Below are 54196 nucleotides of genomic sequence, written 5' to 3' on the forward strand. Positions count from 1 at the left end.
GAGCGACGCCGTCCCGTACATCTCCACCGGTGTCCTGGACGTGAACCTGTTCGACGTCGACGAGCTGATCGCGGACGGGTACGGCGAGTCCTCCGACCTCCCGCTGATCGTCAAGGACACGCCCGGGCTGCGGGCCGAGCGGAACCTGACCGGTACGACGACCACCCGGCAGTTGCCGTCGATCGGCGGCCGCGCCGTCGAAGCGGCGAAGGACCAACTGCCGGCGCTGTGGAACTCGCTGAAGCCGGCCGCCGGCGTCCAGACCCTGAACAGCAGCGTCAGCAAGATCTGGCTGGACGGCAAGGTCAAGCCGGTGCTGGACAAGAGCGTCCCGCAGATCGGTGCGCCGGACGCGTGGAAGGCGGGGTACGAAGGGTCCGGCGTCGAGGTCGCCGTGCTGGACACCGGCGTCGACGCGAACCACCCGGACCTGCAGGGCAAGGTCAAGGAGAGCCAGGACTTCTCCGGCAGCCCGAGCGGTACCGAGGACCACTTCGGCCACGGCACGCACGTCGCCGCGACCATCGCCGGCACCGGTGCGGGCGCCGGCGGTACCCGGAAGGGCGTCGCACCGAAGGCCGACCTGCTGGTCGGCAAGGTGCTCGGCGACGACGGGTACGGCTACGACTCCTGGATCATCGCCGGGATGGAGTGGGCCGCCGACTCGGGTGCCAAGGTCGTGAACATGAGCCTCGGCGGTGACGCCACCGACGGCACCGACCCGCTCAGCCAGGCGGTCAACGACATCACCGCACAGACCGGCACGCTGTTCGTGGTTGCGGCCGGCAACGAGGGCCAGGACGAGACCGTCGGTACGCCGGGTGCTGCCGCCGCCGCGCTGACGGTCGGCGCCGTCGACCGGGAGGACAAGCTCGCCGACTTCTCCAGCCGCGGCCCGCGCCTCGGCGACTCGGGCCTGAAGCCCGAGATCACCGCGCCCGGCGTCGGCATCATCGCCGCCCGCGCCGCCGGCACCGCGATGGGCGACCCGGTCGACGAGCTCTACACCGCCGCCTCCGGTACGTCGATGGCGACGCCGCACGTCGCCGGCGCCGCCGCGCTGCTCGCCCAGCAGCACCCGGACTGGAAGGCCGACCAGCTGAAGAACGCGCTGGTCAGTACGGCGAAGACGCAGCCCGACCAGACCGTGTACCAGCAGGGCGCCGGCCGCGTCGACCTGACCCGCGCCGTCGCGCAGAAGGTGACCGCGAGCGGGGTCGCGGACTTCGGCCTGCAGACCACGACCGACGCGACCACCCGGACCATCACGTACCGGAACGACGCCGACAACGCGGTCACGCTGAACCTCGCCGCCCAGATCACCAACCTGGACAGCGGCAAGCCGACGACCGCCGGCTTCACGGTCCCCGGCTCGGTGACCGTGCCCGCGCACGGCACGGCCGACGTACCGCTGGTGCTGGACGCGGCGCAGCTCGGCCGCGGGCAGTACAGCGGCTGGGTCGTCGCCACCGGGCCGGACGGCGTCGTCACGCACACCGCGGTCGGCGCGCTGCGGTCCGGGCCGAAGCACAAGGTCACGCTCCGCGCCGTCGACATGGAGGGCCGGCCGACGGGTGTCCCGGTGTTCTCGCTGTACGGCGACAACTCGCGGTCCGACGTACTGGCGTGGATCCGCGACGGGCAGTCGTACACCGCCGAGGTCGAAGAGGGCACGTACCTGATGCATGCGCTGGTCGAGCACAACGACCCGCAGGACGAGCAGGCCAGCCTGGTCACCGATCCGAACGTGGTGATCGACAAGGACACCGACCTCGTCATCGACGCCCGGAAGGCGGTGCCGATCACGATCGAGACGCCGAAGCCGTCCGAGCAGCAGGCGGTGCTCAGCTACTACGTGCACCGCGTGTACGGCAACGGCCGGTCGATCTCGCACGGGGTCATGCACTTCAGCACCGTTCAGAAGGTGAACGTGACCCCGACCAAGCCGGTCAAGGACGGCACGTTCGAGTTCTCCTCCCGCTGGCAGCTGGTCGCCCCGATGGTCCAGGCGTCCGTTCCCGGCGTGCCCGGGCCGCTGGACATCAACCTGCTCGGCCAGTCCCCGGCGTACGACGGGAAGAAGCGGTTCCGGCTGGCAACGTCGCTGCAGGACGCGAAGGGCGCGCTGGTCGTGCTGCCGTCCGACAGCGAACGGACCGAGATCGACGCGGCGGCCGCGGCAGGAGCCGCCGCCGTCGTCCTGATCCGCCCGGCCGACTGGACCGCCTGGACCGTCTGGCGCCCGACCGGTGACCGGCTGCCGATCCCGGCGATGGTCACCACGACGAAGGACGGCCAGAAGCTGCTCGACCGGGTGCGACGCGGCGGCGCCTCGATCGACCTGACGCTGACCACCTCCAGCCCGTACCTGTACGACGTACAGCAGGTGTCGACCGGCGCGATCCCCGCGAAGATCGACTACAAGGTGACTGCCGCGAACAGTGCCCGGATCACTACTCGGTACGCCGACAACGGCGGGTTCAACTGGGCCAAGGAGCAGCGGTTCGGGTGGCGTCCGTGGCAGGAGTACTCGTGGAACGACGCGCAGCGATTCGTCGAGACGCCGAAGGTGCGGGAGGAGTGGGTGACCTCGGGTGACTCGCTCTGGCAGCACCGGGTGCACCACCTGTACACGTGGGACACGATGAACCCGCTCGGCGGCGGGATGACGTCCGTACCGCAGAGCTACCGGGCGGCGAAGTCGGACGAGACCTGGTTCGGACCGGTCGTCCGGCCGGCTGCCGCACCGGGGGTGCCGTCGACGCGGACCGGTGACCGGCTGTCGCTCCGAATCCCGACGTTCGTGGACGCGGCCGGGCACTACACGCGCGGCGAGACCACGTCCGCGTCGGCAACGCTGTCCCGGGACGGGAAGGTGGTCGCGGAGCTGCCGAACGCGTGGGCGGACGTGATCACTTCCAGCGCTGACGCGGCGTACAAGCTGGAGCTGTCGACCGCTCGGATCGACGAGGACGGGGAGTGGAACTGGGGGACGCGGACGCAGACCTCGTGGGAGTTCCGCTCGGCGAAGCAGCCGGACGACAAGGCTGTGCCGCTTGCGCTGCAGCAGGTGAACTACAAGGTGCCGGTCGACCTGACCGGCCGGGTGGCGACCCGTACGCACGTCGTCGGCCTGGACTCCCCAGGAGCTACTTCCTTGAAGGCCTGGGCCTCGTACGACGAGGGCTCCAGCTGGCAACGCCTCGCCGTCGCAGGTGCGCTCGGACACTACGTAGCCGTCGTCCCCAACGCCCACGACACGGTGTCGCTGAAGGTAGAAGCCACCGGCCTCAAGACGAAGATCACCCAGACAGTGATCCGCGCCTACGGCGTCCGCTGAAAGCACGCGCCGGGCGCCGCTCCGCGGCCCCCGGCGCGCTTACAGCCAGTTGCGTTTGGCTGCTTGGAAGGCCAGGCCGGTTCTTGTGTCTACGCCTGCGAGGGCCATCAGGCGGTCCAGGCGGCGTTGGACCGTTCGGCGGCTGATGCCCAGTTGGGTGGCGATCGACTTGTCGGGTACGCCGCCGACGAGGAGCGAGAGCAGCAGCCGCTCGGAGTCGTCGAGGCCCTCGGGTTCCTCGGGGCCGGGCTGCAGGCGGACCGGAGTGGCGAACTCCCAGTAGCTTTCGAAGAGGGCCAGCAGGGCGTCCAGCAGCTGGCCCTGATTGATGATGGCGGCGGACGGCTCCCCGACCGTCTCGTCGTCGCGGACGAGCGGGCAGATCGCCGTCGAGCGATCGACGATGGCGAGGCGGACGGGCAGCGTCGGTACGACTCTCGCCTCCTCGCCCCAGCTGACCCCCTCGGCGATCGAGTCCAGTTCGCCCGGGGTCTCGATCAGCGCGCGCTCGTAGATCGCCCGGTAGCGCACACCACGGGACAGCGCGCCGTACTCCTCGGTGTTCTCGGCGCCCTGCATCGCCAGCGGGTTCGCGCGGCAGAACCAGAGGATCTCCTGGCGTGCGGAGTTCTGCAGGTCGCGGAGGCGTTCGCGAAGAGTGGTCGCGCCGATGATGACCTCGACCAGGTGATGCGCGTCCCGGCGGCCGGCGCCGGCACGGAACTCCTCGCTGAGCGCGGCGACCGTCTTCCGTGCGGCCTCGAGCGACTCCTGGCGGCGGAGCAACGTCGTACCGAAGGCGACGTCCGGCGGCAGCGGCCGGAACACCGGGTCCTCGGCCGGCTGCACCGACACCAGGCCCTTCGCCTGCAACCGCTGCAGCACCTCGTCGGCCTCCTGCGGCGGCAGCTCGGCGACCTCGGCGAGCTCCGCGGCCCGCGCGGCGGACAGGCCGACCAGCAGCCGGTACGTGTGCTCCTCGTGGGCGTCGAGCAACGAACCGTCCTGCATGCACCTACCTAACAGCCTTACTGATCGGGAAGCGAGCGCTTTCCCAATGACACAAAAGAGCCATGACCCGATCGTGTCATCACGACTTCGGTGAGCACCCGTCACTTCCCGGTCAAGCGGAACTCGCCGCCGCCCAGCGAACCGCCCTGGAGAAGAGACGCATGATGAGCATGACCGACTACGCCGGCATCGCCGGCCTGATCGCCGCGGCCGCCGTCGCGATCTGGATGCTGCGCAACCACCGCACCGCAACCACCGCCCGCACCGGCAAACACCGCGGCTCCCCGACCCTGCGCCTACCCCGCCCCGCCCACCCGGAGCGCGCCGCCGCCCGTGGCAGCAGGTGAGCTCGCCGGGCGGTGAATCATCCGAAAGGACGAAATCCGGCCGGGAATGCAAGAAGTCCCGGTCGAGGTTTCGACCGGGACCTTGTCTGTGCGCGAGGGGGGAGTTGAACCCCCACGCCCTTTCGGGCACACGGACCTGAACCGTGCGCGTCTGCCTATTCCGCCACCCGCGCGCTGCCGCCTGAGATGATCTCCTGGCGACGAGAAGGAACAGTAGCACGGGTTGTGCCGGTGCTTCACATTGCGGGTTCGGTCGAACCTCCCGATACGATCGATCGTCGTACCCGGTGTGTCCGCCACGACCGGTGGACGACATATGGCGTACCGACGGTGGAGGAGGAGGCGTGCGACCGCTACAGCGCTTCGAGCGACGCCTGGAAGGCATTGTCAGCGGTGTCTTCGCGCGCGCTTTCAAGGGTGATGTGGAGCCGATCGAGCTGGCCGCGGCTCTCAAGCGTGAGATCGACAACACCGCGCGGATCCTGTCCCGGGACCGCCGGCTGGTGCCGAACCACTTCACGATCGAGCTCGGCCCGGACGACTTCGAGCGGCTGAACGCCTACGGCCGGACCCTGAACCACGAGCTCGCGAACGAGCTGCGGGACCACGCGGACATCCAGCGGTACACGTTCTCCGGACCCATCGACATCGAGCTGGTCCAGCAGGATGATCTGCCGACCGGTAAGTTCCGGGTGGTCAGCGAGACGGCCGGGACGCCCCAGCGGCGACCGGCCCAGTACCAGCAGCCCGAGCCCCAGCCCTACCAGCAGGAGCCCTACGTGCCGCCGAACCCGCCGCCGGTCGCCCCGCAGTACCAGCAGCCGCCGCCCCCGCAGCAGTCGCCGCGGCGCGGCCACCCGCAGGTGATGCTCGAGGTGAACGGCCGCCGCCGCCCGGTCAACCCGCCCGGAGTGGTGCTCGGCCGCGGCACCGACGCGGACATCCAGATCAACGACCCGGGCGTCTCCCGGCGGCACGCCGAGATCCGGCTGATGCCCGAGGGCCCCGGCGGTATCCGGGTCGTGCTGGTCGACCTCGGCTCGACCAACGGCACGCTGGTGAACGGCCGCCGGTCCACCGAGGCCGAGTTGACCGACGGCTCCACCGTCCGGATCGGCAACACGACCATGACGCTGCGTCTCGCGGACGAGCCGATGGCCCAGCCGCCGAGCAGCGGGTGGTGACTGACCTTCCATGTCGGAACTGACCCTGACCCTGATCAAACTGGGGTTCCTGGCCCTGTTGTGGATGTTCGTCCTCGCAGTGCTGTCCGTGATCAGGTCGGACCTGTTCGGTGCCAAGGTGGACAGCCGGGCGGCGGCCGCCGCCGCGCCGCAGGTCACCCGGACGCCGAAGCCCGCGAAGCCCGCCAAGAAGCGCAAGGGCCTGCCCGGGTCGCTGAGCATCGCGGACGGTCCGCAGGCCGGGGTCGGCGCGTCGCTGGTCGACGAGCCGGTGATCATCGGTCGTGGATCGGACTGCCAGATCCGGCTGGACGACGACTACTCCTCCACCCGGCACGCCCGGCTGTTCCTGTCCGAGGGCCAGTGGTGGGTCGAGGACCTCGGCTCCACCAACGGCACGTACCTGGACGGTCAGCGGGTCACCCGCCCGGTCCCGGCCGAGATCGGCGGTTCGATCCGGATCGGCCGGACCACGCTGAACATCGCGAAGTAGGCCTGCCCCGATGACCCTGTCGCTCGACTACGCAACCCTTTCCGACGTCGGACGGGTGCGCCGCAACAACGAGGACTCGGCGTACGCCGGTCCGCACCTGCTGCTGCTCGCCGACGGGATGGGCGGCGCGGCCGCCGGTGAGGTGGCCAGTGCCGCCGCGGTCCAGGTGATCCGCCGGCTGGACACCGCCGAGATCGGCGGCGAGGACATGATCGAGGCGCTGGCCGGCGCCGTGCACCGCGCGAACGAGCGGCTCTCCGAGCTGGTCGAGGAGGACCCCGAGCGCGAGGGCATGGGCTCGACGGTCACCGCGCTGATGTTCGACGGCCGGCAGCTCGGGCTGGCGCATCTCGGCGACTCCCGGGCGTACCGGATGCGCGACGGGCAGCTGTACCAGCTGAGCCACGACCACACGTTCGTCCAGTCGCTGGTCGACGAGGGCCGGATCTCCCAGGAGGAGGCCTTCACGCACCCGCACCGGAACCTGATCCTCCGGGTGCTGGACGGCCGCCCGGACTCCGATCCCGACCTGCAGATGCTCGACGTCCAGGCCGGCGACCGGCTGATGCTGTGCAGCGACGGCCTGCCCGACTACGTCAGCGACGAGGTGATCGCAGCCTCGATGTCCTCCGGTACGCCGGACTCGGTCGTGGTGGAGCTGATCACGCACGCCCTCGAAGCCGGGTCGAACGACAACGTCACCTGTGTGGTGGCGGACGTCGTGGAGACCGAGCCCGCGAGCGGGGTCCAGCCGCAGCTGGTCGGCGCGGCCGCCGAACTGGCCCAGGGCAGCACCGGTCGCGGTGAGCCGACGGTCGCGGTCGGTGTCGGCGAGGGCTCCGGGGGCGGCGGTGGCCACGGCGCCGCGGTCGACCCGGAGGAGCTGCGGTACGCGCCGCGCCCGCCGAAGCGGTTCCTCTGGCTGCGGCGGATCGCCGTACTGGCCGTCGTGCTCGCGGTGATCATCGGCGGCGCCTGGTTCGCGTACAGCTGGACCCAGAAGCAGTACTACGTCGGCTCCGACGGCGACTACGTGGCGATCTTCAAGGGCGTCGAGGCGGATCTGCCCGGGATCTCGTTGTCGAAGGTGTACGAGCGGCAGTCGTTGCAGGTCGACAAGCTGCCGACGTACAGCCGGGAGAAGGTGGAGGGCAACATCCAGGCGGACAACCTGGCCGGGGCCCGGTCGATCGTGGCCCAGCTCGAGCAGACCGCCGCCGCGTGCGCCGCGAAGGTCAAGCCGACGCCCAAGCCGACGCCGAAGCCGACCGTCAAGCCGACGCTGAAGCCGTCCACGACGGTGCCGGTCTCGAAGCCGCCGGCCACCGTGCCGACGACCGCCAGGCCCAGTACGACGCCGACCTCGACCCCGAGTACGCCGGTCGACCCCGACGACTGCGACGGCGTCCGATGAGTTACGCGTCCACGTCCGTCATCCAGATCATCCCGCGCACCCGGCGCGGGGTGGAGCTCCTGCTGCTGGTGATCGCGGTCGCGGTCTCGGTCGCGGCATACGTGAACATCGGCCTCACCGTCCAGAACTCGGTGCCGGCCAGCACCGGGTACTACGCCGCCGGCATCGGGCTGCTCGCGCTGATCGCGCACCTCGTGCTCCGCTACCGAGCGCCGTACGCCGACCCCGTGCTGCTGCCGTGCGCTGTCCTGCTGAACGGCCTCGGCGTCGCGATGATCCACCGGATCGACCTCGGGCTGACCGCCATCGGCCGGACCAAGGGCGTCCCGTTCGCGCCGCAGCAGATCACCTGGACCGCGGTCGGGGTGGTGCTGTTCGTCGCCGTGATCGTGCTGATCCGCGACCACCGCCGGCTGCAGGCGCTCACGTACACGGCCGGCCTGGCCGGTCTGGTCCTGCTGGTGCTGCCGCTGGTTCCCGGCCTGGGCGTGAACCTGAACGGAGCCCGGATCTGGGTCCGGCTGGCGGGCATGTCGTTCCAGCCCGGCGAGTTCGCGAAGGTCTGCCTGGTCGTCTTCTTCGCCGGCTACCTGGTCGTGAAGCGCGACGTGCTGACCCTCGCCGGACGCCGGTTCCTCGGCCTGGACCTGCCGCGCGCCCGTGACCTCGGGCCGATCCTGATCGCCTGGGTGGTCAGCCTGGGCGTCCTGGTGTTCGAGAGCGACCTCGGGTCCTCGCTGCTGTTCTTCGGCCTGTTCCTGTTCCTGCTGTACGTCTCCACCGAACGGGCCGGCTGGCTGATCATCGGTGGCCTGCTGTTCGCGGGCGGAGCGTATTTCGCGTACATGACGTTCGGCCACGTGCACCGCCGGATCACCGACTGGCTGAACCCGTGGGCGATCGACGGCGGCCAGATCAAGCTCGGCCTGATGGGTCAGGCCTGGGGCGGCGTCCTCGGCCGCGGCCTGGGTCAGGGCCACCCGGAGCTCACGCTGTACGCGAACAGCGACATGATCATCTCCTCGATGGCCGAGGAGCTCGGCCTGACCGGCCTGATCGCGATCATCCTGATCTACACGCTGATCGTCGAGCGCGGCCTGCGCGCGGCGCTCGGCTGCCGGGACATCTTCGGCAAGCTGGTCGCGACCGGCCTGGCGATGTCGTTCGCGCTGCAGGTGTTCGTGATCGTCGGCGGTGTCACCGGCCTGATCCCGCTGACCGGTCTGGCCACACCGTTCATGGCGCTCGGCGGTACGTCGCTGGTCGCGAACTGGGCGATCATCGCGCTGCTGCTGCGGATCAGCGACCAGGCCCGGCGGCCGCAGACACCGGCCGCTCCAGTGTCCGACGAAACGATCGCGATGGCGGTGCAGAAGCAGTGAACTCGGCGATCCGACGACTGGCCGTGGCGGCGATCATCCTGATGCTCGCGCTGATGGCGAACTCGACGTACCTGCAGGCGTTCCGGTCGAACGAGATCAACGGCCGCAACGACAACAAGCGGGTCCGGGACTCACAGTTCTCGGTGAACCGCGGACCGATCCTGATCGGCACCACGCCGATCGCCAAGAGCGACCCGTCGACCGACCAGTTCAAGTTCCAGCGCAAGTACCCCTCCGGCGTGGTGTACGCGCCGGTCACCGGCTACTACTCGTACCTCTTCGGCCGCGGCGGCATCGAGCTGACGATGAACTCCGAGCTGAACGGCTCGGACCCGTCGATGGCGTTCCGGCGGATCATCGACGTGATCAGCAACCGCCCGCAGCAGGGCGGCAGCGTCACCCTGACGCTGAACGCCGCGGCCCAGCAGGCGGCGTACGACGGCCTCGCCGGGAAGACCGGTGCGGTGGTGGCGATCGAGCCGAAGACCGGGAAGATCCTGGCGATGGCGACCCGCCCGTCGTACGACCCGAACCTGCTGGCCTCGCACGACACCACCAAGGTGTCCACGGCCTGGAAGAACCTCAACGCGGACAAGAACAAGCCGCTGTCGAACCGCGCGGTCCAGGAGCTGTACCCGCCGGGCTCGACGTTCAAGCTGGTGACCGCGGCGGCCGCGCTGTCGAGCGGCAAGTACACGCCGGACAGCAAGGTGAACTCGCCGGCCCAGCTGCCGCTCCCGCAGACCACGGTCCCGCTGGTGAACGAGGACGGCAAGAACTGCGGCGGCAGCAACAGCGCGACGCTGACGGTCGCACTGCGCTACTCCTGCAACACGGCGTTCGGCACCGTCGGCATGGCCCTCGGTGCGGACGCGCTGAACGCGCAGGCGGCCAAGTTCGGCTTCGGCGCCCGCCCGCTGACCGAGCTGCCGGGTGTCGCGACCAGCCAGTTCCCCGGCGACCCGAACGAGCCGCAGACCGCGCAGTCCGCGATCGGCCAGTTCGACGTCCGGGCCACCCCGCTGCAGATGGCGATGGTGGCCGCCGGGATCGCGAACCAGGGCAACGTGATGAAGCCCTACCTGGTCCAGAACGTGCAGACCCCGGACCTGAAGACGGTGTCGGAGACCAAGCCGGAGTCGCTGCACCAGGCGGTCACCCCGCAGGTGGCGACCCAGCTGACCGACATGATGATCGACGTGGTCAACAACGGCACCGGCAAGCCGGGGCGGATCAGCGGCGTCCAGGTGGCCGGCAAGACCGGTACGGCGCAGACGTCGAAGGACCGGCCGCCGTTCGCCTGGTTCACCGCGTTCGCGCCGGCCAAGGACCCGAAGGTCGCGGTGGCGGTACTGATCGAGGACGCGAACGTGCCGCGCACCGACGTGGCCGGCGGCACGCTGGCCGCTCCGATCGCCAAGAAGGTGATGGAGGCGGTGCTGGGCCAATGAGCACGATACGGAATGATGCGATCACAGGGCGTCTTTCCAACGAGGACCCGCAAGTAGCGATCGCTACGGTGGGCAAGTTGAGTGTGTTTTTCCGGACAGGTTGGAAGGCTGGGTCATGACATCGCAGGCACGTCTCGTCGGCGGCCGGTACGAAGAAGGCGAGCCGCTCGGCCGCGGCGGTATGGCCGAGGTCCGCAAGGGCGTGGACAACCGGCTCGGCCGGAGCGTCGCGATCAAGCGGCTGCGGGTCGACCTGGCCAGTGACGCCACGTTCCAGGCGCGGTTCCGGCGGGAGGCCCAGTCGGCCGCCTCGCTGAACCATCCGACGATCGTCTCGGTCTACGACACCGGCGAGGAGCCGGACCCGAGCGGCTCCGGCGTCACGATCCCGTACATCGTGATGGAGCTGGTCACCGGCAAGACGCTGCGGGACCTGATCCGCGAGGGCCGCAAGATCATGCCGGAGCGCGCGCTGGAGATCACCTCCGGCGTGCTCGAGGCGCTCGACTACAGCCACCGGGCCGGCATCGTGCACCGCGACATCAAGCCCGGGAACGTGATGCTGACCCCGCAGGGCCAGGTCAAGGTGATGGACTTCGGGATCGCCCGCGCCGTCGCCGACACGTCCTCCACGATGACCCAGACCGCGGCCGTGATCGGCACCGCGCAGTACCTGTCCCCGGAGCAGGCCCGCGGCGAGACCGTGGACGCCCGCTCCGATCTGTACTCGACCGGCTGCCTGCTGTACGAACTGCTCACCGGCCGGCCGCCGTTCGTCGGCGAGTCGCCGGTCTCGGTGGCGTACCAGCACGTCCGGGAACAGCCGCTGCCGCCGTCCTCGTTCGACCCGGACATCCCGCCGGAGGTCGACGCGGTCGTCCTGAAGGCGTTGGCGAAGAACCGCGAGGAGCGGTACCAGAGCGCCTCCGAGATGCGCGCCGACATCCACCGGGTGCTGGCCGGCCAGCAGGTGACCGCGCCGATGGCCGCGCTCGCGGAGACCCGGCAGATGCAGCCGACCCAGCTCGCGCCGACGGCCGCCACCCAGCAGCTCCGGCAGACCGGTGGCAACGACCTGCTGCCGCCGGGCGGCGACGACCTGGAGGACGGCGACGAGCCCCGCTCCCGGCGGAACCGCGGCCTGGCGTACTTCCTGCTCGGGCTGGCGATCGTGGCGATCGCGATCGGCGCCTACGCGCTGTACTCGAAGTACAACAACGACAACGCCGGCAGCGGCGCGACGTCGTCGAACACGCCGCCCGCGAAGGTCCAGGTGCCCGACGTCCAGAACCAGTCGGTCTCCGCGGCGACCGCGGCGCTCGCGGCCAAGGGCCTGAAGATCAGCTCGACCTCGGAGAAGAGCGACTCCGTCGGTAAGGGACTGATCATCCGCCAGACGCCGGACGCCGGCACCCAGGCGGAGCAGGGTTCGACGGTCGCCGTCGTGGTCTCCGCCGGCAAGAACGCGTACGGCGTGCCTGACGTGATCGGGATGAGCGAGTCAAAGGCACGCAAGACGATCGAGGCCGCGGCCGGGCAGTTCACGGTCAAGGACCAGGTCGTCGAGCAGGACAGCGACCAGAAGAAGGGCGTCGTGATCGCCCTGACCCCGGATCAGGGCGGCACCTACCCGCCGGGGACCGAGTTCACGCTGACGGTCTCGAGCGGCGTCGTGCAGGTCGACGTACCGAGCGTCGTCACGCAGACGCAGGACGACGCCACGAACGCGCTGAAGGCACTCGGCTTCCGCGTCGGCTACAAGTCGGCCGACGACCCGAATTCTCCGGACCAGACGGTGCTGGACCAGACCCCGAAGGGCGGTGCCAAGGCGCCGAAGGGCTCGCTGGTCGTCCTGACAGTCAACAACCACCAGGATCAGCCGACGCCGCCGCCGTCCTCGCCGACGCCGACGGGCGACCCGAGCGGCGGGCCCAGCACGCCGGTCATCACGCTCCCGGGCGGCTGATCGTTCCGAACGCACAGAACCCTCTCGAGGCGGTCGCCTCGAGAGGGTTCTTCGGTTTCAGGGGGTCAGCTGACCACCGGCGCGAGGCCGGCGGAGTTGGCGACCGCGTCCGGGTCGCCGCAGAGGGTCAGCCAGTTCGCGAGCATCCGGTGGCCGCCCTCGGTGAGCACGGACTCCGGGTGGAACTGCACGCCCTCGACCGGGAGCTCGCGGTGCCGGGCCGCCATGATCACGCCGGCCGCGGTGCGCGCGGTCACCTCGAGTACGTCGGGCACGCTGTCCTCGGCGATCGCCAGCGAGTGGTACCTGGTCGCGGTGAACGGCGACGGGAGCCCGGACAGGACGCCGGCGCCCTGGTGGAACACCTCGCTGGTCTTCCCGTGCAGCAGCTCGTCCGCACGCCCGACGACCCCGCCGTACGCGACGCCGATCGCCTGCAGGCCGAGGCAGACCCCGAAGATCGGGACCTTGCCGCCCGCCTGCCGCACGATGTCCACGCAGGCACCCGCCTCTTCCGGCGTCCCCGGGCCGGGGGACAGCAGCACCCCGTCGAACTCGGCGGCCTGCTCAGGAGTCACCTCGTCGTTGCGCCAGACCGTGGTGTCGGCCCGCAGTTGCTGCAGGTACTGCACCAGGTTGTAGACGAAGGAGTCGTAGTTGTCGACGACGAGGATCCGCGGCATGCGGTCCATTGTGACAGCTATCTACCGGTGACGGACGGGCTGGCCGAGGGGGTGTGCGGGAAGCCCGGGACGGTCGCGGTCTGCAGGTCGAGCGTGCCTTCGTACGCCGGCAGCTGCAGGGTGGACTCGTTCTTCACGTCGTACCCCAGCTGGAACTTCACCACGTAGTCCTGCAGGTTCTGGATGTACTGCGAGTCGTCGAGCGCCTTCTGCAGCTTCCGCCGGTCGCCGATCGCGGAGATCTTGTACGGCGGCAGGTACGGGACGCCGTGCAGGACGACCGAGTTCCCGACGCATTTCACGCCGGTGGTGGAGATGACCCGCTGGTTCTGGATCGTCATCGCCTCGGCGCCGCCGGCCCAGAGCGCGTTGACAACGGCCTGGATGTCCTGCTGGTGGATGACCAGCCAGTTCTCGTCGACGTCCGGGTTGTCCTTGACCACCTCGGGCGGCGCGTCCCGGAGGGTGACGGTCAGACCGGGACCGCTGACCGGGCGGGTGCCGACCTGCTCGGACAGGTCCTCGAACTGCTTGGCGAGCTTCGGGTCGATCGAGCCCTGCTGCGCCTGCAGCGCCTCGATGTCATGGGTCAGGGCCGCATGCTGCTTGACCAGGCTGGCGCTGCGCCGGCTCTGTTCCTCCACCAGGCCCGCGAGCGTAGTGTTACGGCTGGGTCGAAGGTCGGTACCGCGCGCGTTGGTGGCACTGGTCGCGAACAGCAGACCGGCGCACATCAGCGCCAGCGGCGCGCCTGCGCGCCACAGTGAAATCCGCTTGAACCTACGCACCCGTGATCTCCATATTGCCGTCTGCACTACGCTAACCCGGACCGAATCTCAGCGGTTAGCTTATGCGTCCTTACAAGGAGTTCAGTCGTGCCCGAGTCGAGCAGTCGCAACAAGAAGAAGACCGAGAAGGTCAAGGCGGAGAAGACGCCGAAGAAGCCACGTACCCAGTCACGCGTCTGGGTGGCGCCGCTGATGCTGGCGTGCTGGCTGCTCGGTCTCGCCTGGCTGGTCGTCTTCTACGTGGCCGGCCAGGACATCCCGGTGATGAAGGACCTCGGCAACTGGAACCTGCTGATCGGCATGGGCCTGATCGCGGTCGGTTTCGTCGTCTCCACCCAGTGGGTCTGATCCTCCCCACGCGCTCACCTCGGCCGGACCCCGGGCAGTCCGGCCGAGGTTCATCGTAAGCAGGAATCCGAGCACCATCCCGAGCAGTGCGGGCATGCCGTGGTTGTCGTGCAGGACCGTGTCGAGGACGGCCAACGGCGCGATCAGGACCGCGGCCCGCCGCAACTGTGCCGGTGGCTCGACGCCGCGCGTCCGCAGGATCAGGACGGCGAGCGCTCCGAGCAGCCCGGCGACGCACATCGAGTTCCCGGCCCCGACCGGGTTCAGCCACAGGTAGCTGAGGAACTGGCCGAACAGGCCGCAGCCGAAGTACAGGACGAACCACCGCCCGCGGCCGAGGGTCCACTCCGCCAACGTGCCGACCACCGCCAGCGCGGCCAGGTTGAAGAGCCCGCCGAGCAGTCCGCCGTCCTGGAAGAACATCCCGGTCAGCAACCGCCACCACTGCCCCGCGTCGATCGCGGTCGCGTCCCGCTGTACATGCCCCAGCAGCGAGGGAACCGCCAGCTGGGCGACGAGCGCGCCTGCGGTGACGACGAAGACCGCGCCGGTGAGCAGCGGTCGGCGTGGAGTACCGATCCGGGCGAAGTACGCCCCGGAAGGGCTGCCGGCCCAGCGGTCGGCGGCGGAGGTGGTCATGTCGAGAAGGCTAGAGCCGGCGTCCGGCCGGCGCCTCGGACAAATGTCATCTCGACGCTGTGCAGAACCACACAGACGGCCGAGTTATCCACACCTGTGTCCCCAGCTGTGCGCACCGATTGTGGCGAGTTATCCCCAGCCTTGGAGATACTTCTCCACCGAAAGTGTTCAAAACTGAGCCAAATCTGTGGATAACTCAGGTTTGAGTCCCGCTGTTTCCACACCGTTCACGTCGGCACTGGCCGGTTGTCCACAATCTTCTTCATCACGATCGTGGAGGTGAGGCGCAGCACGCCGGGCAGCCGGGCCAGCCGCTCGTCGCGCAACTTCTGGAACGCCTCAAGGTCCGCGGTCGCCACCCGGATGAAGTAGTCCGGCTCACCGAACAGCCGCTCCGCGTGCACCACCTCCGGGATCTCCGCGAGCCCAGCCTCGAAGTCGGCCACCGCTTCCTCCCGGTCGATGGTGACCGCGAGCAGTACCTCGAACCCGTGCCCGACGGCCGCGCCGTCGACCACGGCGCGGTACCCGCGGATCACCCCGGACCGCTCGAGCTCCCGCAGCCGCCGGTGGCACGGCGCCGCGCTCAGGCTGATCCGCTGGGCCAGTTCGGTGACGGTCAGCCGCCCCTCGGCCTGAAGCACGGCAAGGATCTGTCGATCAATGGCATCCACGGCAAGAATCCTATCGCCAATGCCTTCGACAGAGCATGAATTCGCAGTATTCGTTGGCTGATTCAGACGTAATCTTGCGCCGTGCTCGACTTCCTGCCCATCGCCGCCGCCTGCTTCGGCATCCCGCAGTACCTCCCGCAGATCCTCAAGCTGCGGCGTACCGGAGACACCGCCGGCGTGTCCTGGGCGTGGGCGACGCTGACGAGCATCAACAACGCCGCCTGGTTCGTCTACTTCATGGCCTCCGGCTACTGGACCGCCGGCCTCCCGTCGACCGCGGCCTCGACGCTGGCCTGCACCGTCTCCGTCCTCCTGGTACGCCGCGGCGCAGTGAACCGCCGCGCCATCGCCTGGATCACCGCATGGGCCGCGCTACTCGTACTCGCAACGATCATTGGCGGCCGGATCGGGCTCGGCACCGTGCTGGCCGCTGCCTCGATCGTCCAGGTCGCGCCGTCGCTGTGGACGGCGTACCGGACCGCCCGGCCGACCGGGATCTCGGTCGGCACCTGGCGACTCGTGTTCGGCGAGCTGACCTGCTGGTTCGTGTTCGGTCTGCACGAGGCCGACACCCGCCTGATCGTCCTCGGCGCCACCGGCGTACTCGCGAGCATCCTGATGCTCGTCCGCGCCCACTCCACTCCTACGTAGAGATATACGTAGACATCTGCGTAGGTCTGTGCGTATAGTTCTACGTAGGAGGAGAGAGCGATGCCCAACAAGACGATCTACGTGTCCGACGACGACCTGCCGCTGTACAAGCGTGCCCAGGAGATCGGCGGCAACCTGTCCTCGGCGATCTCGATCGCGCTGCGGAAGTACGTCGAGATGGAGGAAGGCCGGCTCGAGGGGTACGACGAGATCACCGTGCGGGTGGGCCGGGGCGCCGGCCGTAAGCAGCGGTTCTCCGGCGTACTGCTCGCCGAGGGGGGCCGTTCCAGCAGCACCGGGTACGAGGCCTTCCGGGTGTACCGCAGTCGCACCGGCAAGTTCGTCCTGCACGCGGATCGCCGCAACCAGTTCAAGCAAGGTGCCGACGACGACCGGCACCTGACCGGCTGGCGCTCCTGGGTCGGCAACTGGAGCTCCGACCAGTCCTGGAGCATGGCGCAGGGCGAGGCCACCCTGTACGTCGTCGAGACGATCGAGGAGCTCCGCGAACTGATCCCGGATGACCTCTACGCACTGGTCGAGGAAGCCGCCGAGCAGCCGGCGGTCGAGGACCTCGACATCTAACTGATCCACCACTCTGACGTCGGCGGCCGCTTGGCCGGCCGACAGGTCAAGCACGCCCAGATCCTCCGCACGCACGACCCGTCAAGCCACCCGGGTCAGGTTCCCCCTGCCCGGAAACACCTCAAGGACCTTTCATGTCACCAGCGATCGACGTCCGTGGACTGCGCAAGTCCTACGGCGACAAACTCGTGCTCGACGGCATCGACCTGAACGTTGCCGAAGGCACCATCTTTTCCCTGCTCGGGCCGAATGGCGCGGGCAAGACCACCGTGGTCCGGATCCTGTCCACGCTGGCCGCGGCCGACGCCGGCGAGATCCGGGTGGCCGGCCACGACCTGCACCAGGATCCGGAAGCGGTCCGCGCCGCGATCGGCGTCACCGGCCAGTTCTCCGCGGTCGACAGCCGGATGACCGGCCGGGAGAACCTGATCCTGATGGCCGACCTCTGCCACCTCGGCAAGCAGGAGGCGCGCCGCCGGGCGGACGAGTTGCTCGAGCAGTTCGACCTCGCCGAGGCCGGCAAGAAGCTGGCGATGACGTATTCCGGCGGCATGAAGCGCCGGCTCGACCTAGCGATGACGCTGGTCGGCCGACCGCGGATCATCTTCCTGGACGAGCCGACCACCGGTCTCGACCCGCGCAGCCGGCACGGCATGTGGACGATGATCCGCGACCTGGTCGCCGGCGGCGTCACCGTCCTGCTCACCACGCAGTACCTCGAGGAGGCCGACCAGCTGGCCGACCGGATCGCGGTCCTCGACCACGGCCGGCTCGTCGCCCAAGGGACGGCGGAAGAGCTGAAGCGGCTCGCCCCGGGCGGCCACATCCGGCTGCGGTTCACCTCGCCCGAGGCGTTCGCGCTCGCCGGCCAGGTGCTGCCGACCTCCGTACCGAACCACGAGTCGCTGGTCCTACAGGTGCCGAACGACGGCAGCGTGCACGCGCTCCGCGACCTGCTGACCCGGATCGACGACGCCTCGCTCGAGGTCGACGAACTCACTGTCCACACCCCTGACCTGGACGACGTGTTCTTCGCCGTCACGGGTCAGCCCACCGAGAAGGTCACAGCCCGATGAGCTACGCAATCCAAGACACGTCGACGATGCTCCGCCGCACCCTGCGGCACGCCCAGCGGTACCCGGGCCTGGCCCTGGGCGCCCTCGGGATGCCGGTGGTCATGATCCTGCTGTTCGGCCTGGTCTTCGGCGACACGTTCGCGCACGGCCTCGGTAGCGGCGGCGGGCGGGACGCGTACATCAACTTCCTCACGCCGGGCATCCTGCTGATGTCGATCGCGTCCGGGACGATGCCGCCCGCGGTCGCGGTCTGCATGGACATGACCGAGGGCATCGTCGCCCGGTTCCGGACGATGGCGATCTTCCGGCCCGCGGTACTCACCGGGCATGTGCTCGGGAACGTGCTGGTGACGATCGTCAGCCTGGCGCTCGTGGTCGGGTTCGCGATCCTGATCGGGTTCCGGCCGGACGCGTCCGTCGGCGACTGGCTACTGGCGGGCCTGCTGCTGATCGCGCTGACCTTCGGCCTGACCTGGTTCGCGATCGCGCTCGGGCTGACCAGCAAGACGCCCGAGGGTGCGAGCAACGTCGTCATGCCCATCAGTCTGCTACTGCCGTTCCTCAGCAACACGTTCATTCCGCTGGAAGCGATGCCGGGCGCCATCCGCTGGTTCGCCCGATACCAGCCGTTCACGCCGATCATCGACACCCTGCGGCACCTGCTGCTGGGGACGCCGATGGAGAGCGGCAACGGCTGGCTCGCCGGCGCATGGTGCGTGGCGATCGCGATCGTGGGCTACTTCTGGGCCCAGAAGAGCTACAACAAGGGGACCGTCGCCTAGCTCGGTGCGCCGAGGAGGTTCGCACGGGTGCGGACGTGAGCCGGGACCAAGAGGTCGCAGTCGGGGTTGTTCTCCGGTTCGCCGGCGACGACGTGGAGCGGAATGATGCCTGTCCAGTACGGCAGGCCGAGGTCTTCCTCGTCGTCGCCGGCGGCACCGGAACGCGTCTTCACCGAGGCCTCGGTGAGCGAGAGCGCGAGGACGGACGTCTTCGCCAGCTCCTTCCGGTTCGGCGGGCGCACCGAGAGCGAACGGCCCGGGACCAGGTGGTCCACGATCCGGTTCAGGCCGTGGAGCTTCTCGTCCGGGTCGGTGACCAGCCGCGGTACGCCGAAGATCACCGCGGACCGGTAGTTCACCGAGTGGTGGAACGCCGACCGCGCCAGCACCAGCCCATCGGCGTGCGTGACCGTGGCACAGACGGTCTGCTGCGGCGCGGCGACCATGCTGCGGGCGGCGACCGAGCCGTGCAGGTACAGCGTCCCGTCCTCGCCGCGCTCCAGGTCCACCCCGTACGCCGTCGGCAGTACGAGCGGATCGCCGTCGACCACCACGCCCAGGTGGCAGAACATCCCGTCGAGGAGGACGTCGTAGAGCGCCTGGCGATCCGTGGCAGCACGTTCCTTCGAGCGGCGGAGGGACGTCCGGGCGGTCGGCTGCAAGGTGGTCATGCCTCCAGGTTGGCGGCACAGTGGCCTGGCGGCACGGGCCATTCCGCGACGAGTCAGGTAGTCCATTCGCGCAGCGGGGCCGCTGCGGGGACGACGTGCCGACGCCGGACCGGCAGACCGAGCGTCGGGTTCACGACACCCCACGCGGCGCCCTTGCAGATCGACTCCTTGTAGACCGCGGCCACGCGTCCGGTGAGGGCGGCGTTGACCGCACGGTCGTCGCTGGTCACGTACTGGATCAGCCCGTCCTTGCGGCCCAGCGAGATGCACTGGTTGAAGTACGCCAGCGGCGCGTGCGGCAGCCGGCCGCCGGTCAGCCGGGCCGCGATCGAGTCGGCGGCCTGCCAGGCCATCGGCTGGCCCGAGGCGCACGACATCCGCAGCGGCTTGTCCTTCGATCCCATCGCGTACGCCGCGTCGCCGATCGCGTAGACGTCCGGGTGTGAGACCGACCGCATGGTGCGGTCGACCACGATCCGCCCGGTGGCCGAGACCTCCAGCGCGGTCGACTGCACGATCGGATGGACGGCGAACCCGGCCGTCCACACGGTGACCGCGGACGGGATCAGCGAGCCACCGACCGCGACGTGATCGGCAGCGACCTCGGAGACCCGGGCGTTCTCGTGCACGGTGATACCGAGCCGGTCCACGACCTTCCGCAGATGCCGCCGGCCCTTCGGCGACAGCCAGTCCCCGAGCCCGCCGCGGACGACCAGCGCGACGTCGAGATCCGGCCGCGACTCGGCCAACTCGGTCACGAACTCCACCCCGGTCAGCCCGCCACCCACAACGGTCACCGGTCGGTCGGCCGACAGTGAGGTGAGGCGCTCGCGCAGCCGGAGCGCGCCGGGGCGACTGGCGATCTCGTACGCGTGTTCGGCCGCGCCCGGCACGCCCTGAGCGTTCCACCGGCTGCCGAGCGCGTACACGAGCGTGTCGTACTCCAGGTCCTCCGACTCCAGCGCGACCGTCTTGCGTTCGACGTCCACCGCGGTGACCTTCGCGAGTTTCAGGTCCACGCCGGTGCCGGCGAACAGTTCGGCGTACGGCCGATGCTTCAGGTCGCGGCCGGTGGCGACCTCGTGCATCCGGACCCGCTCGACGAAGTCGGGTTCGGCGTTGACCAAGGTGATGCTGACCTCGTCGCGGTACAGACGTGCGGCGAGGCGGCCGGCGGCGACGGCTCCGGAGTACCCGGCGCCGAGGACGACGATGCGATGCTTCATATCCGTGCTCCTGTCTGCTGCGTTGTCGCCCCTTGAACCGGGCAGCCCGCCGATTCATGACAGGAACGTGCTGTGAAGCAGCTCACAGGATGGTCAGCAACGGCTCCCCGTGCTCGGCGGCGGCGAACAGCTCGGTCGCGCGGGCCAGCTTGTCCGGGTTCGCCTGGGTTCGGACCGCGGTGATGCCCTCGTCTGTCACCTGGACGCAGAGCACCCCGATGACCTCGCCGTTGACGAGCACCACCAGCGCGGGCTCGCCGTTGACGGGCCAGGCGTAGACGTCCGCCCGACCGCCGACGTACAGGCGCTTCGCGTCGCTGGGCCTGAAGACACCGCGCAGGAAGCGGGCCACCGCGAGCGCACCCTCGACCGCGGTCGTCCGGGCCGGAACCTTGCCGCCGCCGTCGCCGACCGAGACCGCGTCGGCGGTGAGCAGCCGGACGATCGACTCGGTCTGTCCACTGGTCGCGGCCAGGATGAACTCGTCGACGATCCGGCGTGCCGCGGCCTCGTCGACCTCGGCCCGGGCGCGACCGTCCGCGAGGTGCTGCCGCGCGCGGCGGAACAGTTGCTGGCTCGCGGACTCGGTCAGGTCGAGGATCCCCGCGATCTCCCGGTGCGGGTAGTCGAACGCCTCTCGCAGTACGTAGACCGCCCGCTCGTTCGGCGACAACCGCTCCATCAGCGTAAGCACGGCGTACGACACCGACTCGCGCTGCTCGACCGTGTCCGCGGGGCCGAGCATCGGGTCGCCGTCCAGCAGCGGCTCGGGCAGCCACTGGCCGACGTACGTCTCGCGCCGCGCGCGGGCCGAGGTCAGCTGGTTCAGGCAGAGGTTGGTCAGCACCTTCGTCAGCCACGCCTCGGGCACGTCGATCCGCTCGAGGTCCGCGGCCTGCCAGCGGAGAAACGTCTCCTGTACGGCGTCCTCGGCCTCGGACGCCGACCCGAGCAGGCGGTAGGCGATGGCCTCGAGCCGTCGCCGGGACCGCTCGAAGCGGGACACGTCCTCCGCGGTCATGGCCATGCTGGGATCCTAGTGGCGTGCAGAGTTCGCTGCCGCTGCTGATCGACCGGGCCTCCGGGGTGCCGTTGCACCTGCAGGTGGCCGAGCAGTTCCGTGCGGCCGTGATGGATGGGCGGCTGCAGGCGGGGCACCGGCTGCCGTCCACGCGGGACCTCGCGCGAGACCTGTCCGTCTCGCGGTCCGTGACGCAGGCGGCGTACGACCAGTTGCACGCCGAAGGCTGGATCGAGGGCCGCACGGGCGCGGGCACCTTCGTCACCGACGTCGTCCCCCTGCAACCCGCCGTACGCCGTCGTGCCGCGCACCGGCCGGACGCGGACGCGCAACTGCTGACGCTGCGTCCCGGCATCCCCTACATCGCGCCGACCCCCGACCCCGGGTGGCGGCGTGCCTGGCGTGAGGTCTCCACACAGTCCCCGCCCCGGGGGTACGACGACGCCCCCGGGCTACCGGCGCTCCGGGCCGCGCTCGCGGACCACGTGGCCCGGGTCCGCGGCATCGCCTGCGGTCCGGAGAACGTGCTGGTCACGAACGGGACCGTGCACGGGCTCCGCCTGCTGCTGACGGTGACGCGGGAGGCCGGCGACCGGATCGGGATCGAGGACCCCGGGTACCTGAACGCGGTCGCCGCCGCGCGTGACCACCGGCTCGAGATCGTCGACGTACCGGTCGACGAGGACGGCCTGCAGGTCGTGGAGCTGGCCGACGACGTGGACGCCGTGTACGTGACACCGTCCCACCAGTACCCGCTCGGCGGTCGGCTACCCGTTGCCCGACGCAACGAACTGGTGCGCTGGGCACGCCGGACCGGCAGCCTGCTGATCGAGGACGACTACGACAGCGAGTTCCGCTACGACGTCGCGCCGCTGCCCGCGCTGGCCCAGCTCGACCTGGAGCGGGTCGTCCATCTCGGCACGCTGTCGAAGACGCTCAGCCCGGCGCTCCGGCTCGGCTGGCTGGTCGCGTCCGAGGCGATGGTCGACCGGCTCGCCGCGTTCCGCGCGAACTCCGGCGACTGGCCCGCCTGGCCGATGCAGGCCGCCCTGCTCGCGATGCTCCGCGACGGTTACCTGGACCGTGTCGTCCGGCGCGGCCGCCGGCTGTACGCGGAACGCCGTACCCACACGTGCGAGGTGCTGGCGCCGTACGGCCAGGTGATCGGCCAGGACGCCGGTCTGCACATCACGCTGTTGCTCTCTTGCAACACCGACGACCGCCGCATCGCAGCCGCCGCACGAGAGGCCGGCGTCGTGGTCGCACCACTCTCCGAGTACCGCCGCAGCATCCCCGGACCACCAGGCCTGGTGATCGGTTATGCGACACCATCGACGTCCGACCTGCACCGCGCACTGACCGTCCTGACCGGCGTCCTCAGCGGCCGTTGAACCAGGAGTCGCCTATGGCTGCAGGGGATTCTGCGTGAGTGGCGGCTGGACCACCGGGGTGTCGCCGTCCCAGGTCAGCCGGGACAGCCACATCGTGCGGCCCTTCGTATCGGTGCCGGGCTGCTCCGGATCCCAGGCGTGGTAGACGAACCAGTCGCCGAGCACCATGTTGTGCCCGGGTCCGGCCGCGTCGGGGGAGCTGGACAGGATCGGGTCGCCGGACTTCACGCACGGCCCGATCGGCGACTCGCACAGCGCATGACCGACGGCGTACGCCGCCTTGTCGTAGGCGTTGCCGGAGTAGAACAGGTGGAACTTCCCGTCCCGCTCGACCATGTACGGCGCCTCGACCAGCGTGCCCTCCCACGGAAGGTCCTGCTTGATCATCCGGTGCACCGGACCGACCAGCGTGAGACCGTCGTCGGACAGCTCGGACACGTAGATCCAGGTGTCGACGCCGATCGCGTTGCCGTCGTTCTTCCAGTACAGCCAGCGCCGGCCGGTGGAGTCCTGGAACGGCGACGCGTCGATCGACCCGCCCTCGGCAACCTGACTGATGAGCGGACTAGTCGATTTGTCGACATATGGACCTTCGGGCGAGGTCGCCACCGCGACGCCGACCGCCTGCCGATCGGCGGCGGCGTCGCGGGACGTGTAGTACATGACGTACCGGTCCGGGGCGTGCACCGCGACCTCCGGTGCCCACACCCAGCCGGGGACTGTCCAACCCGGCACCACCGGCATCGCGTCACCCACCGGCTGCCACGACACCAGGTCGCGAGAGGTCAGTGTCTGCACGTTGCCGAGCGGTCCGTTGGTCGCGAACGCGTAGTACTCGTTGCCCACCGCAATGATCTGCGGATCGGCGAAGCCACCGTCGTACACCGGGTTGGAGAAGGCCATTATCTGCTTTCGTAGAAGTTGAGGTAGTCGAAGGTCGCCACCGGCGGCGGGTTCGCGCCGGTGAACTCACCATGGGCGTAGATGCCGATCTTCGCCGCGGACGGCAGCACCCAGGAGGCGCCCCAGGTCCAGTTCTTCCCGTCCACCGAGGTTCCCGCGCGGTACACGTGCTCGCCGGCGGCGTTCTTGTGGTAGGCGAGCCGCATCCACAGCGTCGGCGCCGAGCGACCGATCGCGGCCGCGCCGTACGACGTTGCCCCGTCGGACGGACGGGCGACGAGCTCCCGGCCGTACTCCGTCTGGCGGGTCTTCCAGATCGCGACGTTGCCGAGCCGGGCGAAGTCGTCGTCGTTGAGGTACGCGATCATCCCGGCCTGTTGGTAGTTGCGGACGTCGCCCTGCCCGGTGTCGAGGTGCAGCTTGGTCTCCGCGATCCAGCTGTCACCGGTCGGCACGGTGTGGAACAGCAGGCCGGCGTTGTTCGACGAGCCGGTCATGTCGGCGTTCTCCAGCGGCCACGACAACTTGCCGTCGGCAACGGTCGCCTTGTCGTCCTTGCGCACCCACGACCAGTCGGAGCCGAGCGCCCCGTCGAAGCTGTCACCGGTCAGCAACTTCCCGGTGCGCGGCACCGCGACCATCTTGTTGACCGGCTTGGCGACCGATCGAACCGTCAGGTTGTCCACCTCGGCCGAGCCGAGCCACCGCACCGGCGCGGACCTGAGCTCCAACCCAGGTACGGCGAGCTGCGCCTCCCCGTAAACGTCCCCTAGGCCCGCGTCATTCAGCCGTGCTGTCACGGTGGATCCGGAGACCTGTACAGACAGTTTGTTCCACTGGGTGCGGTCGAAGTCCGCCGGGAGGTTCACGGACGACGTACGCCCGCCCACCGTGATCGTCAGACGATCGTTCGCGACAGTCGTCACGACCTGATTGCCCAGGACTGTGGTGAAGGAGTTGCCCAGCTTGACGTCCGCCTCGACGCGAAGGGAGCCGTCGGGGGCCGACTGGCGGGTCTGCGCGGCGCCGTTGATGGTGGCTGTGGGGCCTCCCAACGAGTCGCCCGGTTGGCGGGTGGCGCCTCGGAGGCCGGCGGCCGGGTCGGTGGAGTCGATGCCGAGCGCGGAGCCCGTCGTCGGTGCGGCGACCGGGTTCTGCGACGGGCCGGCGCCGGCGTTCGTGCGCGGCCAGCCGTCGATCCAGTCGATGTTGTCGATCAGCATCGGCCGGCGGTTGATCCCGAACGGGTTCGTCAGCCACGGCTGGTTCCGGTCGATCGCGTGGTAGACGATGTGGTCCTGCCCGGCCGCGTCGGTGATGAACGCGTGGTGCCCGGGGCCGATCCAGCGGTTGCCGTTCTGGGTGATCACGGTGGTGCCGCCGACCCGGGAGTCGGTGAGCGCCGCGCCGTCGGCGTCGACGAACGGGCCCTTCGGCGAGCGGGAACGGCCGGCGAACACGGAGTACCCGGTGGTGGGGCCGGCGCAGCAGTTCATCGACGAGCCCATGAAGTAGTACCAGCCGTCGCGGTAGACGACGTACGAGCCCTCGTAGCGGTCGCCGATCGTGACCTGCGTCGGCGTGCCGACCGCGTGCATGCCGTCGGGGCTCAGCTCGGTGACGGAGATGCCGCCGTAGAAGCCGCCGTAGTACAGGTAGCGCTTGCCGTCGGCCGCGGTCAGCATCGCCGGGTCGATGGTGCCGAGGTAGCCGCCGTTGCCGTCCGGGCGCGGTGCGACGACCGGACCGCTGGTCGCTGTCCACGGACCGGCCGGCGTCGGCGCGGTGGCGACACCGATCGCCGGGTCGCCGCCGGGGTTGGCGTTGGTGTCGGTGACCGTGAAGTACATGACGTAGTGACCGTCGAAGTACCGGATGTCGGGTGCCCAGAAGAACGAGCCGGGCGCGGCCCAGGACGGTTTCGTCTGGTCGTTGAAGACCGTGCCGAGGTACTCCCAGGAGCTGAAGTCCTTGGTGCGGGCCATGTGCATCAGGCCGAACGGGCCGTTCGCCACCAATGGGTCGGAGGTGGCGTACGCGTACCAGTAGCCGTCCCGGCCCTGGATGATCGACGGGTCGGCGAACGTGTCGGCGAAGCTGGACGTGATCGGGTTGGTGGTGGTCACCACCGGAGCGGCGGTCGCGGCCGTCGTACCGGCGGCGATCGCGGCCACAGTCATGACTGCGGCGAGTAGTCGTCTCGGAGGCACGGGCGGGTCCTCTCTCGGATCAACTGCTGAGTCGGATCACGTGCCACGATGCGGGCGGCAACGTGGCACGGCAGACACCGTCGACAACGGCGGTGGTGTCGACGGCCCGGGGCTGGACCCGGTCCGGATCGTCCGCCGTGTTCACGGCGGTGCGGTCCTCGTCGTAGAGCGCGAGGTGCCGGACGAGTTGTCCGGACACCGGGACTTCCAGGTCGATCTTGTCGGTCTCGCTCCGGTTCACCACGAAGATCGCGGTCTCCCCGGTGGTCTCGTCGTACGTCGCGGTGCTCCAGAGCGCCGGGATCCGCCCGAACGCGGCGGTCTCGATGTCCGGGCCGCCGGCGATCGCGGTCTGCAGCACGGTCGGGCCGGCGTACTGCGCGGTCAGCGCGAACGGGTAGAAGATCGTCTGCCGCCAGGCGCGGCCGCCCGGCTCGGTGCGGATCGGGCCGATCACGTTGACCAGTTGCGCGAGGCAAGCGATCTTTACCCGGTCGGCGTGCCGGAGCAGCGTGATCAGCAGGCTGCCGACCACCACCGCGTCGTCGACCGTGTAGGTGTCCTCGATCAGCGGCCCGACCTCGCGGATGTCCAGGCCGAGCTCGCCGGGAAACTCCTGCTGCCGCCAGACGTTCCACTCGTCGAACGAGAGCGTCAGCTCCTTGTCGCTGCGCTTCAAAGCCTTGACGTGGTCGGCGGTCGCGATCACCGAGGAGATCATCCGGTCCATCTCCTCGGCGCAGCCGAGGAAGCTGGTCTGGTCGCCGTCCTTCGGCTCGTAGTACGCGTGCAGGCTGATGTGGTCGACCAGGTCGTAGCCGCGCTCCAGGACGACGCGTTCCCACTCGCCGAACGTCGGCATCCCGGCGTTGCTCGATCCGCAGGCGACCAACTCGAGCCCGGGGTCGACCCGGCGCAGCGCGTTCGCGGTCTCCTCCGCGAGCCGGGCGTACTCCTCGGCGGTCTTGTGCCCGATCTGCCACGGGCCGTCCATCTCGTTGCCCAGGCACCAGATCCGGATGTCGTGCGGCTCCGGGCTGCCGTTCGCGATCCGCCGGTCGGACAGGGCGGTGCCGGCCGGAAGGTTGCAGTACTCGAGCAGGTTGACGGCGTCCCGGATGCCGCGGGTGCCGAGGTTCACGGCCCAGATCGGCTGTACGCCGGCCTTCCGCGCCCAGGCGACGAACTCGTCGGTGCCGAACTGGTTGGACTCGATCGCCCGCCAGGCCAGGTCCAGCCGCCGCGGCCGGTGTTCCTTCGGGCCGACGCCGTCCTCCCAGCGGTAGTTCGAGACGAAGTTGCCGCCCGGGTACCGCACCGCGGTGACGCCGAGCTCGCGGACCAGCTCGAGCACGTCCTGCCGGAATCCGTCCGCGTCGGCACTCGGATGCCCGGGCTCGTAGATGCCGGTGTAGACGCAACGGCCCATGTGCTCGACGAACGAGCCGAACAACCGCCGGTCCAGCGCACCGACGACGAACGCCGGGTCCACCACAAGCCGGGTCACAGGGCCTCCCCAGGATCCTTTACAACGTTTACCGTGGATGTCTACAACGATTGACAATCGGTGTAAAGGGTTCGGCGGTGGGACACTCGGGCGACAGCTGCACGACAGGAGGTTCGGATGGCGACCAGGCTGAGTGACGTGGCCGCACGGGCCGGGGTCTCGGTGAAGACCGTCTCGAACGTGATCAACGACTACCCGCACATCACCGCGCGGACCCGGGCCAAGGTCGAGGCCGCGATCGCCGCCCTGGACTACACCCCGAACGTCAGCGCCCGCTCGCTGCGCAAGGGCCGCTCGGACTTCATCGCACTGGCCATCCCGGAGATGGGTTCGCCGTACTTCGCCGAGCTCGGCGCCGAGATCTCCCGGGCCGCGAAGCGCCGCGGGATCACCGTGCTGATCGACCAGACCGAGGGCGAGGCCGCCGCCGAGCGGTTCGTACTGGACGGGATGCGCGGGCAGCTGATCGACGGCATCATCTTCTCTCCGCTCGCTACCGCCCCGGCCAAGCTCACCTCGATCGCGATCGGGAAACCGCTGGTGCTGCTCGGCGAGCGCCCGGCCGGCGGCCAGTTCGACCGTGTCGCCCTCGACTCGGTGCGAGCGGCGTACGACGCGACCACGCACCTCGTCTCGCTCGGCCGGACCCGAATCGCGGCGATCGGCGTCGGCGGGACCAGCACGGGCGCCGTACGGCGGAAGGGGTACCGGAAGGCGCTCAAAGAAGCGGGGCTGCCGCACGACCCTGCGCTCGAGTTGGCCGGCTCCGGGTACCACCGTGCGGACGGCGCGGCCGCGATGCGCGAGCTGCTGGCGTTGCCGAAGCCGCCGGACGCGGTGTTCTGCTTCAACGACCTGATGGCTTTGGGTGCCCTGCGGACCCTGGCCGACGCCGGGCTGAGCGTGCCCGAGGACGTCGCCGTGGCCGGCTTCGACGACATCGAGGACGGCCGGTTCCACTCCCCGTCGCTGACCACCATCTCACCGGACAAGGAGTGGCTGGCCGACAACGCGGTCGCCTTGCTCCTCGACCGGATCACCGGCGACGACAACTCCGCCCACCGCGACCTGACCGTCCCGTACACCCTGCAGATCCGCGAGTCGACGGCAGGTTAGGGCATGTCTCCTGATCCCACGCCGTAGCGAGGAGGTGCTCGGTGCGGCGTGGGATCAGGAGACATGCCCTAGCGCTCCGGGAAGCCGGCGAGTTGCTTGGCCAGATCGTTCTGGGTCGAGCGGACGCGACCGGCCAGTCGGAGTACGGCGTTGCGCACCGGGCGGATCGGGCGGGGGACGTTGGCGAGGCGGGTCAGCCGGTGTGCCAGGCCGATCACGCGGACGGCCTCCGCCCTGCTGTTCGCGGCGTACGTGTCGAGGCCCGACTCGTCGCCGGCCAGCGCCTGCGAGAGTGCGTCGGCGAGGGCGACGGCGTCCCGCAGCCCGAGGTTCATGCCCTGACCGCCGGCCGGGCTGTGCGTGTGGGCAGCGTCGCCGGCCAGCAGCACGCGACCGGCGCGGTACTCGTCCGCCACCCGCTCATGGATCCGGAAGCGCGAGCCCCAGACCACCTCGGTGACCTGCGGACGCGCCTTCCGCGGACCGCGGTCGGCCAGCAACTGCTGTGCGAACGCGCGGTCGGGGTGCTCCGGCGCGTCGTGCACCTCGGCCACCAGCCGGAAGCTGCCGTCCGGCAGCGGCGCCACCACGAGCATGCCGGCGGCCGCGAAGTACAGCCCGACCTCGTCGCTCGGCAGTCCGCCGGCGACGCGGACGTCGACCAGGCTGAGCGACAGCTCCAGCGTGTTGCCGGGCATCCGCAGGCCGGCCAGCTCGCGGACCGTGCTGTGCATGCCGTCGGCGGCCACGACGTACCGCGCGTGGATCACGTCGCCGCTGTCCAGCGTCACGTCGGCGCCGTCGGCGGTCTGGCTCAGGCCGGTCGCGGCGTACGGGCGGAGGACCGAACCGCCGAGCTCCTCCAGGCGCTCGAGCAGGACCTGCTCGGTGACCGGCTGCGGGATCATCGTGACGAACGGGTACGCGGTCGGCAGGTCCGCGAAACCGACCGGGATCAGCTGCCGGTCGCCGGACCGGACCGCGAAGTCCTGCAGCTCCAGGCCGCGGTCGACGAGCCGCTTCGTGACGCCGAGCTGCTCCAGGACCTCGAGCGTCCGCGGGTGGATCACGCAGGCGCGGGAGGTGTTCGTGCCCTCGGCCTGCTGGTCGACCACCACCACGTCGTGCCCGTGCAGCCGCAGCCCGACCCCTACCGCGAGTCCGACCGGCCCGGCGCCCACCACTACGACGTCTGCGTTCTTCTGCATCGTCTTCTCCTTTGCCAACGCTTGTTGACTTTTACGCTAGGACTGCGGGGAAGAAAAGTCAACAAGTGTTGGCATATGCTGTGGGTATGGCGGAGAAGAAGTCCGACCGGACCCGGGCGGCGATCCTTGCGGCGGCCCGCGAGCGGTTCGGCGCGGACGGGTACGAGCGCGCGACGATCCGGGCGATCGCGGCCGACGCGGCGATCGACCCGTCGATGGTGATGCGGTACTACGGCAGCAAGGAGAAGCTGTTCGCGGCGGCAGCCGAGTTCGACGTACGGATGCCCGAGTTGCACGACGTGCCCAAGGAGCGGCTCGGGGAGGTGCTCGTCCGGCACCTGGTGGAGCGCTGGGAGGAGGACGACACGCTACGCGTGCTGCTACGGACGGCCGTGACGAACGAGGCGGCGGCCGAGCGGATGCGGCAGGTGTTCATCGGGCAGCTGACGCCGACGTTCCAGCGCGCCGCGATCGATCAGCCGGCCGTGCGGGCAGGGCTGATCGCGACACAGGCACTCGGATTCGCGCTGTGCCGCTACATTCTCGAACTCCGGCCGGTGGTCGACCTGACCACCGACGAGACAGTCGCCTGGCTCGGACCGACCGTGACGCGCTACTTGACCGAGCCCGCGCCCAACCAGGTGTGAACGGCGGGGAGCGTTGCTGCGAGGGACGGGAGGTGCGGGTGCCACTTCAGCTCCCACTCCAGTGAGAGCGGGTAGTCGGTGCCGTCGAGCGCGGCCAGCAGGTCCTGGATCGGGAAGTCGCCCTCGTCGATCGCGACCGGGCGGTAGTCCTGCCGCGAGTCGACCTGCTTGAACTGGACGAGCTCCAGCCACGGCCGCAGCAGCGCGTACGACTCGGCCGCGGTCTCACCGTGCGACCAGGTGTGTGAGCTGTCCCAGAGCGCCCGCACCTTGTGGCCCGGCGCGTCGGTGTCCAGCAGCGCGCAGAACGCGGCGACCTGGCGTCCGGTCGAGTGCGAGTCGTGGGTCTCGAGCAGGATCGGGACCTCACGCGGCGCGGACGTCACCCGGTCCAGCGCCCGGATCTCGCCGGCGCTCGGGCCGTCCGGCGTACCCCCGTCGGTGTCGTCGCCTGGGAAGACCCGGACGCCGAGCGCGCCGAGATCGGCCGCCAGCTCCAGATGGGCCTCGAGCGGCTGCTCCTCCACCGCACACAGCCGCACGTAGCTGCTGATCGCGAAGATCTCCAGGCCGGCGTCCTCGATCCGGCCGCGCAGCTCGCGCCGCTGGGCCGGCGACAGACCGGTGTTGGTGAACTCGTCCGGTGCGGCGCGCAGCTCCAGACCGGTGAACTTGTTGCCCTGAGCAAGTGCCAGGACGTCGTCGAGTGCTGCTCCGGGACAACCGAGGGTGGCGAAACCTAAACGCATACGCTCTATCTGATCAGACCCAGCGGCCACGGCGCGGGCGGGTCCGCGGGGCGTTCGGCTGCTCGGGGTCGGCCGGCTGCTGCTCGTACGGGTACTGCTGCTGGTAGTCCGTGTGCTCCTGGTACGGCGACTGCTGCTGCGACCCGTACGACTCGCTCGTGTAGTTCGGGCTGTAGGACTCGTAGGACTCGGTGCTCCCGTTCCCGTACGAGTAGCTGCTGTAGTCCGAGTTGTACGACGTGTAGGACGAGCCGTAGTCCGTGTGGTCGTTGCCGGCCGGGTACGTCGGCTCCGGGCCGTACGACGGCACCGGCGGGAGCGGCTTCGACGGGGTCAGGAAGTCGTCCTGTACGTCGTGGCTCGGCACCGGCGCGGGCTCGTAGTACCCGGAGGACGCCGACACGTGCGACGACGGCTGCGAGTGCTCGGACTGCCCGTAGACCGTGTGGTCCTGGTACGCCGACTGTGCGGCGCGCGCCGCGTGCGTGGTGTGGCTCCCGACGGCCGGCTGGATCGCCGACGGGCTGTCGACCGCGACCCGAGCGGCCCGGCGACCAGCGCGCGCAACGGGTGCGGGCTCGGGCTCGGGTGCGGTCTGCGCCTCCGCGGGGGAGGACGTCGAGGTGTAGTCCGAGTCGTACGAGTAGGGCTCGGAGTAGCGGGCCGCCCAGTGGTCTTCCTGCGCGGGCTGCTGCGGCTGGTACGAGTACGGGTCCGGCTGGACGACGGTCAGCGGCGGCGTCTCGTCACGCCAACTGCTGCCGGAACCGAGCGTGTCCTGGGTGATGGTGTTGCGGTATTCCTCCCAGGTCGGCTCGGCGGCGGCGTACGTCGTCTCCGCGGCCGGCTGCTCGTCCTGCCAGTCCTGGATCGGGCTGAACTGCTCGGTCGCGGGTCCGCCGTCGTTGTCCTGCCAGTTCTCCGCGGCCGGGGCGAACGGGCTCCACTTCGGCGCTTCGTCGGGCTGATAGGGCTGCTGCGGGGCACCGCCGTACGCGGCCGGGGCGGCGGCGCCGTCACCCGGGAAGCCCTGCGGCTGCTGCGGCGCGAACGGGCTCGCGACCGGCGCCTCCGGCGCGGGCGCCTGGGGAGCGAAGGGGTTGTTCGACTGCAGCTGCGGCTGGGGCGCGCCGGCCATCTGCAGCTGCGGCTCGCGGACCAGGCCGAGCGACGGCGCGATCGGCTCCGAGATCACCGGCTGCTCGTCGGTGTCGTCGTTCGCGTACGACGGGACCTGGGTCACCTCGTACGTCGGGACGGCGCTCAGCTTCGGGCCCTGGTCCCACCACGGCACCCACGCGCGGGTGGTCTGCATGTGGTTGATCTTGCGGATGATCATCGTCGCGGCGACCGCGGAGATCGCGGTCAGCACCAGCGACGCCGTACCCGCCATCGCGATCCCGCGCAGCGAGCCGACCGTCGCCTCCATCCACATCAGGAACCGGCGGACCACCACGTCGAACGCAAGCGCGCCGATCCAGGCCACCCACCAGACCGAAGTCAGCGGGGGAGTCCTGAACCGGCGCAGGTCGTCGGCGTAGACGGGGGTCTTCGGATCACTGGCGATCCAGACGTCGTCGACGATCTGTTTCGGATACCAGAGGTTCGGTCCGGGGACGAACCAGCTGGCCAGCACCCAGCCGTGGCTGCGTCGATGGTCGGCCTGCGAGAAGACCTCGGAGTTGACCCGGACCCGCCACAACCAGATGACGAACACGACCGCGGCGGCCACCGAGACGATCACGTTCGGAACCGCGGTCACCTTGGCGATCGCGTCCGCGCGGTTCAGGTCCGCGTCGTCGACGTTCGGCATCCCGCCGAGATAGCGGTGCACCACCGAGTATGTGTTCCAGTCGGACCAGGTGGACAGCAGATGCGTCACCGTGGACGCCCCCAGCAGTGCGATGGCGATCTTGCCGACCGTCCCGATCTGCTGGAACTCCTCAGCCGCGTGCGGCTGCCACTCTTCCTCGTCCTCGACAGGGGTCATCAATGCCTGCGGGTGGCTCACGTCTCGCGTCCCTCGCGTTGCTGGAACTCCGTCGTCTGTCCGGCGCCTCGGCCCGGCCTTGCCCCCGCGTGACCGAGCCACATTGATACCACGAAGTAGGTATGCCAGGGCAGTCGGCCCCAGTACCGAGGGTGTCGACTTAACGTGTTCTTTTCGTACGCCCATCACCACTGGTAACGAGGCAATGACCAGGGCGTGACGGTTTGGTTTACCGCGCAGGTGGTTGGAACCCGTTCTGAGGTGTCCCGAGCGCCCACCACGGCACCCACGGGCGCATGCTCTGGAGCTCGTCGATGCGCTGGATCAGGATCACCGCGAACACCGCCGCGCCGGTGGTGAACAGCGCCGAGACGGAGGACAGTATGACGTTCGTCCGCAGGTCTTCCAGCTGCGACGCGCCGGACAGCACACCCCTTTGCACGATGTTTCCGGTCACCAGTCCGGTCACCCAGGTCAGCCACCAGGCCCACACCAGCCGGGTGCCCGGGATGTCCTTGAGCTCTGGCGTCAGCGGATCGTTCCGCGGGTCGCTGGCCGCGACGATGTCGTCGACGATCTGCTTCGGGTACCAGAGGTTCACCACCGGGACGAGCCAGCAGCCGAGCACCCAGCCGCGGGTGTACCGGTGCCGGCCGCGGCAGAACATCTCCGCGTTCCACCGGACCCGCCAGAGCCAGACGATGAACACCACCGCGGCCGCGAACAGCGCGAGCGCCGCGACGATCCCGAGCGACCCGGAGATCAGGTTCGCCTCGGACCACCGGTCGGCGTTGTCGCCGTACGTCCGGCGGGTCCGGTACAGGTTGAGGTCGGACCACGCGGTCGACCAGCCGGTCACGGTGACCAGGCCGATCAGCACGGACGCACCGATGCCCATCGCCCGCTCGGAACTGAACCAGCGGTCCAAGGGCGGTACGTCTGCGGGCCGGCTCGGCATGGATCAGACATAGCACAACAGGGCGTGACCGGGCGAGGACATCAGGTTGCGGTCACTCCGTGGCGCTTTTCCGCCAGAAAGTGTCGGCGGGGGCGGGGAAGATGGGCGTATGCACTGGTCCGTGGTCGATTCACCGATCGGCGACCTCACGCTCGCCGTCGACGAGACCGGGCTCTGTCGGCTGCACTTCGGCGGCACCGACCGGCCGCGGTCCGCCGACCCGCTGCTGACCGAGGCGGCCGAGCAACTGAAGGCGTACTTCGCCGGCGAGCTGCAGGAGTTCACGCTGCCGCTGTCGGTCCGCGGCGGCTCCGACTTCGAGCGCGCGGTCTGGAAGCAACTCACCCGAATCCCGTACGGCGAGATGCAGACGTACGGCGACGTCGCGAAGATCGTCGGTGACGCCGGTGCCGCGCGTGCCGTCGGGACCGCCTGCAACCGGAACCCGATCGCGATCGTGGTGCCCTGCCACCGGGTGGTCGGCGCCGGCGGGAAGATGGTCGGCTTCGGCGGCGGCATCCCGACCAAGCGGCACCTGCTCGAGCTCGAGGCGCGGATCAGCCTCGAGACGATGTGGACCTGACGAAGATCTGACACTCGACGCGGCGTTATCGGGGCGCGCCGGTCCGTGATGGGCACTAACGTTTGAAGCGAGCGATTCAGGCTGCTGCCCCCACCCTGCCTTGGAAGACATATAAATGAACAAAGCCCGCACCACTGACCACCTGCACCCCGATCTCAGCGCGCTGATGGACAAGAGCGCGGAGGAATGGTCGGCCCCGGAGATCCAGGACACCGCCCGCGCGGCGCTCCAGATGCACGCCCCGGACCGGGAACCGATGACCTGGACCAGGCGGTTCAGGATCGTTCCCTGGCTGCACCGTAACGACGCGGTCTGCATGAGCTGCGGAGGCTCCTACCCGTGCATCACGCACCGGTACGCCACCCAACTGCTGTCGGCCGGCCGCTACACGATGACGAAGGCCGACGACCAGGAGCAGCAGGCCGACTGACAGCGTCGTACGCGCAAGGCGACGCCCCGGACAGACGAAGGTCCCGGACCCCACCTGGGGTTCGGGACCTTCGCCGTTGCGGTGGTGGTCAGGAGTCGCTGGGCCGGGACTCGCCCGAGCCCGTCGACTTCCTGGTCGTGGTCTTCTTCGCGGCGCCGTTGGACGCGGCCTTCACCTCGTCCTTGGCATCCTCCGGCTTGGCGTCCTCCGGCTTTGTCTCAGCCTTCGGTGCCTCCGGCTTCGGCGCCTCGGCCTTCGGCGCCTCCGGCTTGGCGTCGCTCTTGCCGTTGGCGGTCGTGGTGGTGCCGTTGGACGCGCTGGTGTCGGCCGGGCGCGACGTCGTACCGGCCGGGGCCGAGCTGTAGTCGCGGCCGCTGGTCGGAGTGGACTGCCAGGCCGGCTCCGGCGGGGTCAGCAGCTTCTTCACCGCTGCCGCTGCCAGCGCACCGAGGCCCAGGAACAGCACCACGTTGCGGAGCTTGTGGCTCTTCTTCGGCACGTCGAGCTCACCCTTGAGCGCGGCCTTGGTGGCCTTGCCCCGGCGGGTGGTCTCCTCGACGACCGGCTCGGCGGCCGCCGCCAGGGTGGCCAGTGCCGCGGTCACCTTCGGCAGTACGTCGTCGTTCAGCCGCTCGCGGGCCTTCTCGGCCGCGTGCTCGGTGGCGGGGCCGACCTTGGCGAGCGCGTCGTCGAGCGCCGGTCCGGCCTTCTCCACCGCCTGGTGGGCCAGGTGCGCGCCCCGCTCGACAGCCTTCTCGGCGTACGGCGACACCTTCTCCCGTGCGGTGCCAACGGCCGGCGCGAGGTGCTCACGGACCTGGCCGACGGCCGGTCCGAGCTTCTCGCTCGCCGACTCGGCGAGCGGCCGGACGCGGTCCTTGGCGGCCTCGACCCGGTCCTTGGACTTCCTCAAACCCACGGTTCCCTCCTCGGTGCCGCCCGCCCCAGCGGACAGCTCTCCCGCCCATCGGCGACATGGGCTTCTTTCTGATGACAACTCTGGACAAATCCGGCTGCATCTGCATCGTACGACGTCACGAGCCGATAACCCTGTGCCCCCACCGCCCAATCCGCACACATTCACCCCAACCAACCCCCGGACGGGTGTTGTTCGTCTCCGCCCGTCGATGCGGATGTTCTTGGAGCGGCATGACAGGATCGAGGGCGTAAGCAGTGGTAACCCGACTAGGAGTGACTCCCGTGGCCGAAGAGCTGTACGCAACCCTGCAGACGAACAAGGGCGACGTCGTCATCAGGTTGTTCCCCAACCACGCGCCGAAGACGGTGAGCAACTTCGTCGGTCTCGCCGAAGGCACCAAGGAGTGGACGGACCCGGAGACCGGCCAGCAGGTCACCAAGCCGTTCTACGACGGCCTGGGCTTCCACCGGGTGATCGACGGCTTCATGATCCAGGGCGGCTGCCCGCTCGGCACCGGCACCGGCACGCCGGGGTACCAGTTCGACGACGAGATCCACCCGGAGCTCCAGTTCGACCGTCCGTACCTGCTCGCGATGGCGAACGCCGGTATCCAGATGGGTCACGGCACCAACGGCTCGCAGTTCTTCGTGACCGTGGTCCCGACCCCGCACCTGAACCGCAAGCACACGATCTTCGGCGAGGTCGCCGACGACGAGTCGAAGAAGGTCGTCGACGCGATCGCGACCGCGAAGACCGCCCCCGGCGACCGCCCGATCGACCCGATCGTGATCAACAAGGTCGTCGTCGAGCGTAAGAACGCCTGACACAGCTTCATCGCGGGGCCGGGAACGACCCGGCCCCGCGTTACCGGAGAGGGACGCACCCGCCGTGACCGAGACCGTCTGCTACCGGCACCCGGATCGGCCCGCCGGGGTGCGCTGCCAGCGCTGCGACCGGCCGATCTGCCCGGCGTGCATGAACAGCGCCGCCGTCGGCTTCCAGTGCCCGAACTGTTTCAACGAGGGCGCCCGCTCGGTCCCGCGGACCCGCACGTCGCTCGGCGGCATCCAGCGCGGCGGCAGCCAGCAGGTCGTCACCTACACGATCCTGGCGCTGAACGTGCTGGTCTTCATCGTCGCCCGCTACGTCAGCCCGCAGGTCCTCAACGATTTCGTGATGGTGCCGGTGCTGGCGAGTAGCGAGCCGTGGCGGCTGCTCACGTCGGCGTTCACGCACGTACAGCTCTTCCACATCTTCTCGAACCTGTTCATGCTCTGGCAGCTCGGCCCGATGCTGGAAGGCATGCTCGGCAGGCTCCGGTTCACGATTCTGTACCTGCTGTCCGCGCTCGGCGGCAGCGTCGCGGTCTGGCTGCTCTCCGCCCCCGGCGGCGCCACCCTCGGCGCGTCCGGCGCGGTCCTCGGCCTGGTCGGCGCCCTACTGGTGATCCACCGCGCCCGCGGCTTGGACATCACCTGGATCATCATGTACGTCGCGGTGACGGCGTTCCTGTCCTTCGCCATCCCGAACGTCTCCTGGGAAGGCCACCTCGGCGGCTTCGTCGTCGGTGCCGCGACCGCCTGGGTCTTCCTCCAGCTCTCGAAGCACAAGCGCCGCAACAATCAAGCGGCATAGGCCACAACTTGCGCTCAGTTGGATCAAACCAGGTGACAACCGGGCGGAAGTGCTCGTCTAATCAGGTGACGTCCCGACGGGGGACCAGCTTGGTAAGGACATCCACATGAGCCCACGCGCAGTGGACAAACGCGCCCGCCCCGGCAACGACCATCAGGTGGTACGCCCGGCGGCACCGGAGGCCCCGAGCGCGGTCACCGCACTCCAGTCCGCGGACCGTGCGGTCAACCGCATCTCGCAGCGAAAGCAGCCGACCAAGGCCGCTTCCTGAACTCAACGCAGCAGCAGGCAACTGTCGCCGAACTCGTGCCAGAGGTAGTTGCGCTGGAGAGCCGCGTCGTAGGCGCGCTGGACCTGGTCACGGCCGGCGACGGATTCGAGCAGTAGCAGGTGGGACGCCTCGGGGGCGTGCCAGCCGGTGACGAGACCGTCGACGATCTGGGGTCGGTGGTCCGGGCCGAGGACGAGATCTGTCCAGCCTCGGGCAGCGGCGGCAGTTCCGGCGACTGCGGCCGATTCGATCGCGCGCACCGCGGTGGTACCGACCGCGATCACCCGTCCGCCGTTCGCCTTGACCCAGTTCACCAGGCGCGCCGTGTGCGTGGGTACGTCGTACCGCTCGGGCTGGGGCGGCTCGTGGCTCTCGAGTGAGGAGACGCCGCAGTGCAGCAGGATCGGCGCGATCAGTACGCCCTGCGACGCCAGGTGGCTCACCAGCTCGAAGCTGAACGGTCTGGCCGCGCTGGGCATCTCCGCACTGCCAGGCTCCCGAGCGAAGACGGTCTGGTACGACGCCGGCGGCCAGCGCTTCCCCACGTAGTTGTAGGTGATCGGCCGCCCGTGCCGCTGCAGGTACCCGAAGACGTCCGGAGTCGGCGGCCTCGCGATCCACAAGCGGCCCGGTGAGGCCTCGTACGGCGCCAGCAAGGTCAGCACGCCTTCGGGCAACTCCACCTGCAGTCCCGCCGTACCGTCGAACATCGGAGCGCCGCCGTTGCGGAGCTCGACCACCCAGGTCCCGTCGTCGAGCGGCGTGGAGAAGTGCACGGTGTACGTCGTACCGTCGACGGCCGCGGCCAGAGTGCCGGAGGTGTTCACCAGCAGCAGATCGCCGGGCCAGAGGTGGTCGCCGATCCGGTCGAAGCGTGTGTGCGTGACGGTCGACCCCTCCGCGACCAGCAGCTTCACGTGGTCCCGGGAGACACCGCGGGCCTCGGGAGGTTCGCCGGCGTTCAAGGCGTCCGGCAGCTCGAACCTGGTATGTGGGTGCACCTTCACGACGTCACCGCCGGCGCGAACTCGGCCGCGCGGTACCTGCCGCTGGCCGGGCGCTTGTCGAGCAGTTGCAGGAACGACGGTACGACGGCGGCGGGCTCCGGCCGGTCCGAGATGTCCTCACCGGGGAACGCGGCCTGGTGCATCGCCGTACGCAGGTCGCCCGGGTCGACGGCGTACACCGCGAGCGCAGGATTTTCCGCGGCCAGAACCTTCGTGGCGTGATCAAGTGCTGCCTTGGCAGAGCCGTAGCCGCCCCAGGTCTCGTAGGGTTCCACGGCAGCGTCGGAGCTGATGTTGATCAGCGCACCGGACGCTGCGGTGAGTGCCGGGAGCATGAGCTGTGTGAGGGCGAGCGGCGCGAGTACGTCGACCTCGTACACGCGTCGGAGTTCGTCGAGGTCTGCCGCGGCCAGCGCCTGCAGCGGGCTCGGGCCGAGGTAGCTGGCGTTGTTCACGAGCAGGTCCAGCCGGCCGAGCTCGGTGATCGCGTCGAGCAGGTCGGCGCGGTGTTCCGGGTCGGCGACGTCACCCGCCAGCGGTACGACGTCGGTACGGGCCGCGAGTGCGTCCGCCGCGTCTTTCAGCGCTTCCGCGCCCCGCGCGTCGATCACCAACGCCCACCCGCGCTCGGCCAGCCCGTGCGCCAACGCAAGCCCGAGCCCCGCGGAAGCACCGGTGATCAGAGCGACAGGACGTTCGGACGGTTCAGGAGTCATGCCGATACCGTCGTACCTCAACTTAACTTGAAGTCAAGGGAGCAGGATGCCGGGGTTCAGGACATGGTCCGGGTCGAGGGTTTGTTTGACAGTTTGTAAGGATTCGGTGGCGAGCGGGCCGATCTCTTGTACGTAGGCGGCTTGGTGGTCGGTGCCGACGCCGTGGTGGTGGGAGATGGTGCCGCCGGCCGCAGCGATGGCCTCGCTGGCGGCGGATTTGGCGGTTCGCCATTGGGTGATGGGGTCGGCGGTCTGGGCACAGACGACGGTGAAGTAGAGCGACGCGCCGGTTTCGTAGACGTGTGAGACGTGGCAGAGCACCAGGGGCGGGGTCGTCGGCAGAGCTCCGACGAGCGCCTCGGTCACGGCGGTCTTCAGAGCCGGGATGCGGGACCAGAACGCGGCGGTCTCCAACGTCTCGACGAGGGCCCCCTCGTCGAGGAGCGGATCACGGAGGTACGGCGCGCGGTAGCGGCCGACCCGCCACGTCTCGCCAGGTCCCTCGCCGAGGTTCGTGCCGCCTGCCGCGGTCAGGACGTCGGCCGTCGCCTGGTTGTACGGGCCGTCGAAGCCGATGATCGCGAGGACACCGCCGGCGCTGCCGCCGAGAACGTCCGGGTCGGCCAGGTTCACCGCGGTCTCGACCTCGTCCGACAGCCGCAGCACGGTCGGCAGCGGGCCGTCCTGGGCGAGCCGGCGGACCGCGGTCAGGCCGGCGTCGAAGGTCTCGAACTTCCAGCCTTCGAAGTGCCGCTCGGTCGGGCGCGGGCGGATCCGGACGACGACCGACGTGATGATGCCGAACGCACCCTCGGAGCCGAGGAACAACTGGCGGAGGTCCGGACCGGCGGCGGACATCGGTGCGCGGCCGAGCTCGATCGTGCCGCGCGGGGTGGCGACCGTGACCCCGACGACCATCTGGTCGAAGCGGCCGTACCCGGCGGACGACTGGCCGCTGGAGCGGGCCGCCGCGTACCCGCCGATCGAGGCGCCTTCGTAGGACTGCGGGAAGTGCCCGAGCGTGTAGCCGCGCCCGGCGAGCAGGGCCTCGGCGGCCGGGCCGCGGACGCCGGCTTGCAGGGTCGCCGTTCGCGAGATCTCGTCGAGCTCCAGCAGTCCGTCGAGGCGCCGGAGATCGACCGTGACGAAGCTTCTGTTCGGGGCCAGACCGCCTACTACCGAGGTGCCGCCTGAGTACGGGACGACAGCCAGGTCGTGCTCGGCAGCGCCGGCCAGAACCGCTTGTACTTCGTCGTGGGTCGCCGGGTAGACGACGGCGTCCGGTACGTCGGTGGTGTCCGCCGCGCGGAATCGCAGGAGGTCCGTTGTCGAGTACCCACGGGTATGGGACCAGCGAGCGTTCCAGTCGGTCGTCACGTGCTGAGGGCCGACAACCGAGGCGAGGAACTGCAACTGCCGGCCGGTGGCTCCGGGCCTGGCCTCCGGTTGCGCGGCCGGCGGCGGTGGGCGGTGGATGCCGAGGTGTTTGAGCGCGTCCAGTGCGGCGGCGGGAAGTTCCGCGGGGTGCGCCGGGTCGCCCCAGCGGCCAGGGGTGAGTTGCGCCACCGGGAGGTCGGATTCCGTCATCTGTGACTCCCTTTCGGCCTGGGCGCGGGGTAGCGTCCAGGGGAGGTGGAACCCCCTGGCTCCCACCTCCCCTGGACAGTTCCGGGATGCCGCTGCACAGTTCCGGGAAAACGACGGCGCTGATACACTTTGGCATGTGATGTCTCAGCGTAGCAGCGAAACAGAGCAAGAGACCAGCACCCGTCCGACGCCGGCGAACGCGATCGGCGAGGAGCGAATCCTGGACGCGGCGTACGAGTTGCTGCTCGCGATCGGGATGCGCCGGATGACGATGGCCGACATCGCCCGGCATGCGGAGGTCTCCCGCGCGACCCTGTACCGGCGCTGGCCGAACGTGCAGGCCGTGGTCGCCGCGCTGATGACCCGGGAGTGGACGATCGCGCTGGTGTCCGCGTTCCAGCCGGACGCCGTCGACGGCCGCGCCCGCTTGGTCGAGGGCGTCGTCGAGGTGGTCGCGAAGACCCGCGTGCACCCGCTGATGCGGAAGATCATCGAGCTCGACCCCGAGTTCCTCACGCCGTACCTGCTGGAGCGCCGCGGCAGCAGCACGGTCGCGCACCTCGCGCTGGTCGAGGAGGGTCTCCGCCAGGGGCAGGCCGACGGCTCGATCCGCGCGGGTGACCCGGTCTGGCTGGCCCGGCAGATCATCCTGGTCTCGCTGGCTTCGGCGGTGTCCGGCCCGGTGATGGCCGAGAAGGACGAGTACCCGAAGCTCGACGAGGAGCTGCGCGTGATGCTGACGAGGTACCTGATGCCATGAGCACCATCGGCAACGCGAGCCTGAACGCGGCACGGCGTACCCGGGAGCTCGACGAGCTGACGGCCGTCGACGTGCTCGTGATCGGCGGCGGTGTCACCGGCGCCGGCGTGGCGCTGGACGCGGCCTCCCGCGGACTGAGTGTTGCCCTGGTGGAGAAGCACGACCTGGCGTTCGGCACCAGCCGGTGGAGCTCGAAGCTCGTGCACGGCGGCCTGCGGTACCTGGCGTCCGGACACGTCGGGATCGCGTACGAGAGCGCAGTCGAGCGCGGCATCCTGATGAAGACGACCGCGCCGCACCTCGTGCACCCGATACCGCAGATCGCGCCGTGGTTGCCGGAGGCAAAGTTCGTCCAGGCCGCGCTGCTGCGGTCGGCGTTCCTCGGCGGCGACGTACTACGGACGTTCGCGCGAACCAGCGACGACTACCTCCCGCACTCCCGCCGGGTGTCCTCGGCGGAGATCCTGCGCTACGCGCCGACACTGCGTCCGGAGGGGATGCGCGGCGGCTTCCTCACCTGGGACGGCCAGCTGTACGACGACGCCCGCCTGGTGGTCGCGATCGCCCGGACCGCCGCGCAGTACGGCGCCCGCATCCTGACCCACGTCGCCGCGACCGAGGTGACCGGGCAGGGCGCGGTCCTGGTCGACCAGCTGACCGGCGACCGGCTGTCGGTGGACGCGCGGATCGTGATCAACGCGACCGGGATCTGGGCGGATCAGGTGGCCTCCGGCATCAGGCTCCGCCCGAGCCGCGGCACCCACCTGGTGCTGCCGCAGTCCGTGTTCGGCGGCCTGTCCGCGGTCCTCACGGTGCCGGTGCCGGGTGAGCTGCGCCGGGTGGTGATGGCGATCCCGGCGCCCGACGACCGCGTGTACGTCGGCCTCACGGACGTCGACGCGCCCGGCCCGGTCGACGACGTACCGCAGGCGACCGACGCGGAGATCGACTTCCTGCTGGACACGATCAACGCCGCCGTCCAGGAACCGGTGACCCGCGCGGACCTGCTCGGGACGTACGCCGGCCTGCGTCCGTTGCTCGACACCGGCCATCACAGCGGAACCGCCGACATCTCCCGGCGGCATGCGGTGATCACCAGCGACGACGGGGTGGTCACGATCGTCGGCGGCAAGCTCACGACGTACCGGCGGATGGCCGAGGACGCTCTCGACACCGCGCTCGACCAGTCGGACGTCGAGGTACGGCGGCAGTGTGAGACGCACCGGATCCCGCTCGTCGGTGCGGCCGATCGGGTGCAACTCGCCGCGGTCCGGGCGCCGGCGAGGTTCGTCCAGCGGTACGGCGTGGAGGCCCTGCGGGTGCTCGAGGGGCCGCCGGAGTTGCGGGAGCCGATCGCGCCCGGGCTGCGGACGACGTACGCCGAGCTGAGGTTCGCGATCCGGCACGAGGGGGCGCTGACCGAGGACGACGTACTCGATCGGCGGACCCGGATCGGGCTGTCGGCGGCGGACCGGGAGCTGGCGCTGCCTGCGGTGCGAGAGGCATTTGCAGCGGTCTAGGTTAACTTGGCTGCGGGGAGGTGGAAGGTGACGCAGCCTTATCCGGGGTCGTATCAGCCCGGGCCGTACCAACCGGTGCCGTATCAGCCGGTGTTGCCGCAGTTCCGGCCGTTGCGGGCGGTCGGGATCGTCAGCATGGTGCTGATGGGGCTGAGCGTCGTCGCCGCGATCATCCAGTGCGTGCTGCTCTGGCGGTCGTACGACCAGGTCAAGCGGCTCGTGTACGGGCTGCTCTCGGACGCCGAGATCGAGCGCGGCGCCCGCTCGGTCGCCGGGACCGGACCGTTGCTGGACCTGCTCGGCTACCTGTTGATCGGGACCGCGATCGCGTTCCTGCTCTGGCTGTGGCGCGCCCGCGACAACGTCGACTTCCTGCACTCACCGTTCGCACCGCAGCCGGTCGTGCCGCAGTACCTGCTGCACCGGCACGCACCGGGCTGGGTGATCGGCTCGTGGTTCTGCCCGGTCGTGCAGTTCTGGTACCCGTTCCAGATCGTCGAGGACGTCGTCCGCGCCAGCAAGCCGCCCGCGCGGCCGCACGGACGGGTCCGGGCGCTGCTGTACGGGTGGTGGGCGACCTGGACCGGTTTCTGGGTGATCATGGTCGGCGGCGGAGCGGTCGCGGTGATCGGGTTCGTCGTCTGGGTCGTGCGGCTCGTCCAGGCGACCGACAACGGCGCCGGCGAGTACGTCGACGTCTACGACCTGCAGGACTTCATGGTGCATGTGGCGTTGAGCGTCGACATCGGGTTCACGGTCGCGACCGTGCTGCTGATCGCGGCGGGTGTCGCGATGGCCCTCCTGATGCGGCAGGTCGGCGACTGGCAGGACGAGCGGATGGTGCCGCCACCACCCGTGCAGGACCACCTGCCGCCGCTGACTCCGCAGTATGCCCCGCGGAACCCCGGCCCGGGATTCCCGACCTACGGCCGCTGAAGTACGACCACGCTCGCGTCGTCGTACTGCTTCCACCGGCCGCCCGTCGTGGTGGCGTCGTACGCGCGGACCCGGTCGATCAGCTGTCGTGGACCCGCGGTCGTGAGTACGTCGACCAACTCGTCCCAGGAGTGCCCGTAGAGCTCGGTGAAGCGGGACGCGCCGTCGGAGAGGATCGCGATCACGTCGACCGCGGCCAGGTCGGTGCTCCCGGTGATCGCCTCGTACGCCGCCTTCGGCTCGGTGCTCGCCGCCCAGAACCCGCCCGGCCGGTTGCGGAACCGGCGTACCGCCTCGAGGGTCCGCTCCGGGAGCTGCTCGATCCGGTCGTCGTAGTGCACGGTGATCTGTCCTTCGGGGGACCGCATCACGACCGGCGAGTCGGCGAGGACGAGGTGCTCGACGTGGTCCGGGTGCAGCCGGACGATCGAGACCGTGGACGACGGGCTGTCCGGATTACTGACGTCGCAGGTGTCCGCGTGGGTCGCCCGGAGCGCGGCGATCGCCTCCGCGAGCAGGTCGGGCAACGGCGCGGAGGACTGCGCGAGCAGCGCCGGCGCCAGCTGGATCGCGAGCTGCTTCACCAGCCACGGGACGTCGTGGACACAGCCGGAGTCGACGCCCGTCGGCGCGGTGGCGCCGTCGAGGACAAGCGCGAAGTCGGGTCCGGTCAGGACGAGATCCTCGTTGACGGCAGGTGGTCGCCGATCCGGCGCCGCCTCACTGAGCGAGCGAATCTGCACGCGCCTAGTGTGACTGAGCCCAGCTGTCGGCGAGGGACTGCTCGAGGGCGATCTTGGGCGACCAGCCGAGCTGCTGGCCGATCAGCGTACTGTCCGCCTGCTGCCACGGCGCCCCGAGCAGGGTCTCCTGGCCGGCCTCGTCGACGATCGTCGCCGCCAGCCCGCTGAGCTCGAAGAGCTGCCCTGCCACGTCGCGCGCGAGGGTCGCCCGGCCGCTGCCGACGTTCAGCAGCGGCGGCAGCTTCCCGTCCGCGAGCGCGACCGCGAGCACGGCCTCGGCCACGTCCCGGACGTCGACGAAGTCGCGCCAGACGTCCAGCGCGCCGACCTCGATCCGCTGTCGCGTCCGCAGATCCCGGATCACCCGGCCGGTGAGCGTACTGTCGGGCGCCCCAGGCCCGATCACGTCGAAGATCCGCAGTACGACGGCGTCCGCGCCGGACCGTTGCGCCCGGAGTACGAGCTCGGAGCCGGCCAGCTTGGTGATCCCGTACGGTCCGAGCGGATGCGGAGCGCTGTCCTCGGGCATGCTCGTGCCGTGCGCGGCACCGCCGTACTCCGCCGCCGAACCGAGCTGGACGAACCGCGCGTGACCGGCATGGTCGCGGACCGACGCGAGCAGCGCCTCGACGGCAATCACGTTCGCCCGGACCAGCTCGGCCGGCGCACCGAACGTGGCGCCGACCGCGTTGATGACCACGGTCGGCTTGTACATCCCGATCTGGGTGTCCAGCGCGTACGGGTGCATCGCGGCCAGGTCACACCGCCGGTACGGCTCGCTGCGGGTCCGGCTCAGCCCGCGGTACTCGATCCCGCGGTCGTCGAGCAGCGCGCAGATCCTGGCACCGAGAAAGCCTCCCGCGCCGAACACCATCACCCGCTCAGTTCCGGTCACCCCTCCATCGTGCGTCCCGTAGTTGTCGGTCGGCCTTCCGTTCTCCTGCCTTAGCATCACAACTCTGTCCGTACGGCGTGGCAGTGTGAGGGTATGGCTGATCGTGTGGACGGGCGTCCGGCAGCACCTACCGAGTCGACGATCCGGGACTGGGACGACGCGGATCCGTCCGGGCAGACGTACCGGCGGGTGCTGTTCGTCGACTCGGATCTGACCGAGGTGGAGAACCGCGGCGCGGTGTTCGAGGAGTGCACGTTCCGCGGGGTCCGGTTCAACGCGTCGACCCACACCGACGCCGCGTTCGTGAACTGCACGTTCGTCCGCTGCTCGCTGTTCGACACCACGTTCACCCGGTGCAAGTTCGTCGGCAGCTTCTTCGACGACTGTGCACACAGCCTGATGAAGGTGTCCGGCGGCGACTGGTCGTTCACCGGGTTACCGGGCGCGGACCTGAAAGGCACCGAGTTCACCGGGGTGAAGCTGCGCGAGGCAGACCTGACCGGCGTCCGGGCGCCGAAGGCGGTGTTGCGGGACCTGGACCTGTCCGGCGCGATGCTGCAGAAGGCCGACTTCACCGGCGCCGACCTGCGCGGATCGGACCTGTCGACCCTCGACCCGCTGACCGTCACGCTCAAGGACGCCCGGATCGACGTTACCCAAGCGATGGTGATCGCAGCCGCTCTGGGACTCGACGTACGGCCATGACCTGTGGATATCCCCAGGCGGGCACACGGTCATCCACGGCCCCATCCACAGCCTGTGGATAACTATCCGGATAACTGTGTATTCGTTCTGTGATATCTCCCAACCGCGTTACGACGCCTGGAGGCCACCAGGGTCGCGCGCCGATGCCGAGCCGGCGGCCGGGACCGTACGACGAGCAATCCGGCGTGCTCGACGACGTACGGCGGTGTGACCAGCCGGCGCCCTCCGGTCGCGGTCAGCAGCCCGTGGGCGATCGTCTGCACGGCAGCCGCGAGGCCGACGCCGCAGACCGAGCCGAGCGAGTTCGTCAGCACGTCGTGCAGCTGACAGGTGCGGCCCAGCGACGGGACCAGCGACTGGATCGCCTCGATCGCCGCCGACAGCCCGATCCCGGCCGCGATCGCCTCCGCGCGGCGACCGCCGGCCAGCGTCAGCATCCCGGTGAACGGGACGAAGAGCAGGACGTTCAGCGGCGCCTGGATCGAGCTCAGCCCACCGAAGCCCTCCATCCGGGCACCGCACATCCCGACCGGGCCGTACCGGAGCGGAGTCGGGGTGAGCGTCGCCGCGACCACCAGCGCGAACGCCGCCGGCAGGCAGAACGCCGCCAGCCGGGGGACCAGGTCGCCGCGGCGGCGCAAGGCTGAGAAGGCGATCGGCAGGGTCATGCCGGTCAGCACGAGCCAGGTGTCCAACAGATGTGGGATACCGCGATAAGTCTCGAGCACGCGTCTGGTCCTCCGTGGTCGACCGGCTGACTCGAACCCTTCTCGACTTCCAGGACGACCATCTGCCGACGCCTCCCGCTGCCGGAAGTCCTGTCCGGACATCTGCACGCAGCCGTAAGCAGTCCGTGACAGTTCGTGACTATCCGTGCACAAACTGACATGGAAGGAAGGTGCTCAGGGCAACGATCATGTGCCAGCGGCGGCCCGGTGGAGGGGCGAGATCAACCGATCGGTGGAGGCCGGTGGGACTGCCCGGGCGATGTGCCGGACAGGGCCCGAACGGGACAGTCGTTCTACCGGAACAGAACCCCGAAAGGACCACCGAGATGACTACCCCCGCGAACGTCGGACACCCGCGCAGCGCCTCCGCGTTGCGGAGCGTGCAACTGCTGGTGACCGGCTACGTCGCGATCAGTGTGCTGACACTGATCGCCATCATCGCCCTCCGGCACCACAGCACGGTCGTCAACGACGCCGTCTGGGTCCGCGGCACGATCGTCGTCGCCAGTTCGCTGCTGACCTTCCTCTTCGCCCGCAGCGCGGCCAAGGGTTCCCACAAGGGATACCTGCGGCTCCGGATCGTGTCGGCCGTGATGCTGGTCGCGATCGTCGTGATCATCGCCCTGCCCGGCACGTTCCCGCTGTGGATGAAGGGTGAGCAGGCGGTCTGCGGACTGCTCCTGCTCGGCGTGACACTCGTGGTGAACAGCAAGCACCTCCGCTCGGTGTTCACTAAGTGACATGAGTGACCGCGTCTGGCCGATCCGTTTGACGGTGGCGCCGTATGTGTTCCTCGCGTGCCTCGCCGCCGTCACCATCCTGATCAAGCGCGACCGGACCGGATCACTCACCGTCGACCTGGTGCTGTGCGCGCTGATCGCGGTGTGGACGCTCGGCATGTTCACACTCCGCCCGGCGAAGCGGACCGACCACCGCTGGATCGGCGTCTTCATCGTCGGGTACGTGCTGCTGCTGGCCGTGCTGGTGGTGCGGGATCCGTGGTTCGGCTTCCTCACCCCGGCCGGGTACTTCTACACGTTCATCCTGCTGCCGTGGCCGATCGAGCTGCTCGGTGTCGGCAGCGTCGCGGTCGTCGCGGGGTACGCCCAGGCGTACGCCATTCCGAAGTCGGACGTCTTCGGACTGCTCGGGACCGCGGCCGTGATCGGGGTGAACGTGGTCGGGATGTGCCTCGCCTCCTGGCTCGGCCGTCGCGGCGAGGTGTTGAGCCGGCAGCGCAAGGACGCGGTCGACGCCCTGACCGAGACCAACCTCCGGCTCGAGACCACGCTCGCGGAGAACGCCGTACTGCACGAGCAGTTGGTGACCCAGGCCCGAGAAGCCGGGGTGGTCGACGAGCGCCAGCGGATGGCGCGCGAGATCCACGACACGCTCGCGCAGGGTCTGACCGGGATCGTCGCCCAGTTGCAGGCCGCCGAGACCGCGGACGACTGGCGACGGTACGTGTCCACCGCGATCGGGCTCGCCCGCGAGAGCCTGACCGAGGCCCGGCGTTCGGTGCACGCGCTGCGTCCGCAGCCGCTGCAGTCGGCGACACTGGCCGAGGCGATCGCGGACGTCGTACGGCGGTGGTCGGCGCTACACGGGATCGACGTACAGCTGACCACTACCGGCACGCAGCGGGTGATGACGCCCGAGGCGGAGTCGACCCTGCTCCGCGCGACTCAGGAGGCGTTGGCGAACGTGGCGAAGTATGCACAGGCGACCCGGGTGGGTGTGACGCTGTCGTACATGGAGAAGAAGGTCGCGCTGGACGTGCGGGACGACGGTGCGGGGTTCGATCCGGCGCAGCCCCGGCCGGCGTCGGAGTCCGGCGGTTTCGGCCTGGTCGCGATGCGGCAGCGGGTCGAGGCGCTGAACGGGACGCTGGAGATCGAGTCCGAACCGGGTTTCGGTACGGCGCTCTCGGCGACTGTGCCGTTGACCGGAGCGGGCGCATGATCCGGCTGCTGATCGCCGACGACCACCCGATCGTCCGGGACGGGCTGAGCGGGATGTTCGCGGCCGAGCCCGAGTTCGAGGTGGTCGGTCAGGCGGGCGACGGCGCGGAGGCGATCCGGCTCGCCGAGGCGCTGCGGCCGGACGTGATCCTGATGGACCTGCAGATGCCCGGGATGAACGGCCTGGACGCGATCAGCGCACTCGCCGAGCGCGGCGTACGGTCGCGCGTCCTGGTGCTGACGACCTACGACACCGACGGGTACGTCGTACCCGCGATCGAGGCCGGCGCCACCGGATACCTGTTGAAGGACGCGCCACGGGACGAACTGCTCCGCGCGGTCAGGTCCGCCGCCGAGGGCCGCCCGGTGCTCTCGCCGTCGGTCGCCGACACGCTGATGAACCACGTCCGCGCGCCGCGCGCTCCGGAGCTGCTGCTGAGCCCGCGGGAGCTCGAAGTACTGCAACTGGTTGCTAGCGGCAACACCAACCGTGAGGCCGCCCGGCACCTGTTCATCAGCGAGGCCACGGTGAAGACGCACCTGCTGAACGTCTACGCCAAACTCGACGTCTCCGACCGCGCGGCTGCCGTCGCCGAGGCCTACAACCGCGGCCTGCTCAAACCGAGCTGAGCCGGCCCAGCCTCTGGTCGGGACGCTGCAGTCGTCCCCGACGTCAACAAGTCAAGACACGAACGGAAGCCTAAACCTTGCCCCCAGGGTCAAGGTCACGGGCGGTGTTCGGCCACCGCTTCGGCTGTCCGGTGGTCGCCGGCGGCGTGCAGGCCGTCGATCACGCCGTCGATGTCGGCCTCCGGGCGGTTCTGGCTGAGCTTGAACTTGGCCTCGATCCGCCTGATCGCGACCTCGACGCCGACGATCGCCCGGAGCTGACCGCTGACGTACTTCGCCGGCGCGTCGTCCACCGACCACGGCTCGGGCCGACCCGCCTCGTGCAGATCCGAGAGCCGCCGTACGACGTCCTCGACCCAGGCCGGGTCGTCGTGGACCGTCATAGTGCCGTAGACGTGGGCGGTGAGGTAGTTCCAGGTCGGGACGACGCGACCGTGCTCCCGCTTGGAGGCGTACCAGGCGGGGGAGACGTACGCGTCCGGGCCGCGCATGATCACGAGCGCGTCCCCGATCACCGGATGCTGCCAGTGCTCGTTGTTCCGAGCGAGGTGCCCGAGCAGGACGTTCCGCTCGCGGTCGTACACGAACGGCAGCATCGTCGCCAGCAGTCCGTCGGCCGTCATCGTGACCAGATCCGCCGCGCCGTGCCGCGTCAGCAACTCCTGCACAGCGCCTTCGTCCGGCGCGAAGTGCGCGGGTACGTACATATCCACATCCTCAACTCGCGGGGGGTACGTTCCCAGCCTCGGACGGCCGGCCCCGCTACGGCAGATCCATTCGGCGGCTGTTTCACCAGCCCATTCAGGCCTGGTGGTAACGAGTGCGGAGGTCGGCGGCCTGGTCGTAGTCGTGCCGCCAGTCGCCGGTCGGCGGGAAGATGACGCGCTCGACGCCGGCAGCCTCGTACGCGGCCAGTTGCTCGAGCGGATCGCCGGTGAGCCGCGGGGCGACCACCGTGGCCTTCAGGTGTTTGCCGTCGGCAAGTTCGTTGATGCGGTCCAGGTTCGCGCGGACCTCGTCCGGCGGCAGCGCGATCGTCGCCCAGCCGTCGGCGTACTTCGCCGCCCGCCGCTGCGCCCGTACGCCGCTCCCGGCCACGAAGATCGGCGGCACCTTCACGCTCGGCGAGATCTCGGCACCGGCGATCAGCTCCGGCAGTACGGCGAGCGCCTCGTCCGTCAGCCGGCCGCGGTCCGCGAACTCGACACCAGCGGCCTCCCATCCGGCGGAGCCGTGCGCCGGGTTGCCCGTGCCGACGCCGAGGACCACGCGGTTGTCCGACACGTACTGCAGCGCGCTGATCTGCTTCGCCGCCCAGGCGACCGGCCGCAGCGCCAGCAGCATCACGTTGTATCCGATCGTGATCCGCTCGGTCACCGCTGCCGCCGTCGCCAGTACGACCGAACTCTCCAGCAGCGGGGCGCTGGCGATCAGGTGGTCCGTCGACCAGATCGAGTCCAGCCCGACTTCTTCGGCGTACCGCGCGCTCTCCCGGACGTCCCCCAGGATCGGCTGCTCGGGATCGGGTGTCGACGTCGGCAGGATGACTCCGAACTCAAGGCTCATACCGGCGGCAACCTCGTCTGCTGCGGGCCTATTCCGGGCGGTCGGCCTTGGTCAGCGAGAGGACCGCCGGGCGGAGGAGTTCGACGATCTCGTCCGGGTCCGCGTCGGCCAGCTCGTCGAGCTTGACCAGGTGCCGCCCGAGGACCACGCCGATCAGGATCGCGCTCACCACCGCGGCCCGGAGGTTGCCGTCCACGCCGGGGATCGCCTTGCTGACCTTGACGCGTTCGGCATGCGCGTTGCCCACCTCGGCGGCCGCGTCCGGGTGCGTGAGCATCGAGCGGAGGGCGGCCAACGACGCGATCGGCTCCTCGATCAGCGACTGGCGGAGAATCCCGAGCAGCTGCTCGGCGACCTCCTCCGGAGTCTCGCCGGTGACCAGCGGAGTCTCGGTCTTCGTCGCCTGCGCGAACAGCTGCTCCTTGCTGCCGAAGTAGTGCATCACCAGGCCGGCATCCACCTGCGCCGCGGCGGCGACCGCGCGGATCGTGGTCCGGTCGTACCCCAGCGCGGCGAACAACCGGCCCGCGGCGGACAGGATCCGCTCCTGGGTCTCGATCCGCTGCTGGGTCCGCGACGGCCGGGGCGTGGGCTCACTCATCGATTCATTCTACGTCCGTTGACCGGTCGCGAGTTTCGTTCTACGCTCGTTGAACCGTTCTACATCCGTTGAATGAAGGAGCATGATGACCCCGCTCGACGTACTGGAACTCCGCCGCCGGCACCTGATCGCCCGCGACTTCGACGCGTTCGCCGACCTGTTCGCCGAGGACGGCGTCATCGAACTCCCGTTCGCCGTCCACGGCCTCCCGACCCGCCTCGAAGGCCGCGAGGCGATCCGCGAGTTCTCCCTCCGCACCAGCGACCGCCCGATCGAGATCATCGACCTGCACACCAACCAGCTCCACCACACCGACGACCCCGAGGTGGTGATCCTCGAACTCACCACGCAAGCCCGCCACACGATCACCGGCGCCCCGTTCGAGGCCCGCTGCATCCAGGTCTTCCGCATCCAGCACGGCAAGATCAAACTCTTCCGCGACTACGTCAGCGCCCACACCATCCCCGACCTGACCAGCTGACGCACTAAAGTCCGGCGCATGACCTGGCGCACGTCGCTGGCTGACGGTGAATTAGTTGCGGGTTAAGGTCCGGGGATGAGCCAGCGGGTGGGTGCTTATGCGGTGTGCGTCGACGACGGGCGGGTGTTGCTGGCGCGGTACGTGTCGCCGTTCGGGGACGGGAGTTGGTGGACCTTGCCGGGTGGGGGTGTCGAGCAGAACGAGGATCCGTTCGACGCCGTGACACGCGAGGTCGCCGAGGAGACCGGATACGAGTCGGTGGTCGAGGAGATGCTCGGCGTCGACTCACGCGTCGTACCGGCCGCAGTACGCCGGCTGTGGGGCCGGGGCGATCACCAGAACCTCGGGATCTTCTACGCGGTACGCGTCACCGGCGGAACCACACGCCCGGAGCCGAACGGCGAGACAGCCGAGTCGGTCTGGACACCGCTCACCGACGTACCGGAACTGCGTCGCGCGGCACTCGTCGACGTAGGCATCGCACTATGGCAGTCCCGCCCACGAACAGGCCACGTGCCGGCAGTCGCAGTCGGCGGCTTGGTCGAGCACTGACGCCGATTACTTTGACACCCTGTCAGAAATCCACGCCCAGTGAAGGGCAGACTCATGCACTGCACCTTCTGCACAATCCTCGCCGGCAAACTCCCGTCGAGAATCCTCTACGAGGACGAGCACGCCGCCGCGTTCCTCGACCTCAATCCGCTCCGCCGCGGGCACACCCTCGTCGTACCGCGGCTACACATCAACGATCTGACGGACGAACAAGCACCGACGGCGATCACGGCAGTGGCCAAGGCGCTGCACGCGACCACGCGTCTGCTCATCGAGAAGCTGCCGTCGGACGGAGTCAGCCTGCTGCAGGCGAACGGGGTGGCGGCGGGGCAGGACGTGTTTCATCTGCACTTCCACCTGGTGCCGCGGCGGACGAGAGAACGACAGTTGACGGATCACACGCCGGATGAGGCGGCGCGTCAGTCGCTCGATGCGACGTACGAGGTGTTGAGGGGGACGCGTGGATACCAAGGGTGAGTTGTTGCGGGTGTTGCAGGGGGCTCGGGTGGGGTTGCTCGGGAAGTTGGAGGGGTTGGGGGAGTACGAGTTGCGGCGGCCG

At 69.6% G+C, this 54196-nt stretch carries 56 protein-coding genes, 1 tRNA gene and 1 pseudogene (2 of these 58 only partly in view); 32 read left to right on the plus strand and 26 right to left on the minus strand.

Going from position 1 to position 54196, the window contains the following annotated elements; translation table 11 throughout:
- Positions 1-3340: the 3' portion of a S8 family serine peptidase gene (locus AB0M51_RS15725; RefSeq protein WP_344188787.1), read on the plus strand. The gene continues 269 nt to the left of window position 1, outside the view; the window shows 3340 of its 3609 coding nt (coding positions 270-3609); the start codon falls outside the window, past its left edge; the stop codon is at positions 3338-3340.
- A gap of 39 nt (positions 3341-3379) precedes the next feature.
- Here AB0M51_RS15725 and AB0M51_RS15730 read toward each other — a convergent pair whose 3' ends face one another.
- Complete coding sequence (locus AB0M51_RS15730; RefSeq protein ID WP_344188786.1) at positions 3380-4351, minus strand: helix-turn-helix domain-containing protein; 972 nt, start codon at positions 4349-4351, stop codon at positions 3380-3382.
- A gap of 161 nt (positions 4352-4512) precedes the next feature.
- On the opposite strand from AB0M51_RS15730, the gene AB0M51_RS15735 reads away from it, so the two are divergent.
- A complete protein-coding gene (locus tag AB0M51_RS15735) occupies positions 4513-4698 on the plus strand; it encodes a hypothetical protein (protein WP_344188785.1) in 186 nt (61 codons plus the stop codon).
- 89 nt (positions 4699-4787) lie between these two features.
- Here AB0M51_RS15735 and AB0M51_RS15740 read toward each other — a convergent pair.
- Positions 4788-4871 (minus strand) — tRNA-Leu (locus tag AB0M51_RS15740).
- A gap of 171 nt (positions 4872-5042) precedes the next feature.
- Here AB0M51_RS15740 and AB0M51_RS15745 point away from each other — a divergent pair.
- From AB0M51_RS15745 to pknB, 6 genes are all read left to right on the plus strand, one after another.
- Positions 5043-5882: a DUF3662 and FHA domain-containing protein gene (locus tag AB0M51_RS15745; RefSeq protein ID WP_344188784.1), complete on the plus strand. Its 840-nt coding sequence runs from the start codon at positions 5043-5045 to the stop codon at positions 5880-5882.
- Between the two features lie 10 nt (positions 5883-5892).
- The gene (locus AB0M51_RS15750; protein WP_344188783.1) at positions 5893-6375 is read left to right on the plus strand and encodes an FHA domain-containing protein; all 483 of its coding nucleotides are present in this window, start codon (positions 5893-5895) and stop codon (positions 6373-6375) included.
- A 10-nt stretch (positions 6376-6385) separates the two neighbouring features.
- Positions 6386-7789, plus strand: coding sequence for a protein phosphatase 2C domain-containing protein (locus AB0M51_RS15755; RefSeq protein ID WP_344188782.1), 1404 nt, complete (start codon positions 6386-6388; stop codon positions 7787-7789).
- A complete protein-coding gene (locus tag AB0M51_RS15760; protein ID WP_344188781.1) occupies positions 7786-9171 on the plus strand; it encodes an FtsW/RodA/SpoVE family cell cycle protein in 1386 nt (461 codons plus the stop codon). The genes AB0M51_RS15755 and AB0M51_RS15760 overlap by 4 nt, the downstream gene beginning before the upstream one ends.
- Positions 9168-10622, plus strand: coding sequence for a penicillin-binding transpeptidase domain-containing protein (locus tag AB0M51_RS15765; protein ID WP_344188780.1), 1455 nt, complete (start codon positions 9168-9170; stop codon positions 10620-10622). The genes AB0M51_RS15760 and AB0M51_RS15765 overlap by 4 nt, the downstream gene beginning before the upstream one ends.
- A 115-nt stretch (positions 10623-10737) precedes the next feature.
- Entirely contained in the window at positions 10738-12588 is a 1851-nt protein-coding gene (pknB, locus tag AB0M51_RS15770) for a Stk1 family PASTA domain-containing Ser/Thr kinase (RefSeq protein WP_344188779.1), read from the plus strand.
- Between the two features lie 65 nt (positions 12589-12653).
- Here pknB and AB0M51_RS15775 read toward each other — a convergent pair whose 3' ends face one another.
- Both AB0M51_RS15775 and AB0M51_RS15780 read right to left on the minus strand, forming a co-directional pair.
- Entirely contained in the window at positions 12654-13271 is a 618-nt protein-coding gene (locus tag AB0M51_RS15775; protein WP_344188778.1) for an aminodeoxychorismate/anthranilate synthase component II, read from the minus strand.
- A gap of 17 nt (positions 13272-13288) precedes the next feature.
- Entirely contained in the window at positions 13289-14059 is a 771-nt protein-coding gene (locus AB0M51_RS15780) for a DUF881 domain-containing protein (protein ID WP_363749504.1), read from the minus strand.
- A gap of 87 nt (positions 14060-14146) precedes the next feature.
- Here AB0M51_RS15780 and AB0M51_RS15785 point away from each other — a divergent pair, with 87 nt between their 5' ends.
- The gene (locus AB0M51_RS15785; RefSeq protein WP_325039995.1) at positions 14147-14407 is read left to right on the plus strand and encodes a cell division protein CrgA; all 261 of its coding nucleotides are present in this window, start codon (positions 14147-14149) and stop codon (positions 14405-14407) included.
- Between the two features lie 54 nt (positions 14408-14461).
- Here AB0M51_RS15785 and AB0M51_RS15790 read toward each other — a convergent pair.
- Together AB0M51_RS15790 and AB0M51_RS15795 are read right to left on the minus strand one after the other, a co-directional pair.
- Positions 14462-15046 (minus strand): annotated as a pseudogene (locus tag AB0M51_RS15790) (rhomboid family intramembrane serine protease); the annotation flags it as partial.
- 227 nt (positions 15047-15273) lie between these two features.
- Positions 15274-15720, minus strand: a complete 447-nt coding sequence (locus AB0M51_RS15795; RefSeq protein WP_344188776.1) for an Lrp/AsnC family transcriptional regulator — start codon at positions 15718-15720, stop codon at positions 15274-15276.
- A gap of 81 nt (positions 15721-15801) precedes the next feature.
- Between AB0M51_RS15795 and AB0M51_RS15800 the strand changes: the two genes are divergently transcribed.
- The 4 genes from AB0M51_RS15800 (at position 15802) to AB0M51_RS15815 (ending at position 18814) form a co-directional block, all read left to right on the plus strand.
- Positions 15802-16371: a PQ-loop domain-containing transporter gene (locus AB0M51_RS15800; RefSeq protein WP_344188775.1), complete on the plus strand. Its 570-nt coding sequence runs from the start codon at positions 15802-15804 to the stop codon at positions 16369-16371.
- Between the two features lie 60 nt (positions 16372-16431).
- Positions 16432-16956, plus strand: coding sequence for an EXLDI protein (locus AB0M51_RS15805; RefSeq protein WP_344188774.1), 525 nt, complete (start codon positions 16432-16434; stop codon positions 16954-16956).
- Between the two features lie 134 nt (positions 16957-17090).
- Entirely contained in the window at positions 17091-18032 is a 942-nt protein-coding gene (locus AB0M51_RS15810; RefSeq protein ID WP_344188773.1) for an ATP-binding cassette domain-containing protein, read from the plus strand.
- Complete coding sequence (locus AB0M51_RS15815) at positions 18029-18814, plus strand: ABC transporter permease (protein WP_344188772.1); 786 nt, start codon at positions 18029-18031, stop codon at positions 18812-18814. The genes AB0M51_RS15810 and AB0M51_RS15815 overlap by 4 nt, the downstream gene beginning before the upstream one ends.
- On the opposite strand, the gene AB0M51_RS15820 is transcribed toward AB0M51_RS15815, so the two are convergent.
- The 3 genes from AB0M51_RS15820 to AB0M51_RS15830 form a co-directional block, all read right to left on the minus strand.
- On the minus strand, positions 18811-19485 hold the full coding sequence (locus AB0M51_RS15820; protein ID WP_344188771.1) for a pyridoxamine 5'-phosphate oxidase family protein: 675 nt from the start codon (positions 19483-19485) through the stop codon (positions 18811-18813). The genes AB0M51_RS15815 and AB0M51_RS15820 overlap by 4 nt on opposite strands.
- Positions 19486-19538: 53 nt before the next feature.
- Positions 19539-20711, minus strand: coding sequence for an FAD-dependent oxidoreductase (locus AB0M51_RS15825; RefSeq protein ID WP_344188770.1), 1173 nt, complete (start codon positions 20709-20711; stop codon positions 19539-19541).
- 82 nt (positions 20712-20793) lie between these two features.
- Positions 20794-21738 (minus strand): RNA polymerase sigma-70 factor, encoded by a 945-nt coding sequence (locus AB0M51_RS15830; RefSeq protein WP_344188769.1) that lies wholly within the window; start codon positions 21736-21738, stop codon positions 20794-20796.
- Between the two features lie 17 nt (positions 21739-21755).
- On the opposite strand from AB0M51_RS15830, the gene AB0M51_RS15835 reads away from it, so the two are divergent.
- Positions 21756-23123 carry a PLP-dependent aminotransferase family protein gene (locus tag AB0M51_RS15835; RefSeq protein ID WP_344188768.1) on the plus strand — a complete coding sequence of 456 codons (1368 nt, stop codon included), beginning with the start codon at positions 21756-21758 and terminating at the stop codon, positions 23121-23123.
- Between the two features lie 12 nt (positions 23124-23135).
- Here the strand turns inward: AB0M51_RS15835 and AB0M51_RS15840 are convergent, their stop codons facing one another.
- Genes AB0M51_RS15840 through AB0M51_RS15850 form a run of 3 tightly spaced genes read right to left on the minus strand, consistent with a single transcriptional unit; the run spans position 23136 to position 27743 of the window.
- Positions 23136-24026 (minus strand): glycoside hydrolase family 43 protein, encoded by an 891-nt coding sequence (locus AB0M51_RS15840; protein WP_344188767.1) that lies wholly within the window; start codon positions 24024-24026, stop codon positions 23136-23138.
- On the minus strand, positions 24026-26206 hold the full coding sequence (locus AB0M51_RS15845; RefSeq protein WP_344188766.1) for a family 43 glycosylhydrolase: 2181 nt from the start codon (positions 26204-26206) through the stop codon (positions 24026-24028). The genes AB0M51_RS15840 and AB0M51_RS15845 overlap by 1 nt, the downstream gene beginning before the upstream one ends.
- A 49-nt stretch (positions 26207-26255) precedes the next feature.
- On the minus strand, positions 26256-27743 hold the full coding sequence (locus tag AB0M51_RS15850) for an alpha-N-arabinofuranosidase (RefSeq protein WP_344188765.1): 1488 nt from the start codon (positions 27741-27743) through the stop codon (positions 26256-26258).
- Between the two features lie 117 nt (positions 27744-27860).
- Between AB0M51_RS15850 and AB0M51_RS15855 the strand changes: the two genes are divergently transcribed.
- Positions 27861-28859, plus strand: a complete 999-nt coding sequence (locus AB0M51_RS15855) for a LacI family DNA-binding transcriptional regulator (protein ID WP_344188764.1) — start codon at positions 27861-27863, stop codon at positions 28857-28859.
- 68 nt (positions 28860-28927) lie between these two features.
- On the opposite strand, the gene AB0M51_RS15860 is transcribed toward AB0M51_RS15855, so the two are convergent.
- Entirely contained in the window at positions 28928-30067 is a 1140-nt protein-coding gene (locus AB0M51_RS15860) for an NAD(P)/FAD-dependent oxidoreductase (protein WP_344188763.1), read from the minus strand.
- A gap of 86 nt (positions 30068-30153) precedes the next feature.
- On the opposite strand from AB0M51_RS15860, the gene AB0M51_RS15865 reads away from it, so the two are divergent.
- A complete protein-coding gene (locus AB0M51_RS15865) occupies positions 30154-30714 on the plus strand; it encodes a TetR family transcriptional regulator (protein ID WP_344188762.1) in 561 nt (186 codons plus the stop codon).
- Here the strand turns inward: AB0M51_RS15865 and AB0M51_RS15870 are convergent.
- The 3 genes from AB0M51_RS15870 to AB0M51_RS15880 all read right to left on the minus strand — a co-directional run bounded on the left by AB0M51_RS15870 (position 30681) and on the right by AB0M51_RS15880 (position 34411).
- Positions 30681-31463, minus strand: coding sequence for a TIM barrel protein (locus tag AB0M51_RS15870; protein ID WP_344188761.1), 783 nt, complete (start codon positions 31461-31463; stop codon positions 30681-30683). The genes AB0M51_RS15865 and AB0M51_RS15870 overlap by 34 nt on opposite strands.
- Positions 31464-31476: 13 nt before the next feature.
- On the minus strand, positions 31477-33453 hold the full coding sequence (locus AB0M51_RS15875; protein WP_344188760.1) for a DUF4328 domain-containing protein: 1977 nt from the start codon (positions 33451-33453) through the stop codon (positions 31477-31479).
- Positions 33454-33682: 229 nt separating this feature from the next.
- Positions 33683-34411 carry a DUF4328 domain-containing protein gene (locus AB0M51_RS15880; RefSeq protein WP_344188759.1) on the minus strand — a complete coding sequence of 243 codons (729 nt, stop codon included), beginning with the start codon at positions 34409-34411 and terminating at the stop codon, positions 33683-33685.
- Between the two features lie 109 nt (positions 34412-34520).
- Between AB0M51_RS15880 and AB0M51_RS15885 the strand changes: the two genes are divergently transcribed.
- On the plus strand, positions 34521-34994 hold the full coding sequence (locus AB0M51_RS15885; protein WP_344188758.1) for a methylated-DNA--[protein]-cysteine S-methyltransferase: 474 nt from the start codon (positions 34521-34523) through the stop codon (positions 34992-34994).
- A 115-nt stretch (positions 34995-35109) separates the two neighbouring features.
- A complete protein-coding gene (locus AB0M51_RS15890) occupies positions 35110-35424 on the plus strand; it encodes a hypothetical protein (RefSeq protein WP_344188757.1) in 315 nt (104 codons plus the stop codon).
- 88 nt (positions 35425-35512) lie between these two features.
- Here AB0M51_RS15890 and AB0M51_RS15895 read toward each other — a convergent pair whose 3' ends face one another.
- Entirely contained in the window at positions 35513-36343 is an 831-nt protein-coding gene (locus tag AB0M51_RS15895) for a hypothetical protein (protein WP_344188756.1), read from the minus strand.
- Positions 36344-36636: 293 nt separating this feature from the next.
- Between AB0M51_RS15895 and AB0M51_RS15900 the strand changes: the two genes are divergently transcribed.
- The 3 genes from AB0M51_RS15900 to AB0M51_RS15910 all read left to right on the plus strand — a co-directional run bounded on the left by AB0M51_RS15900 (position 36637) and on the right by AB0M51_RS15910 (position 38249).
- Positions 36637-37167 carry a peptidylprolyl isomerase gene (locus AB0M51_RS15900; RefSeq protein ID WP_344189590.1) on the plus strand — a complete coding sequence of 177 codons (531 nt, stop codon included), beginning with the start codon at positions 36637-36639 and terminating at the stop codon, positions 37165-37167.
- Positions 37168-37231: 64 nt separating this feature from the next.
- On the plus strand, positions 37232-37978 hold the full coding sequence (locus tag AB0M51_RS15905) for a rhomboid family intramembrane serine protease (protein ID WP_344188755.1): 747 nt from the start codon (positions 37232-37234) through the stop codon (positions 37976-37978).
- A gap of 106 nt (positions 37979-38084) precedes the next feature.
- Positions 38085-38249: a hypothetical protein gene (locus AB0M51_RS15910; RefSeq protein ID WP_344188754.1), complete on the plus strand. Its 165-nt coding sequence runs from the start codon at positions 38085-38087 to the stop codon at positions 38247-38249.
- Between the two features lie 2 nt (positions 38250-38251).
- Here AB0M51_RS15910 and AB0M51_RS15915 read toward each other — a convergent pair whose 3' ends face one another.
- Genes AB0M51_RS15915 through AB0M51_RS15925 form a run of 3 tightly spaced genes read right to left on the minus strand, consistent with a single transcriptional unit; the run spans position 38252 to position 41559 of the window.
- A complete protein-coding gene (locus AB0M51_RS15915) occupies positions 38252-39256 on the minus strand; it encodes an S-adenosylmethionine:tRNA ribosyltransferase-isomerase (protein WP_344188753.1) in 1005 nt (334 codons plus the stop codon).
- On the minus strand, positions 39253-39972 hold the full coding sequence (locus AB0M51_RS15920) for an SDR family oxidoreductase (RefSeq protein ID WP_344188752.1): 720 nt from the start codon (positions 39970-39972) through the stop codon (positions 39253-39255). Before AB0M51_RS15920 ends, AB0M51_RS15915 begins: the two co-directional genes overlap by 4 nt.
- A gap of 33 nt (positions 39973-40005) precedes the next feature.
- Positions 40006-41559 carry an FAD-binding oxidoreductase gene (locus AB0M51_RS15925; RefSeq protein ID WP_344188751.1) on the minus strand — a complete coding sequence of 518 codons (1554 nt, stop codon included), beginning with the start codon at positions 41557-41559 and terminating at the stop codon, positions 40006-40008.
- A 139-nt stretch (positions 41560-41698) separates the two neighbouring features.
- On the opposite strand from AB0M51_RS15925, the gene AB0M51_RS15930 reads away from it, so the two are divergent.
- Genes AB0M51_RS15930 through AB0M51_RS15940 form a run of 3 tightly spaced genes read left to right on the plus strand, consistent with a single transcriptional unit; the run spans position 41699 to position 44775 of the window.
- Positions 41699-42319, plus strand: a complete 621-nt coding sequence (locus AB0M51_RS15930; RefSeq protein WP_344188750.1) for a helix-turn-helix domain-containing protein — start codon at positions 41699-41701, stop codon at positions 42317-42319.
- Positions 42316-43839: a glycerol-3-phosphate dehydrogenase/oxidase gene (locus AB0M51_RS15935; protein ID WP_344188749.1), complete on the plus strand. Its 1524-nt coding sequence runs from the start codon at positions 42316-42318 to the stop codon at positions 43837-43839. The genes AB0M51_RS15930 and AB0M51_RS15935 overlap by 4 nt, the downstream gene beginning before the upstream one ends.
- A gap of 27 nt (positions 43840-43866) precedes the next feature.
- Complete coding sequence (locus AB0M51_RS15940) at positions 43867-44775, plus strand: DUF4328 domain-containing protein (RefSeq protein ID WP_344188748.1); 909 nt, start codon at positions 43867-43869, stop codon at positions 44773-44775.
- Here the strand turns inward: AB0M51_RS15940 and AB0M51_RS15945 are convergent.
- A complete protein-coding gene (locus tag AB0M51_RS15945; RefSeq protein WP_344188747.1) occupies positions 44763-45518 on the minus strand; it encodes a protein phosphatase 2C domain-containing protein in 756 nt (251 codons plus the stop codon). The genes AB0M51_RS15940 and AB0M51_RS15945 overlap by 13 nt on opposite strands.
- 4 nt (positions 45519-45522) lie before the next feature.
- Positions 45523-46413, minus strand: coding sequence for an NAD-dependent epimerase/dehydratase family protein (locus tag AB0M51_RS15950; RefSeq protein ID WP_344188746.1), 891 nt, complete (start codon positions 46411-46413; stop codon positions 45523-45525).
- Between the two features lie 93 nt (positions 46414-46506).
- On the opposite strand from AB0M51_RS15950, the gene AB0M51_RS15955 reads away from it, so the two are divergent.
- Entirely contained in the window at positions 46507-47118 is a 612-nt protein-coding gene (locus AB0M51_RS15955) for a pentapeptide repeat-containing protein (protein ID WP_344188745.1), read from the plus strand.
- 62 nt (positions 47119-47180) lie between these two features.
- On the opposite strand, the gene AB0M51_RS15960 is transcribed toward AB0M51_RS15955, so the two are convergent.
- Entirely contained in the window at positions 47181-47846 is a 666-nt protein-coding gene (locus AB0M51_RS15960) for a VanZ family protein (protein WP_363749505.1), read from the minus strand.
- Between the two features lie 326 nt (positions 47847-48172).
- Here AB0M51_RS15960 and AB0M51_RS15965 point away from each other — a divergent pair, with 326 nt between their 5' ends.
- The 3 genes from AB0M51_RS15965 to AB0M51_RS15975 are packed head-to-tail and all read left to right on the plus strand — an operon-like array spanning position 48173 to position 50437.
- Complete coding sequence (locus AB0M51_RS15965) at positions 48173-48586, plus strand: hypothetical protein (protein WP_344188742.1); 414 nt, start codon at positions 48173-48175, stop codon at positions 48584-48586.
- 1 nt (position 48587) lies between these two features.
- A complete protein-coding gene (locus AB0M51_RS15970) occupies positions 48588-49808 on the plus strand; it encodes a sensor histidine kinase (protein ID WP_344188741.1) in 1221 nt (406 codons plus the stop codon).
- On the plus strand, positions 49805-50437 hold the full coding sequence (locus AB0M51_RS15975; protein WP_344188739.1) for a response regulator transcription factor: 633 nt from the start codon (positions 49805-49807) through the stop codon (positions 50435-50437). The genes AB0M51_RS15970 and AB0M51_RS15975 overlap by 4 nt, the downstream gene beginning before the upstream one ends.
- Before the next feature lie 95 nt (positions 50438-50532).
- On the opposite strand, the gene AB0M51_RS15980 is transcribed toward AB0M51_RS15975, so the two are convergent.
- The 3 genes from AB0M51_RS15980 to AB0M51_RS15990 all read right to left on the minus strand — a co-directional run bounded on the left by AB0M51_RS15980 (position 50533) and on the right by AB0M51_RS15990 (position 52604).
- Positions 50533-51144: an FMN-binding negative transcriptional regulator gene (locus AB0M51_RS15980; RefSeq protein WP_344188737.1), complete on the minus strand. Its 612-nt coding sequence runs from the start codon at positions 51142-51144 to the stop codon at positions 50533-50535.
- Between the two features lie 94 nt (positions 51145-51238).
- Positions 51239-52003, minus strand: a complete 765-nt coding sequence (locus AB0M51_RS15985; RefSeq protein WP_344188736.1) for an LLM class flavin-dependent oxidoreductase — start codon at positions 52001-52003, stop codon at positions 51239-51241.
- Between the two features lie 28 nt (positions 52004-52031).
- Positions 52032-52604, minus strand: coding sequence for a TetR family transcriptional regulator (locus AB0M51_RS15990; RefSeq protein ID WP_344188735.1), 573 nt, complete (start codon positions 52602-52604; stop codon positions 52032-52034).
- Positions 52605-52686: 82 nt separating this feature from the next.
- On the opposite strand from AB0M51_RS15990, the gene AB0M51_RS15995 reads away from it, so the two are divergent.
- From AB0M51_RS15995 to AB0M51_RS16010, 4 genes are all read left to right on the plus strand, one after another.
- Positions 52687-53085 carry a nuclear transport factor 2 family protein gene (locus tag AB0M51_RS15995; protein WP_363749506.1) on the plus strand — a complete coding sequence of 133 codons (399 nt, stop codon included), beginning with the start codon at positions 52687-52689 and terminating at the stop codon, positions 53083-53085.
- A 75-nt stretch (positions 53086-53160) separates the two neighbouring features.
- Positions 53161-53637 carry an NUDIX domain-containing protein gene (locus AB0M51_RS16000; RefSeq protein ID WP_344188732.1) on the plus strand — a complete coding sequence of 159 codons (477 nt, stop codon included), beginning with the start codon at positions 53161-53163 and terminating at the stop codon, positions 53635-53637.
- A gap of 39 nt (positions 53638-53676) precedes the next feature.
- A complete protein-coding gene (locus tag AB0M51_RS16005; protein ID WP_344188731.1) occupies positions 53677-54114 on the plus strand; it encodes an HIT domain-containing protein in 438 nt (145 codons plus the stop codon).
- Positions 54098-54196, plus strand: the beginning of a protein-coding gene (locus tag AB0M51_RS16010) for a DUF664 domain-containing protein (RefSeq protein ID WP_344188730.1). The gene runs 468 nt beyond the window's last position; the window shows 99 of its 567 coding nt (coding positions 1-99); its start codon is at positions 54098-54100; its stop codon lies off the right edge, out of view. Before AB0M51_RS16005 ends, AB0M51_RS16010 begins: the two co-directional genes overlap by 17 nt.

Source organism: Kribbella sp. NPDC051137, from assembly GCF_040682535.1.
Classification (GTDB): Bacteria; Actinomycetota; Actinomycetes; order Propionibacteriales; family Kribbellaceae; genus Kribbella; species Kribbella karoonensis.

Bases quoted from the DNA above. Each gene is read 5' to 3' on its own strand.
- AB0M51_RS15825 (WP_344188770.1), bottom strand. From the start codon at position 20,711: ATGAAGCATCGCATCGTCGTCCTCGGCGCCGGGTACTCCGGAGCCGTC.
- pknB (WP_344188779.1), top strand. From the start codon at position 10,738: ATGACATCGCAGGCACGTCTCGTCGGCGGCCGGTACGAAGAAGGCGAG.
- AB0M51_RS15885 (WP_344188758.1), top strand. From the start codon at position 34,521: ATGCACTGGTCCGTGGTCGATTCACCGATCGGCGACCTCACGCTCGCC.
- AB0M51_RS15750 (WP_344188783.1), top strand. From the start codon at position 5,893: ATGTCGGAACTGACCCTGACCCTGATCAAACTGGGGTTCCTGGCCCTG.
- AB0M51_RS15975 (WP_344188739.1), top strand. From the start codon at position 49,805: ATGATCCGGCTGCTGATCGCCGACGACCACCCGATCGTCCGGGACGGG.
- AB0M51_RS15920 (WP_344188752.1), bottom strand. From the start codon at position 39,972: ATGACTCCTGAACCGTCCGAACGTCCTGTCGCTCTGATCACCGGTGCT.
- AB0M51_RS15955 (WP_344188745.1), top strand. From the start codon at position 46,507: ATGGCTGATCGTGTGGACGGGCGTCCGGCAGCACCTACCGAGTCGACG.
- AB0M51_RS15995 (WP_363749506.1), top strand. From the start codon at position 52,687: ATGATGACCCCGCTCGACGTACTGGAACTCCGCCGCCGGCACCTGATC.
- AB0M51_RS15855 (WP_344188764.1), top strand. From the start codon at position 27,861: ATGGCGACCAGGCTGAGTGACGTGGCCGCACGGGCCGGGGTCTCGGTG.
- AB0M51_RS15970 (WP_344188741.1), top strand. From the start codon at position 48,588: ATGAGTGACCGCGTCTGGCCGATCCGTTTGACGGTGGCGCCGTATGTG.
- AB0M51_RS15875 (WP_344188760.1), bottom strand. From the start codon at position 33,453: ATGACCCCTGTCGAGGACGAGGAAGAGTGGCAGCCGCACGCGGCTGAG.
- AB0M51_RS15965 (WP_344188742.1), top strand. From the start codon at position 48,173: ATGACTACCCCCGCGAACGTCGGACACCCGCGCAGCGCCTCCGCGTTG.
- AB0M51_RS15755 (WP_344188782.1), top strand. From the start codon at position 6,386: ATGACCCTGTCGCTCGACTACGCAACCCTTTCCGACGTCGGACGGGTG.
- AB0M51_RS15890 (WP_344188757.1), top strand. From the start codon at position 35,110: ATGAACAAAGCCCGCACCACTGACCACCTGCACCCCGATCTCAGCGCG.
- AB0M51_RS15805 (WP_344188774.1), top strand. From the start codon at position 16,432: ATGCCCAACAAGACGATCTACGTGTCCGACGACGACCTGCCGCTGTAC.
- AB0M51_RS15735 (WP_344188785.1), top strand. From the start codon at position 4,513: ATGATGAGCATGACCGACTACGCCGGCATCGCCGGCCTGATCGCCGCG.
- AB0M51_RS15985 (WP_344188736.1), bottom strand. From the start codon at position 52,003: ATGAGCCTTGAGTTCGGAGTCATCCTGCCGACGTCGACACCCGATCCC.
- AB0M51_RS15880 (WP_344188759.1), bottom strand. From the start codon at position 34,411: ATGCCGAGCCGGCCCGCAGACGTACCGCCCTTGGACCGCTGGTTCAGT.
- AB0M51_RS15815 (WP_344188772.1), top strand. From the start codon at position 18,029: ATGAGCTACGCAATCCAAGACACGTCGACGATGCTCCGCCGCACCCTG.
- AB0M51_RS15730 (WP_344188786.1), bottom strand. From the start codon at position 4,351: ATGCAGGACGGTTCGTTGCTCGACGCCCACGAGGAGCACACGTACCGG.
- AB0M51_RS15820 (WP_344188771.1), bottom strand. From the start codon at position 19,485: ATGACCACCTTGCAGCCGACCGCCCGGACGTCCCTCCGCCGCTCGAAG.
- AB0M51_RS15930 (WP_344188750.1), top strand. From the start codon at position 41,699: ATGTCTCAGCGTAGCAGCGAAACAGAGCAAGAGACCAGCACCCGTCCG.
- AB0M51_RS15840 (WP_344188767.1), bottom strand. From the start codon at position 24,026: ATGGCCTTCTCCAACCCGGTGTACGACGGTGGCTTCGCCGATCCGCAG.
- AB0M51_RS15760 (WP_344188781.1), top strand. From the start codon at position 7,786: ATGAGTTACGCGTCCACGTCCGTCATCCAGATCATCCCGCGCACCCGG.
- AB0M51_RS15990 (WP_344188735.1), bottom strand. From the start codon at position 52,604: ATGAGTGAGCCCACGCCCCGGCCGTCGCGGACCCAGCAGCGGATCGAG.
- AB0M51_RS15910 (WP_344188754.1), top strand. From the start codon at position 38,085: ATGAGCCCACGCGCAGTGGACAAACGCGCCCGCCCCGGCAACGACCAT.
- AB0M51_RS15925 (WP_344188751.1), bottom strand. From the start codon at position 41,559: ATGACGGAATCCGACCTCCCGGTGGCGCAACTCACCCCTGGCCGCTGG.
- AB0M51_RS15935 (WP_344188749.1), top strand. From the start codon at position 42,316: ATGAGCACCATCGGCAACGCGAGCCTGAACGCGGCACGGCGTACCCGG.
- AB0M51_RS15810 (WP_344188773.1), top strand. From the start codon at position 17,091: ATGTCACCAGCGATCGACGTCCGTGGACTGCGCAAGTCCTACGGCGAC.
- AB0M51_RS15860 (WP_344188763.1), bottom strand. From the start codon at position 30,067: ATGCAGAAGAACGCAGACGTCGTAGTGGTGGGCGCCGGGCCGGTCGGA.
- AB0M51_RS15865 (WP_344188762.1), top strand. From the start codon at position 30,154: ATGGCGGAGAAGAAGTCCGACCGGACCCGGGCGGCGATCCTTGCGGCG.
- AB0M51_RS15980 (WP_344188737.1), bottom strand. From the start codon at position 51,144: ATGTACGTACCCGCGCACTTCGCGCCGGACGAAGGCGCTGTGCAGGAG.
- AB0M51_RS15775 (WP_344188778.1), bottom strand. From the start codon at position 13,271: ATGCCGCGGATCCTCGTCGTCGACAACTACGACTCCTTCGTCTACAAC.
- AB0M51_RS15830 (WP_344188769.1), bottom strand. From the start codon at position 21,738: ATGGCCATGACCGCGGAGGACGTGTCCCGCTTCGAGCGGTCCCGGCGA.
- AB0M51_RS16000 (WP_344188732.1), top strand. From the start codon at position 53,161: ATGAGCCAGCGGGTGGGTGCTTATGCGGTGTGCGTCGACGACGGGCGG.
- AB0M51_RS15870 (WP_344188761.1), bottom strand. From the start codon at position 31,463: ATGCGTTTAGGTTTCGCCACCCTCGGTTGTCCCGGAGCAGCACTCGAC.
- AB0M51_RS15845 (WP_344188766.1), bottom strand. From the start codon at position 26,206: ATGACTGTGGCCGCGATCGCCGCCGGTACGACGGCCGCGACCGCCGCT.